The 55319-nt window shown below is 63.3% G+C and carries 57 protein-coding genes and 1 pseudogene (1 of these 58 running past the window's edge); 34 read left to right on the top strand and 24 right to left on the bottom strand.

Going from position 1 to position 55319, the window contains the following annotated elements; translation table 11 throughout:
- From kch to A7V84_RS21230, 3 genes and pseudogenes are all read left to right on the top strand, one after another.
- A protein-coding gene (gene kch, locus A7V84_RS17260) for a voltage-gated potassium channel protein (RefSeq protein WP_051348202.1) crosses the window boundary here: on the top strand, positions 1-234 show its 3' end. It extends 936 nt beyond the left edge of the window; 234 of the gene's 1170 nt are visible here — the last part of the coding sequence; its start codon lies beyond the left edge, outside the window; its stop codon occupies positions 232-234.
- Between the two features lie 131 nt (positions 235-365).
- A pseudogene (locus A7V84_RS21235) lies at positions 366-596 on the top strand (BrnT family toxin); the annotation flags it as partial.
- A gap of 48 nt (positions 597-644) precedes the next feature.
- Entirely contained in the window at positions 645-893 is a 249-nt protein-coding gene (locus tag A7V84_RS21230) for a BrnA antitoxin family protein (RefSeq protein ID WP_033535155.1), read from the top strand.
- 16 nt (positions 894-909) lie between these two features.
- On the opposite strand, the gene A7V84_RS17245 is transcribed toward A7V84_RS21230, so the two are convergent.
- Genes A7V84_RS17245 through A7V84_RS17215 form a run of 7 tightly spaced genes read right to left on the bottom strand, consistent with a single transcriptional unit; the run spans position 910 to position 7202 of the window.
- A complete protein-coding gene (locus A7V84_RS17245; RefSeq protein ID WP_063491753.1) occupies positions 910-1530 on the bottom strand; it encodes an HAD family hydrolase in 621 nt (206 codons plus the stop codon).
- Between the two features lie 48 nt (positions 1531-1578).
- A complete protein-coding gene (locus A7V84_RS17240) occupies positions 1579-2391 on the bottom strand; it encodes a phosphodiesterase (protein WP_025513757.1) in 813 nt (270 codons plus the stop codon).
- Between the two features lie 8 nt (positions 2392-2399).
- On the bottom strand, positions 2400-3659 hold the full coding sequence (locus A7V84_RS17235; RefSeq protein ID WP_025513755.1) for an ABC transporter substrate-binding protein: 1260 nt from the start codon (positions 3657-3659) through the stop codon (positions 2400-2402).
- An 11-nt stretch (positions 3660-3670) separates the two neighbouring features.
- Positions 3671-4501, bottom strand: a complete 831-nt coding sequence (locus tag A7V84_RS17230) for a carbohydrate ABC transporter permease (RefSeq protein WP_025513753.1) — start codon at positions 4499-4501, stop codon at positions 3671-3673.
- Positions 4498-5370, bottom strand: coding sequence for a carbohydrate ABC transporter permease (locus A7V84_RS17225; RefSeq protein ID WP_025513752.1), 873 nt, complete (start codon positions 5368-5370; stop codon positions 4498-4500). The genes A7V84_RS17230 and A7V84_RS17225 overlap by 4 nt, the downstream gene beginning before the upstream one ends.
- A gap of 22 nt (positions 5371-5392) precedes the next feature.
- Entirely contained in the window at positions 5393-6529 is a 1137-nt protein-coding gene (locus tag A7V84_RS17220) for an ABC transporter ATP-binding protein (protein ID WP_063491754.1), read from the bottom strand.
- Positions 6522-7202 carry an HAD family hydrolase gene (locus A7V84_RS17215; protein ID WP_025513750.1) on the bottom strand — a complete coding sequence of 227 codons (681 nt, stop codon included), beginning with the start codon at positions 7200-7202 and terminating at the stop codon, positions 6522-6524. Before A7V84_RS17215 ends, A7V84_RS17220 begins: the two co-directional genes overlap by 8 nt.
- A gap of 140 nt (positions 7203-7342) precedes the next feature.
- On the opposite strand from A7V84_RS17215, the gene A7V84_RS17210 reads away from it, so the two are divergent.
- Complete coding sequence (locus A7V84_RS17210; protein WP_025513748.1) at positions 7343-8122, top strand: DeoR/GlpR family DNA-binding transcription regulator; 780 nt, start codon at positions 7343-7345, stop codon at positions 8120-8122.
- Between the two features lie 55 nt (positions 8123-8177).
- Here A7V84_RS17210 and A7V84_RS17205 read toward each other — a convergent pair whose 3' ends face one another.
- Complete coding sequence (locus A7V84_RS17205; RefSeq protein WP_063492561.1) at positions 8178-8801, bottom strand: hypothetical protein; 624 nt, start codon at positions 8799-8801, stop codon at positions 8178-8180.
- A 193-nt stretch (positions 8802-8994) separates the two neighbouring features.
- On the opposite strand from A7V84_RS17205, the gene A7V84_RS17200 reads away from it, so the two are divergent.
- A complete protein-coding gene (locus tag A7V84_RS17200) occupies positions 8995-9339 on the top strand; it encodes a hypothetical protein (protein WP_025513744.1) in 345 nt (114 codons plus the stop codon).
- 209 nt (positions 9340-9548) lie between these two features.
- Here A7V84_RS17200 and A7V84_RS21225 read toward each other — a convergent pair whose 3' ends face one another.
- Positions 9549-9875 carry a hypothetical protein gene (locus A7V84_RS21225; RefSeq protein ID WP_127070745.1) on the bottom strand — a complete coding sequence of 109 codons (327 nt, stop codon included), beginning with the start codon at positions 9873-9875 and terminating at the stop codon, positions 9549-9551.
- A 120-nt stretch (positions 9876-9995) separates the two neighbouring features.
- On the opposite strand from A7V84_RS21225, the gene A7V84_RS17195 reads away from it, so the two are divergent.
- Together A7V84_RS17195 and A7V84_RS17190 are read left to right on the top strand one after the other, a co-directional pair.
- Positions 9996-11288 (top strand): MFS transporter, encoded by a 1293-nt coding sequence (locus A7V84_RS17195; protein ID WP_025513742.1) that lies wholly within the window; start codon positions 9996-9998, stop codon positions 11286-11288.
- 73 nt (positions 11289-11361) lie between these two features.
- The gene (locus A7V84_RS17190) at positions 11362-12429 is read left to right on the top strand and encodes an alcohol dehydrogenase (RefSeq protein ID WP_033535096.1); all 1068 of its coding nucleotides are present in this window, start codon (positions 11362-11364) and stop codon (positions 12427-12429) included.
- 49 nt (positions 12430-12478) lie between these two features.
- Here the strand turns inward: A7V84_RS17190 and A7V84_RS17185 are convergent, their stop codons facing one another.
- Both A7V84_RS17185 and A7V84_RS17180 read right to left on the bottom strand, forming a co-directional pair.
- The gene (locus A7V84_RS17185; RefSeq protein WP_025513739.1) at positions 12479-13924 is read right to left on the bottom strand and encodes a M81 family metallopeptidase; all 1446 of its coding nucleotides are present in this window, start codon (positions 13922-13924) and stop codon (positions 12479-12481) included.
- Between the two features lie 12 nt (positions 13925-13936).
- Positions 13937-14914 (bottom strand): Bug family tripartite tricarboxylate transporter substrate binding protein, encoded by a 978-nt coding sequence (locus tag A7V84_RS17180; protein ID WP_025513737.1) that lies wholly within the window; start codon positions 14912-14914, stop codon positions 13937-13939.
- Between the two features lie 195 nt (positions 14915-15109).
- Between A7V84_RS17180 and A7V84_RS17175 the strand changes: the two genes are divergently transcribed.
- The gene (locus A7V84_RS17175; RefSeq protein ID WP_033535095.1) at positions 15110-16021 is read left to right on the top strand and encodes a LysR family transcriptional regulator; all 912 of its coding nucleotides are present in this window, start codon (positions 15110-15112) and stop codon (positions 16019-16021) included.
- Between the two features lie 18 nt (positions 16022-16039).
- Here the strand turns inward: A7V84_RS17175 and A7V84_RS17170 are convergent, their stop codons facing one another.
- Positions 16040-16366, bottom strand: a complete 327-nt coding sequence (locus tag A7V84_RS17170; protein WP_033535094.1) for a hypothetical protein — start codon at positions 16364-16366, stop codon at positions 16040-16042.
- A 169-nt stretch (positions 16367-16535) separates the two neighbouring features.
- Here A7V84_RS17170 and A7V84_RS17165 point away from each other — a divergent pair, with 169 nt between their 5' ends.
- Entirely contained in the window at positions 16536-16841 is a 306-nt protein-coding gene (locus A7V84_RS17165; RefSeq protein ID WP_063491755.1) for a hypothetical protein, read from the top strand.
- 33 nt (positions 16842-16874) lie between these two features.
- Here the strand turns inward: A7V84_RS17165 and A7V84_RS17160 are convergent, their stop codons facing one another.
- The 3 genes from A7V84_RS17160 to A7V84_RS17150 form a co-directional block, all read right to left on the bottom strand.
- Positions 16875-17114, bottom strand: coding sequence for a hypothetical protein (locus A7V84_RS17160; RefSeq protein WP_025513726.1), 240 nt, complete (start codon positions 17112-17114; stop codon positions 16875-16877).
- A gap of 113 nt (positions 17115-17227) precedes the next feature.
- Positions 17228-17536: a single-stranded DNA-binding protein gene (locus A7V84_RS17155; protein WP_025513725.1), complete on the bottom strand. Its 309-nt coding sequence runs from the start codon at positions 17534-17536 to the stop codon at positions 17228-17230.
- Between the two features lie 63 nt (positions 17537-17599).
- Positions 17600-19333 carry an alpha/beta hydrolase-fold protein gene (locus tag A7V84_RS17150; protein WP_063940022.1) on the bottom strand — a complete coding sequence of 578 codons (1734 nt, stop codon included), beginning with the start codon at positions 19331-19333 and terminating at the stop codon, positions 17600-17602.
- A gap of 160 nt (positions 19334-19493) precedes the next feature.
- On the opposite strand from A7V84_RS17150, the gene A7V84_RS17145 reads away from it, so the two are divergent.
- The 4 genes from A7V84_RS17145 to A7V84_RS17130 all read left to right on the top strand — a co-directional run bounded on the left by A7V84_RS17145 (position 19494) and on the right by A7V84_RS17130 (position 23666).
- Complete coding sequence (locus tag A7V84_RS17145) at positions 19494-20393, top strand: LysR family transcriptional regulator (RefSeq protein WP_025513720.1); 900 nt, start codon at positions 19494-19496, stop codon at positions 20391-20393.
- Positions 20394-20503: 110 nt separating this feature from the next.
- Positions 20504-21697 (top strand): CaiB/BaiF CoA transferase family protein, encoded by a 1194-nt coding sequence (locus A7V84_RS17140; RefSeq protein ID WP_033535092.1) that lies wholly within the window; start codon positions 20504-20506, stop codon positions 21695-21697.
- On the top strand, positions 21694-22641 hold the full coding sequence (locus A7V84_RS17135) for a hydroxymethylglutaryl-CoA lyase (RefSeq protein WP_033535091.1): 948 nt from the start codon (positions 21694-21696) through the stop codon (positions 22639-22641). The genes A7V84_RS17140 and A7V84_RS17135 overlap by 4 nt, the downstream gene beginning before the upstream one ends.
- Before the next feature lie 44 nt (positions 22642-22685).
- On the top strand, positions 22686-23666 hold the full coding sequence (locus A7V84_RS17130) for a Bug family tripartite tricarboxylate transporter substrate binding protein (protein WP_025513714.1): 981 nt from the start codon (positions 22686-22688) through the stop codon (positions 23664-23666).
- On the opposite strand, the gene A7V84_RS17125 is transcribed toward A7V84_RS17130, so the two are convergent.
- Both A7V84_RS17125 and A7V84_RS17120 read right to left on the bottom strand, forming a co-directional pair.
- Positions 23653-24270 (bottom strand): hypothetical protein, encoded by a 618-nt coding sequence (locus A7V84_RS17125; protein ID WP_025513711.1) that lies wholly within the window; start codon positions 24268-24270, stop codon positions 23653-23655. The genes A7V84_RS17130 and A7V84_RS17125 overlap by 14 nt on opposite strands.
- Positions 24271-24509: 239 nt before the next feature.
- Positions 24510-25418, bottom strand: a complete 909-nt coding sequence (locus tag A7V84_RS17120; RefSeq protein WP_025513709.1) for a LysR family transcriptional regulator — start codon at positions 25416-25418, stop codon at positions 24510-24512.
- Positions 25419-25599: 181 nt separating this feature from the next.
- Here A7V84_RS17120 and A7V84_RS17115 point away from each other — a divergent pair, with 181 nt between their 5' ends.
- Both A7V84_RS17115 and A7V84_RS17110 read left to right on the top strand, forming a co-directional pair.
- Positions 25600-26553 (top strand): Bug family tripartite tricarboxylate transporter substrate binding protein, encoded by a 954-nt coding sequence (locus A7V84_RS17115; RefSeq protein ID WP_157988182.1) that lies wholly within the window; start codon positions 25600-25602, stop codon positions 26551-26553.
- 29 nt (positions 26554-26582) lie between these two features.
- The gene (locus A7V84_RS17110) at positions 26583-27368 is read left to right on the top strand and encodes an aldolase (protein ID WP_025513705.1); all 786 of its coding nucleotides are present in this window, start codon (positions 26583-26585) and stop codon (positions 27366-27368) included.
- 8 nt (positions 27369-27376) lie between these two features.
- Here A7V84_RS17110 and A7V84_RS17105 read toward each other — a convergent pair whose 3' ends face one another.
- Positions 27377-27964, bottom strand: coding sequence for a TetR/AcrR family transcriptional regulator (locus A7V84_RS17105; RefSeq protein ID WP_025513702.1), 588 nt, complete (start codon positions 27962-27964; stop codon positions 27377-27379).
- Between the two features lie 75 nt (positions 27965-28039).
- Between A7V84_RS17105 and A7V84_RS17100 the strand changes: the two genes are divergently transcribed.
- Positions 28040-29281 carry a glycosyltransferase gene (locus A7V84_RS17100; RefSeq protein WP_063491757.1) on the top strand — a complete coding sequence of 414 codons (1242 nt, stop codon included), beginning with the start codon at positions 28040-28042 and terminating at the stop codon, positions 29279-29281.
- Here A7V84_RS17100 and A7V84_RS17095 read toward each other — a convergent pair.
- Positions 29278-30027, bottom strand: coding sequence for a TetR/AcrR family transcriptional regulator (locus A7V84_RS17095; protein ID WP_063491758.1), 750 nt, complete (start codon positions 30025-30027; stop codon positions 29278-29280). The two genes, A7V84_RS17100 and A7V84_RS17095, sit on opposite strands and share 4 nt — an antisense overlap.
- 238 nt (positions 30028-30265) lie before the next feature.
- Between A7V84_RS17095 and A7V84_RS17090 the strand changes: the two genes are divergently transcribed.
- The 7 genes from A7V84_RS17090 to acuI all read left to right on the top strand — a co-directional run bounded on the left by A7V84_RS17090 (position 30266) and on the right by acuI (position 37619).
- Positions 30266-31327: an ABC transporter ATP-binding protein gene (locus A7V84_RS17090; RefSeq protein WP_063491759.1), complete on the top strand. Its 1062-nt coding sequence runs from the start codon at positions 30266-30268 to the stop codon at positions 31325-31327.
- Positions 31328-31379: 52 nt separating this feature from the next.
- Positions 31380-32444, top strand: a complete 1065-nt coding sequence (locus A7V84_RS17085) for an ABC transporter substrate-binding protein (RefSeq protein WP_081695007.1) — start codon at positions 31380-31382, stop codon at positions 32442-32444.
- Between the two features lie 83 nt (positions 32445-32527).
- Complete coding sequence (locus A7V84_RS17080) at positions 32528-33325, top strand: ABC transporter permease (RefSeq protein ID WP_063939807.1); 798 nt, start codon at positions 32528-32530, stop codon at positions 33323-33325.
- Positions 33322-34134 carry an ABC transporter permease gene (locus A7V84_RS17075; protein WP_063491760.1) on the top strand — a complete coding sequence of 271 codons (813 nt, stop codon included), beginning with the start codon at positions 33322-33324 and terminating at the stop codon, positions 34132-34134. Before A7V84_RS17080 ends, A7V84_RS17075 begins: the two co-directional genes overlap by 4 nt.
- Before the next feature lie 19 nt (positions 34135-34153).
- Positions 34154-35797, top strand: a complete 1644-nt coding sequence (locus tag A7V84_RS17070; protein WP_162269651.1) for a class I adenylate-forming enzyme family protein — start codon at positions 34154-34156, stop codon at positions 35795-35797.
- A gap of 40 nt (positions 35798-35837) precedes the next feature.
- Positions 35838-36599, top strand: a complete 762-nt coding sequence (locus A7V84_RS17065; protein WP_025513686.1) for an enoyl-CoA hydratase/isomerase family protein — start codon at positions 35838-35840, stop codon at positions 36597-36599.
- 30 nt (positions 36600-36629) lie between these two features.
- Positions 36630-37619, top strand: coding sequence for an acrylyl-CoA reductase (NADPH) (acuI, locus tag A7V84_RS17060; RefSeq protein WP_063491762.1), 990 nt, complete (start codon positions 36630-36632; stop codon positions 37617-37619).
- A 38-nt stretch (positions 37620-37657) separates the two neighbouring features.
- Here the strand turns inward: acuI and A7V84_RS17055 are convergent, their stop codons facing one another.
- Both A7V84_RS17055 and A7V84_RS17050 read right to left on the bottom strand, forming a co-directional pair.
- A complete protein-coding gene (locus tag A7V84_RS17055; protein WP_025513684.1) occupies positions 37658-38125 on the bottom strand; it encodes a MarR family winged helix-turn-helix transcriptional regulator in 468 nt (155 codons plus the stop codon).
- Entirely contained in the window at positions 38122-39105 is a 984-nt protein-coding gene (locus A7V84_RS17050) for an NADP-dependent oxidoreductase (RefSeq protein WP_231886830.1), read from the bottom strand. The genes A7V84_RS17055 and A7V84_RS17050 overlap by 4 nt, the downstream gene beginning before the upstream one ends.
- Before the next feature lie 271 nt (positions 39106-39376).
- On the opposite strand from A7V84_RS17050, the gene A7V84_RS17045 reads away from it, so the two are divergent.
- On the top strand, positions 39377-40543 hold the full coding sequence (locus A7V84_RS17045; RefSeq protein WP_025513682.1) for an acyl-CoA dehydrogenase family protein: 1167 nt from the start codon (positions 39377-39379) through the stop codon (positions 40541-40543).
- 212 nt (positions 40544-40755) lie between these two features.
- The gene (locus tag A7V84_RS17040; RefSeq protein ID WP_167350355.1) at positions 40756-41820 is read left to right on the top strand and encodes an FUSC family protein; all 1065 of its coding nucleotides are present in this window, start codon (positions 40756-40758) and stop codon (positions 41818-41820) included.
- Between the two features lie 263 nt (positions 41821-42083).
- On the opposite strand, the gene A7V84_RS17035 is transcribed toward A7V84_RS17040, so the two are convergent.
- Positions 42084-42998, bottom strand: coding sequence for a LysR family transcriptional regulator (locus A7V84_RS17035; RefSeq protein WP_033535082.1), 915 nt, complete (start codon positions 42996-42998; stop codon positions 42084-42086).
- A gap of 105 nt (positions 42999-43103) precedes the next feature.
- Between A7V84_RS17035 and gstA the strand changes: the two genes are divergently transcribed.
- From gstA to A7V84_RS20850, 8 genes are all read left to right on the top strand, one after another.
- On the top strand, positions 43104-43712 hold the full coding sequence (gstA, locus tag A7V84_RS17030; protein WP_063491764.1) for a glutathione transferase GstA: 609 nt from the start codon (positions 43104-43106) through the stop codon (positions 43710-43712).
- A 44-nt stretch (positions 43713-43756) separates the two neighbouring features.
- Positions 43757-43966, top strand: coding sequence for a tautomerase family protein (locus A7V84_RS17025; protein ID WP_063491765.1), 210 nt, complete (start codon positions 43757-43759; stop codon positions 43964-43966).
- A gap of 2 nt (positions 43967-43968) precedes the next feature.
- Complete coding sequence (locus A7V84_RS17020) at positions 43969-44364, top strand: nuclear transport factor 2 family protein (RefSeq protein ID WP_063491766.1); 396 nt, start codon at positions 43969-43971, stop codon at positions 44362-44364.
- A 402-nt stretch (positions 44365-44766) separates the two neighbouring features.
- Positions 44767-45162: an IS3 family transposase gene (locus A7V84_RS17015; protein ID WP_063491767.1), complete on the top strand. Its 396-nt coding sequence runs from the start codon at positions 44767-44769 to the stop codon at positions 45160-45162.
- A gap of 1375 nt (positions 45163-46537) precedes the next feature.
- Positions 46538-47644, top strand: coding sequence for a radical SAM protein (locus tag A7V84_RS20860; protein ID WP_082871953.1), 1107 nt, complete (start codon positions 46538-46540; stop codon positions 47642-47644).
- Between the two features lie 270 nt (positions 47645-47914).
- Positions 47915-48208 carry a hypothetical protein gene (locus tag A7V84_RS21220; RefSeq protein WP_127070751.1) on the top strand — a complete coding sequence of 98 codons (294 nt, stop codon included), beginning with the start codon at positions 47915-47917 and terminating at the stop codon, positions 48206-48208.
- A gap of 12 nt (positions 48209-48220) precedes the next feature.
- Positions 48221-49528 carry an MFS transporter gene (locus A7V84_RS20855; protein ID WP_082832954.1) on the top strand — a complete coding sequence of 436 codons (1308 nt, stop codon included), beginning with the start codon at positions 48221-48223 and terminating at the stop codon, positions 49526-49528.
- An 18-nt stretch (positions 49529-49546) separates the two neighbouring features.
- The gene (locus A7V84_RS20850) at positions 49547-50092 is read left to right on the top strand and encodes a methyltransferase domain-containing protein (RefSeq protein ID WP_082832955.1); all 546 of its coding nucleotides are present in this window, start codon (positions 49547-49549) and stop codon (positions 50090-50092) included.
- Between the two features lie 171 nt (positions 50093-50263).
- On the opposite strand, the gene A7V84_RS17005 is transcribed toward A7V84_RS20850, so the two are convergent.
- Both A7V84_RS17005 and A7V84_RS17000 read right to left on the bottom strand, forming a co-directional pair.
- Positions 50264-51416, bottom strand: a protein-coding gene (locus tag A7V84_RS17005) for an IS3 family transposase (protein WP_231940186.1) whose coding sequence is annotated in 2 segments (ribosomal slippage) — positions 50264-51149 and positions 51148-51416 — 1155 coding nt in all. Because the reading frame shifts where the segments join, the coding sequence is not laid out codon by codon here.
- Positions 51417-51692: 276 nt separating this feature from the next.
- Entirely contained in the window at positions 51693-52628 is a 936-nt protein-coding gene (locus A7V84_RS17000; RefSeq protein WP_063491769.1) for a hypothetical protein, read from the bottom strand.
- Between the two features lie 1111 nt (positions 52629-53739).
- Here A7V84_RS17000 and A7V84_RS21215 point away from each other — a divergent pair.
- On the top strand, positions 53740-55173 hold the full coding sequence (locus A7V84_RS21215) for a hypothetical protein (RefSeq protein WP_127070754.1): 1434 nt from the start codon (positions 53740-53742) through the stop codon (positions 55171-55173).
- The last annotated feature ends 146 nt before the right edge of the window (positions 55174-55319 follow it).

The raw sequence follows: 55319 nt of genomic DNA, 5'->3' as shown, positions 1-55319 counted from the left end.
GATGATGCCGACAACGCCTTCATCGTCCTGGCCGCCAAGGACGTGGGCGCACCCGACACCAAGACGGTGGCGGTAGCCAACTCGCCCGAGCATCTGGACAAGCTTCGCCGGGTCCAGCCGGACATCGTGTTTTCGCTCCAGCAACTGGTGGGCGAGCTGCTGGCGCGCACCCTCGCGGGCGAGAAAATCGACCAGGCTTTTGTTGACAATCTTTTTGCCGGCAAGCCCGATTGAGGCTTGACTTTCCGCGCAGGCGACGATTGCGACAGATTGCTACGCCCAAGCGTGGCTGGGGCGCCGCATAGGGCGCTGCAGCATGGTCATGTACGTTGCCTAGGGGGGCGGCTTATCGTTACGATAGGCCCATGGAAATTACATTTGACCCCGCCAAAGACAGTAGCAACCAGCGCAAGCACGGCGTGTCGCTGGCCGAGGCGCAGCGGTTTGAGTGGCAAGAGGCGCTGGTGCGCGAAGATACACGGCGCGGCTACGGCGAGCGCCGCATGATCGCGATCGGCTATATCGGCCAGCAGTTGCATGTGATTGTCTGCGTGGACCGCAAGCAGGAGCGTCACATCATCAGCCTGCGGCCGGCCACGTCGCGTGAAGTGCATCAGTACACCGACCTCAAGCCGGGCACCCAGGTGCCCACCGATGACGAAGACACGGCCATCGATCGCGGTATCGAGGCCGATCCCGATACCTATGAACTGAGCGCGGGCGATCTCAAGCAGATGCAGCGCGCCGTCGAGCCGGCCAGCGAGCGCGCCCAGGTGCAGGTGACGGTTCGTCTGGACGACGACATCGTCAATGCTTTCCAGGCGAGCGGGCCGGGCTGGCAGATGCGCATGAATGATGCGCTGCGGCACTGGCTGCAGGCGCGCCGCGCCTGACGCTGCGGCAAGCGGATCAGCCCACCCTATCCTCCACTTCCATCAATGACCTCAGGTGCGTTGCGCCTGCCGTGGCTCGCCCCTGCCTGTCCAGCAGGCAGGCCTGCATGCCGAAGGCGCGCGGGCCGTGGAGGTCGGCCTTGGGGGTGTCGCCGATCATCAGGACTTCGTCGGGCGCGCAGCCCAGCCCTTCGCACAGATAGGTGTAGATGGCGGCCTGCGGCTTGATCGCGCCGGCCGCATACGACCAGGCGCAGAAGTCCGGCCGCAGTGGCAGGCGGGCCAGCGCGGGCGGCCCGTAGGGCGCCGCAAGGTTGGAGCACAGAGCGATGCGCAGACCGCGCGCGCGCAAGGCAGGCAGCGCCAGCGCCGTATCCGGAAAGGCGGTGATGGAGGCGAGCTCGATGTCCAGTTCGGCCTGCAGCGCCGCGAGCGTGGCCGGCGGCAGCCGCGCGTCGAGGGCCTGGACGGCCTGTGCGAGCGTCAACGGCCGGGCCATCAGGCGGGCGGCGTCATCGGGTTGCGGGGGGCGGCCCTGCGCCTGGAGCAGGCGCAGCAGCCGCCGGTAGGGACGCCGGGGCCGCGCGATGCGGACCAGGGTGCCGAAAACATCGAAGGCGATTGCCCGGATGGCCATATGGGGCTTTCCTTGTGCAGGCAAAGCCCCACTGTAGCGCTCTGCGCCTCAGGCCGCCTGCTGCGGATGCATCTCGTGCAGCAGGTAGCGCCCGCCGGCGTCCAGATAGTCCTCGGCGTGGATCAGCACCTGGTCGGGGCTGAGCAGCACCACGCCGTATTGCGGCGGCTCGTGTGCGCCGACGATCACCTGCGCATCGCCGCCCAGATCCAGCGCCACCTGATGGTTGGTGCCGCGCAGGGTCGAGTACGGCATGCCGCGGAAGACGCCGCAGATCGGGCGGTGGATGTGCCCGAAAAACACTTGCCGGATACGGTGCTCGTGACCGTCGATGGCGGCCATGAAGGCAGCGGTGTCGCGCAGCGAGATGGCGTCCATGCTCGGGATGCCGATGGGAAAGAAGGGATGGTGCATGAAGAGCAGCACCGGTTGCGGCGAGCCTTGCAGCTGCTCGCGCAGCCAGGCCGCGCGTCGCGTGCAGAATACGCCCCAGGACACGCCGGGCTCGTTGGTGTCCAGGAACAGGGCGCGATAGGGGCCGAAGTCCCGGGCGTATTGCACGAAGCCCGCGTCGTCCTGCGGCGTGCCGGCGAAGGCCTGTTGAAACACCAGGCGGTTGTCGTGGTTGCCCAGGATGAGGTGCACGGGCATGGGCAGCGGCGCCAGGCACTCGCGCAGATGGGCATAGGCCGGCGCATGCCCGTAGTGGGTCAGGTCGCCGGTGATGACCACGGCCTGGGCATCGGCCTGGTGGGCCAGGATATGTTGCACGGCCTGACGCAGGCGCGTCTTGGGATTGGTGCCGTACAGTTCGCCGCCGTCGGCAATCAGGTGGGTGTCGGTCAGGTGGATGAATTTCATGGCGGGCATCACTTCAGCAGCTTCTGCACATCGCGGCTCATGTCTTGCAGCGCGGTCTGCGGCTGGGCCGAACGGTCGAAAACGGTTTGCAGGTGGTCGTGGATGACGTCGGTGATCTTCAGGCCGTTTTCTCCCGGAAAGGCGTACCAGCCGGTCAGCCACGGCTGCTGTCGCACGGCGGTGTACTGGTTGGGATTGGCGTCGTAATAGCCCTTGAGCATGGCCGGGTCATCGATCGGCAGGGTGTTGGCCGGGAAGTAGCCGGTGCCCTGGGTCATGATGGTGGCCCCCTCGGGGCCGGTGGCGAACTTGATATAGGCCCAGGCGGCTTTCTGGCGTTCGGGATCCTTGGCGAACATCATGGCCACGTTGCCGCCGGCCGGCACGCGGGCCTGCTCGCCGTAGGTCGGGAAAAAGCCCGTCACCATGGGGAATTTGCCGCCGATCTGCTTCTCGATGGAGGCCAGGCGCGAGGTCGAGGTCGACAGCACGGCCAGCTTGCCGGTCACGAACAGCTGCACCGCGTCCTTGAACTTCAGGTTCTGCATGGTGCCGTTCTCGACCATGCGGCCCATCTGGGCGATGGATTCGCGCCCCAGGTCGCCGTCGAAGGCAACCGTCTTCTCGTCGGCGCTGAGCAACTGGCCTCCCTTGGAAAACAGCATCGCCTGCCACAGCCAGTTGCCGGTGATTTCCCAGTCGTAGTGCAGGCCGTTGGTGCCGGGGTTGGCCTGGCGCGAACGGTCGGCCAGGGCGATGATCTCGTCCCAGGTCTTGGGCAGCGCCTTGGCATCGCCGCCGGCGCGCGAGATCAGGTCCATGTTGTAGTAGACGATCGGCGTGGACAGCGAGAAACCAATGCCGACCTGCTTGCCGTTGACCTGCCCCAGCGACAGCAGCGCCGGGCTGTAGCCGCTGGCGGCCCAGTCGGGTTCGGCCTGGATGAAGGGGGTCAGATCGACCGCAATGTCGCGGTCGACGAACACGCGCTGGCGGTTCAGGCCCTGGTAGGAGACGTCGGCCAGCTGGCCGGTGACGGCATGGCGCAGTGCCTGCTGGGCGGCGGTTTCATATTCCGTGGTGGGGGCGCGGAACTTGACGGTGTAGTCGGGATACTTTTCGTTGAAGCGGCGTGCGATCTCGGCGTGCACGGTGTTGAAGACGTCGGCGTAGGGGTAGTCGACCACCAGTTCGATCTTGGCGGCTTGTGCCGTGCCGCAAGCCAGGGTCAGGGCGGCGGCCAGGCCGAGCAGGGTATGGGATTGCATATCGGTTCCTTTCAACCTTTGACACCCGAGAGGGTGACTCCTTCGATAAAGCGCTTCTGCGCAGACAGAAAGAACAGCAGCAAGGGCAAGGTGATGATGACCGTGCCTGCCATGAGGGGGCCGAAGTCAGTGCCGGCTTCCTCGTTTTTGAAGAACATCGTGCCCAGCGGCGGGGTGGCCAGATCGGTGGTGTTGATCACCAGCAGCGGCCAGAAATAGTCGTTCCAGTGCCAGACCACCGAGAAGATCGCGAAGGCGATCAGCGCAGGCATGGCCGCCGGCATCATCACGCGCCAGACCAGCTCGAACTCGCCCATGCCATCCAGCCGTGCGGCGTGGATCAGGTCATCGGGCACGCCCATGAAGTACTGGCGCATGAGGAACACGCCGAATGCCGAGGCGATGAAGGGCACGATGAGTGCGGCGGTGGTGTCCAGCAGGCCCACGTGATAGAACAGGATGTAGAGCGGGATGGCCGTCGCCTGGAAGGGGATCATCAGCGACAGCAGCACCAGCCCCCAGGCCAGCCGCTTGCCGCGGAACTGCAGCTTGGCGAAGCAGTACGCGGCCGGCAGCGATACCACGATCTGCAGCAGCAGGATGCCGGCGCACACCACGACTCCATTCCACAGATAACGCAGCAGTGGCACATCGGTCAGCGCGCGGGTGTAGTTCTCGACGGCGGCCCAGTGGCGGGGCAGCAGGTGAAAGCCCTCGCGGAAGATTTCGTCGGCCGGCTTGAACGAGGTGGACAGCATCCAGATGAAGGGCAGCAGGTAGATCACGGCGCCGCTCATCAGCAGCAGGTGGCGCAGCAGGCGCCAGGGCAGGGCGGGAGTCATCGGTAATGGGTCCGTTTTTCCATGCCGATCTGCTGGACCAGCGTGAGGATGAAGATGCAGGCGATGAAGATCACCACCATCGCGGCGGCATAGCCCATGCGGAAAAAGCCGAAGCCCTCCGCATAGATGGTGTGCAGCAGCACTTCGGTGCTTTTGTTCGGCCCGCCCTGGGTGAGTGCGTGGACCGTGTCGAACACCTGCAGCGAGCGGATGCCGCAGACCGTCACCACAAAGAGCAGGGTCGGCCCCAGCAAGGGAAGAGTCACCCGCAGCAGGCGGTCGAACGGATGGCGCATGCCGTCGAGCAGGCTGGCGTGACGCAGGTCCGCCGGGATGTTCTTCAGGCCTGCCAGGAACATCACCATGGCCAGGCCCGACATCTGCCAGATGCCGATGGCTGCCAGCGACGGCAGCGCCAGGTCATAGTCCTTGAGCCAGTTGCGCGGCGCCGCGCCCAGCCAGGACAGCACGTGGTTGAAGAACCCCACGGTCGGATGCATCAGGAACTGCCAGACCACCGCCATGGCGATCAGGGTCGAGGCGACTGGCATGAAGTAGGCCGTGCGATAGAAGCTGCGCCAGCTGGGCTGCGCCTCGATCAGCAGCGCCACGCACAGGCCGATCACGATCGAGCCGATGGAGACCGCCGCGAGGTAATAGACAGTGTTGGCGAAACTCTTGCGGAACGTGGCGTCATTCCACAGGTCGGCATAGTTGCCCAGGCCGATCCAGTTCCAGCTGCTGGCGCCGAACTGCCAGTCGGTCAGCGACATCAGGGCCACCACCAGCAGGGGCAGCACCAGCAGCAGGGCCGTCAGCAGCAGGCAGGGCCCCAGCAAGAGCGCGAGCGAAGAGGATTTGATGCGCATCGGAAGCTCCGGTGAAGGCGGGCTAGGCCGCCAGAGACAGGCCCTGGGCCAGCGGCGCGAGGCGGCGGCCTTGCGCGTCAAAGGCATGCCAGTCGGCCAGCGGCACGTGGACCTGCAGCGTCTGGCCCTGGCGTACGGGCGCCTCGGGCGGCAGCGCCACCATCAGGGTTTCCTGCTCTGGCGTGAGCAGGCTGGCCAGGCATTGCGCGCCGGAAAACTCCAGTTGAGTGACGCGGGCGGTGATGGCCAGGGTGTCGCGGCCGGCGCTGAGCTGGGCGGCATGCGGCCGGAAAGCCAACGTGCTGGTTTCCAGGGGAAAGCGTCCGGCCAGCGGCTGGTCCTGCAGGCACAGGCGATGGGCGGCATCGCGCGAGGCCGTCAGGAAGTTGATGCGCGGCGCGCCCACCAGGGCCGCCACGTCGACGTGATTGGGCGCGTGGTAGATCTCTTGCGGCGTGCCCAGTTGCAGGATGCGCCCGCCGCGCATGACCGCCACGCGGTCGGACATCGACATGGCCTCGTGCTGGTCGTGGGTGACGTACACGAAGGTCACGCCCAGCTGGGCATGCAGCTGGCGGATCTCGCTGCGCAGCGACTGGCGCAGGCTTGCATCCAGATTGGAGAGCGGCTCATCGAACAGGAACAATGACGGGCGGCGCACCATGGCGCGCGCCAGCGCCACGCGCTGGCGCTGGCCGCCGGAGAGTTGGGCGGGCTTGCGGCTCCAGAGGTGGTCGATGCCCAGCGCGGCGGCGACCTGGCGACCCTGGGCCTGTGCCTGGCCGCGATTGCGGCGCGCCGTGGGGCTGAGCCAGCGCGCGCCGGGCAGGCGCTGGGCGAAGTTCAGGGCCCGCATGTACAGCGGCGTGCAGATGTTGTCGCCCACCGTCATGTGCGGATAGAGCGCATATGACTGGAATACCATGGCGCAGTCGCGTTCGGCGGGCGAGAGCGTGAGCAGGTCGGCGTCGCCGCGCTGCAGCGTGCCGCCGTCGGGCAGTTCCAGGCCGGCGAGCAACTTGAGCAGCGTGGACTTGCCGCAACCGGAGGCACCCAGCAAGGTGAGGAATTCGCCTTCCCGTATGGTCAGCGAGAGCGAGTCCAGCACCGTGGTCTCGCCATAGGTTTTTGAAATCCGGTCAAGGACGATGTCAGCCATGTTCGGTCTCCAGCATGCGCGGATGGGTCTGCGCCAGCCAGCGCAGCAGGTGGCGGGGATGGTCGTAGTGCAGGGCGGCCGGCGCCAGTTCGGCGAGGTCGCTGTGATAGCCGCCGAGGTGGGCGGCAAAGGTCAGGCCGCTGTTGGCGGCGCATTGGGCGTCGATGCGCGAGTCGCCCACGAACAGCGCCTGCGCAGGCGGGCAGTCCAGACGTGCCAGCGTGGCCAGCAGCGGGGCGGGATCGGGCTTGGCCGGCAGGCCGTCGCCCAGGCAATGAATATGGGAAAAATGCGCCAGCCAGCCGCGTGCCTGAAGCAGGGCCAGGGTGGAGGCGCGGTCGCGGTTGGTGCACAGGGCCAGGGTCAGGCCGGCGGCGCGCAGCGTGTTCAGCAGCGTCTCGCAACCCTCGTAGGCGGGCGCCTGCTGCGGCAGGTGCTGGGCGCAACCGGCCACGAAGGCGGCCGCAGCCGGCGCGCTCAGGGCCAGTTGCGCCGCAGCGCGCTCGAACATGGGGGCGATGCCCAGGCTGAGGGCGCGCCGCAGCGCCGCCGTGTCCAGGCGGGCCTGTCCGGGGGCGGCGTGGCGGACGATCTGCAGCAGGCCGGGCCAGGTGTCCAGCAGCGTGCCGTCGAGATCAAAAACGATCGTGGAATAGGCGGTGTGGTGCATCATGACCGCCACTCTAGTGATCGAATATGACGATACGGTGAACATATTCGACCTAAATCGATCAGTATCGTTCGGGCTCGATTGTCAAAATTCTGCGCTTTACCGATGGTAAGCTGCGCGTTTCCCGTTCATTCCGATCAGATATGCTCAAAGCCGAACGTCAGCACCGTATTCTCGCCCGCATGCAGGAAACCAACGCCGTCACGGTGCGCGAGCTGGCGCAGGCGTTCTCGACCTCGCCCATCACCATCCGCCGCGATTTGCTCGAATTGGGCGAGAAAGGCCTGCTGGCGCGCACCCATGGCGGGGCGGTGGCAGTGCACGAGGTGCTGGCCGAAGGCAATGCGCGCTATGAGATGTACAGCTACGCCGAGCGCGATCATCAGCAATCGGCCGAAAAGGCCGCCATCGCGGAATGCGCGGCTCAGTACATCAGCGATGGCGACAGCATCCTGATCAATGCCGGCACCACCGCGCACGCGCTGGCGCAGGCCCTGCGCGGCCACCAGGATCTGCATGTGATCACCAACGGGCTGACGGTGGCGGCGGCGGCCGGCCAGAGCCAGCTGGCCCATGTGTACGTGCTGGCGGGCAGGCTGGATACCCGCAAGCAGGCCACCATCGAGCGGGCTGACAATGACGTGCTGGCCGGCATCCAGATCCGCGAGGCGTTCCTGGGCGTGCACGCGGTGTCGGCCGCCGGCATCTTCATGCGTGACAGCGAAGATGCCGCCATGAACCGGGCTTTCATTGCGTCGGCCAGCCGTTGCACCATCCTGGCCGACCATACCAAGTTCAAGGCCTATGCGAGCTTTCGCGTCGCAGCCTGGCGGGCGGGCCAGCGGCTGGTGACTGACGCCGCGGCCGATCCTGCCATCGTGGCGGCGATCCGGGCCCAGGGGGTGGAGGTGGTCTGCGCCTGAAGGGCGCAGGCATGAAAAAGCCCTCCGGGGAGGGCTGTGCCGGGGCAGGCGGGGATCAGCGCTTGAAAAGGCGCTCGTGCACCCAGCCGTCGTTGGTCAGGATGAGGGCGGCCTTGCCTTTGATGTCGCCCTGGGTTTGCTTGGCAAATGCCGGATAGGCCTGCTGCAGGCTGGCCGATTTGGCCCAGCTGGCGGCGCCGTCCAGTTTGTAGAGGAAATTCACGCGCGAGACTTTCGCGCCCATCATGTCGCTGGGTTCGGTGAAGTTCTGCACTTCGGCCATGGCATATTTCCCGGTGCAGAATGCATCCTGGCGCATCATGGTGCTGGCGCCGCCGGCCACCAGGTATTTCTTGCCTTCATCGGTAATCGAATACTCGGCGCCCGGTAGCATACGGTTACCGAACATGGCCTTCACCTCCACGTCACGCTTGCTCAACAGGCCCGCGTCAACGAGCGCGTCGGCGCGCTGCTTGCCTTGCTGGCTGAGCATGTCCTGGTCTGCGAGGGTAAAAGGCAGGCTCTTGGCCGGCAGCGCGGCGCACAGGCCGTTCTGGGTGTCCAGGTAGGCCTGGATCGCCTTGCTGAAATTACCCTTGTTGGCGTCCTTGGCGCTGCCGCAGGCGGCCAGCGCGACGACCAGACCACCCAGAATCACGGCTTTGATGGGGCTGCGCAAAACAAAATCCTCCAAACTGATGCGAACGATGAAGCCGGCGCGTTCAGCGTTTTTGCCGCAGGCGCCTGGCTGAAAGCCGGGCTGATTATGCCGCGAGGGCAGGGGATGGCGGCATCGAAGGCGCGTCAATATGTAAACCGGCGAGGTCCTCGGCATAATGCGGTCAGTCGAGTCTGATCGTAGGGGCTTTCCAATGTATGAATCCAAGACGCAGCCGCTGCTTCCCAGGCGGCATTTTGTGTGGCGCATGGTGCTGCATTTGCTGTGGGCCGTGCTGTTGATCGCCGTGGTGGTGGGAATAGGCGTACTGGCCCATCTCTGGCTGGAGGACATCAGCTGGCACGATGCCGCATTGAATACCGCGCTCATCATCAGCGGCCTGGGGCCTTTCATGTTGCCGGCTTCGGTCGGAGGCAAGCTGTTCTTTGCCTTGTATGGCCTTCTGGTGAGCCTGCTTTTCGTCGCCACCCTGGGCCTGATACTGGCGCCGGTGGCGCATCGCGTCATGCACAAGTTTCATCTCGACGAGGAGGACTGAAACAGGCCACGCCCAAGCCGCGATATCGCGGCTTTTTTTCGGCTGTCTCCGGGAAATATCCAAGGATGCACGCACGCCGGACTCAGTATTTTCCCGCCTTGACCATTTTTGAAGTATGAAAGCCGAAGGATTCAGGTATCAATCCGGCGGCGAACAGGCGTTTTCTGAAACTTATTAATCGCATGGCGATGCGATTGTTGTTATTGCTTTCATGAAATCAGCCTGCCTGAAAGGACAAAAAAACCCGGGATTGCCATCGTCCTGATGTTATCTCGTTGTTTTGAATGGGTATTTCCTTTGTCCGCGCGCAGGAAAAAGATGCCATCATTAATGTAATTATTGCAAAGCGATTCCGCCCTGCCGGCTGGTTGACGCATCAAAATACCAAATACATAATAAATGTCGATTTTTGTGCGCAGCAACCGAGAGTGGGGGTGTGAAGAAAAAATAAAGCCCGGCCGTGCTGGGTTATTTTTATAAAAAACGAGATCGGGCCGGCCGCGATTTGCAGGCCGGCAGATTTTTTTGTGGCGCACGAATGTGTTTCCGTGAAGGGCCTCCTTTTGCCCGGGAAAATGCAGTACGGCGCCACGACACGTCAATTTCGATCAAACGAAAATCTGAAGTATTGGGGGAGTTGTATGTCGGAGACTGTCATGAGCAGTGCGCAGGAAAAAGATGTCGCAAGACGCAAGATGACAATCGTGGCCTCGGTGGTCGGTACCGTGATCGAGTGGTACGACTACATGGCCTATGCCTTCCTGGCGCTGACCATCGCAAAACTGTTTTTCGCCGCGGATCAGCAGGGGATCGCGCTGCTGTCGGCCCTGGCGGTGTTCGGGGTGTCATTCCTGTTCCGTCCCTTGGGTGGCGTGCTGTTCGGCCACGTGGCCGACCGCTATGGCCGTCGGCCGGCCCTGACGATCTCGGTGGTCGGCATGGCCGTCACCAGCTCGCTGATCGGCTTTCTGCCGGTCTATGCTTCGGTGGGCTTGCTGGCCCCCTTGCTGCTGGTTTTCCTGCGCGCGATGCAGGGCGTGGCGGCCGGCGGGGAAATGGCCAGCGCGGCCACCTACGCCTCGGAAGCCTCCGATGTGCATCGCCGCGGATTTGACGTGAGCTTCATCAACCTGGGCCTGGTCATCGGTACGGGCCTGGCGGCGTTGGTGGTGGGGTCGACCTACAGCCTGCTGGACGATAGCCAGATGCTGTCCTGGGGCTGGCGTGTGCCGTTCCTGCTGTCCATCCCGATGGGGATCGCTGCGCTCCTGCTGCGTCGTCAGCTGGAAGAATCGCCCGAGTTCGAGAAGGCCCAGTCGAGCCACACCGTCGAGCGCTCGCCGATCATGCAGGCCTTCCGCCAGCAACCGCGCGAAGTGTTCCTGGTGACCACGATGAACCTGGGTTCGTTTGCGGCCTATTACATTGTCTTCACCTATCTCAGCACGTATTTCCAGACACAGGGGATCATGACCGCCGCCCAGGCATCGTGGTCGACCGTCGTGGCGCTGGTCGTGACCGGCGTGACCATTCCGCTCTGGGGGAAGCTGTCTGACAAGGTGGGCCGCAAGCCGGTCTTCCTGGGTTCGACGGCCGCGCTGGTCATCCTTGCCTGGCCGCTGTTCCTGTTGATGAAGCATGGCTTTGCCTATGCCCTGTTCGGCCACATCGTCTTCGGCCTGATCGAGGCGGCCTACCTGGGCGTGCTGCTGGCCGCCTATACCGAGCTCTTCAACCCGGCGCTGCGCGTGAGCGGCGTGGCACTGGGCTACAACATCTCGTCCATCATCGCGGGCGGCCCGGCGCCGTATGCCTCGCAATGGCTGATCGGTGCGACCGGCATTGCCGAAGCGCCTGCCTTCTTCGTGATGCTGGCAGCGTTGCTGTCGTTCCTGGCCGCGGCGTTCGTCTACCGGGAGACCGGCGGCAAGCCCCTGCCGGGCCAGTGATCCGCCTGTCATCAAGCACGTGCCCTGCGCTCAGATGCGCGGGGCTTGTCTGGATCTTTCACTAAGGATTGTTATGAAAGCCTTTGCCCTTGAATCTCCTGAAAGCGCTGACATCACCACGATCGACCTGGCCGTGCAGGCGCCGCAAGGCGAGACGGTGATCGTCGACGTCAGCCACTGCGGCGTATGCCATACCGATACCCACCTGCGCGAAGGGGGCTATCACATGGGGTCGGCCGGCTTTATGCGCCTGGTCGATCGCGGCCTGAAGTACCCCATCGTCATGGGTCACGAGATCGCCGGGGTGGTGAGCGCCATCGGCCCGGACGTCACCGGCCTGGCCGTGGGCGACCGTGTGGTGGTGTTCCCGTGGCTGGGTTGCGGCAAGTGCCCGACCTGCCGCGCCGGCGATGAGAACAAATGCCCGGTAGGCGCGCAGGCGCTGGGCGTGGCCCGCCATGGCGGCTATGCCGAACAGGTCGTGGTGCCCAACGCACGTTATTGCGTGCCGCTGGGCGACCTGGATCCGGCCTGGGGCGCGACCCTCGCCTGCTCGGGCGTGACGGCCTACGCGGCCGTGCGCCAGGCCCAGCCGCTTGAGCCGGAGCAAAGCGTGGTGGTGATCGGCGCCGGCGGCGTGGGCCTGATGGCGGTGGCGTCGCTGGCCGCGCTGGGGCATCGCAACATCTGCGTCATCGACCGCAGCGACACCAACTTCAAGGCCGCCCGTGAAATGGGCGCCCGCCACACCGTCGTGACGGGCGACGACACGCGCGCCGAAGATGTCATCAAGGCCAGCGGCGAGCCGGCCGCTGCCGTGCTGGATTTCGTCAACGCCGGCTCGACCGCGCAACTGGCCTTCGGCCTGCTCGCCAAGGGCGGCGTGATGGTGCAGGTGGGCTTGTTCGGCGGCGAGTTCACCATCAGCACGGTCGGCCTGGCGTTGCAGCAAAAGCGCGTGATCGGCAGCTACGTGGGCCGGCTGGACGATCTGAAGGCGGTGATGGATCTGGCGCGCGAAGGCCGTCTGCCCAAGCCGCCGATCGATCAGCGCGAATTCACGCTGGAGCAGCTCATCGCCACGCTGGACGGCCTGGCCGCTGGCCAGTCGCGCGGGCGCACGGTGTTGCACCGCGCCTGAGGCGGCAGGCCCGCCCCGCAGGCGGGGCGGGCCTGTGCAGGGCCTGCGATCAGGCGTCGATCGGCCACTTGGGCCGTTGGATGCGACGGTAGGGCAGGCTTTGCAAGCCGAGCGCGGCCGAGCCCGGCGTATCGGCATAAATGACCTGCGAGGCCAGTGGCGCGAAGGCGGCATGGAAATGCTGCGCCGATTTCACGACGATCAATGCCTTGTCCTGCAGCCGGCAACCCAGCTGGGTGAAGACGTCGGTATGCATCGCCTGCGCGCGCAGGCTGATGAGCACGATCTCGATGCCATCGGCCTCGACCAGCGCCGCGTGGCCCACCGGCGCGGGCGAACCGGACAGCCCGGTCATCACCATGTCGGGCGCCAGGGCCTTGACGCAGCAGTCCAGATCCAGGGGCTGGCCCGACATCGGGCCCACCTTGCCGCCGATGCGCAGCGGCAGGCGGGCGCCCACGCCCGCGCTGAACGCGATGCGCACGGCCACCGGGTCCCACAACGGACCCAGCGCCACGTTGCGCACGCCTCGTTCGCGCAGACGCTGCAGGATGAAGGTGGCGTCGCCCGCGCCGCCGCCGCCGGGATTGTCGGCGGCATCGGCGATGAGGGCTGGCCCGCCCGTGGCGGCCAGGGCTTGATCGATGGCTGCGTCGATATCAGGGTAAGGCGGGGTCAGGGCCTCGCGCAGGGCGAGCAGCTCGGCGGCCAGTTGCTCGGCCAGCGCCTGGGCGCTGGCGGCGCATCCGTCGGCGTAGACGAGCAGCTTGGTCCCCATGTCCGGGACGTCGCCCCAGGGAAAGCCGTGGATGAGCGACACCGACAGGATGCCGTCGCGGCCTTCCAGCGCGCTCAGGCGGTCAATGTAGCGCCGTGCCACCGGGTCGTTGCTGCGCAGGGTGAGCACCATGCCGCAATCGGCCATGCCGGCCACCGGGGCGATGCGCTTTTGCGCCTGGGCGGCGCAGAAGTCCACCAGTTCGAGCGCGCGCTCGCGGATGTCGGTGTGGGGATACTCTTTGTAGGCCACCAGCATGTCGGCATGAGCCAGCATGGCATCCGACAGATGGCAGTGCAGGTCCAGCTCGGCGCCGACGACGACGTCCGGGCCGACCAGTTCGCGCACACGCGCCAGCAGATCGCCCTCGCAGTCCTCGTAGCCATCGGCGACCATGGCACCGTGCAGCCCCAGCACCACCATGTCCACGGGCAGGGCCTGGCGCAGGTCGCGCAGCAGCTCGTCGCGCAGGGTTTCATAGGCCTGGCGCGTGGTCGTTCCGCCGGGTTGCGCGCCGGCGGCCATGCCCTCGATCACGGTCCATCCGTGCTCGGCCGCGCGCAGGCGCGCCGCCCACAAGGGGCCGCTGAAGATCGTCATTTCGGGAGGATGGGTGCCGGCCGGGTAGTAACCCCGGTCGACAAACGCCTCCAGCGAGGTGGGCAGCGGCGCGAAGGTATTGGTCTCCGTAGCCAGCGAGCCGGTGAAAACACGCATCGCCGATGACCCTTAGTCCACCGTGGCGCCGGAGGCCTTGACCACCTCGGCCCACTTGCTCACTTCCGAGGCGACGTGCTGGCGGACCTCTTCGATGCTGCCGCCGCCCGGCGTGGCCACCATGCCGGCCAGCTTCTCCTTGGTGTCGGGTTCTTCCAGGATGGCGTTGACCTCCTGGTTGAGTTTTTCGACGATGCCGGCAGGGGTGCCGGTCGGGGCGAACAGGCCGTACCAGGAGGTCACCTCGTAACCCTTGACGCCGCCTTCTTCCACGGTGGGGATGGCCGGCGCATACGGTTGACGCTCGGCGCTGGTGACGCCCAGTGCGCGCAGCTTTCCGCCCTGGATCAGGGGCATGACCGACGGCGCGGTGTCGAACATCACCTGCACGCGGCCGGCCATCAGGTCGGTCAGGGCGGGGGCGCTGCCCTTGTATTGCACGTGCTCCATCGGCGCGCCGGTCATCATCTTGAACAGTTCGGCCGACAGGCGGGTGGAGGAGCCCGCGCCCGACGAGGCAAAGAAGATGCCCTGCGGATTGCCCTTGGCGTAGGCGACGAACTCGTCGATGGTCGTGGCGGGCACCGAGGGATTCACCACCATGATGTTGGGAAAGCGCGTCAGCAAGGCCACCGGTTCGAAGTCCTTCTGGAAGTCGAAGGGCAAGTCCTTGTAGAGCGACATGTTGATGGTGCTGGCGTTCGAGCCCAGCAACAGGGTGTAGCCATCGGCCGCCGAGCGGGCCACGCTGGTGGCGGCGATGTTGCTCGCCGCACCGGGGCGGTTTTCGACCACGAAGGTCTGGCCCAGCTTCTCCGACAGGCGTCCGGCGATCAGGCGCGCCACGGTATCGGAGGAGCCGCCCGGCGCATAGCCGACCACCACCTTGACCGGCTTGTCGGGATAGGTGTCCTGCGATGCGGCCAGGGCGGCCTGGTGACAGACGGCGCTCAGGGTTGCAGCGGCCAGGATCGAAGCGATAGGTTTCATGCAGTCAGGCTCGAAAAGAAATCGTGATCTCGCATTGCGGCGGGTGGCAGCCTGCCATGCCGGCGCAACCGAGCAGATTGAAGGCAGGCGCATTATTCGCAATCCTGCGGCCGGGAATCAATGTAAGCTGATAGTTATTTTGTTGCCTTTTTGGCAACGAATATCAAAATTCGTAGAAATAATCGGGGGACAGAGATGTTGGCCGGTTTGAATGCCAAGCGCCTGCAGTACTTCTTCGAGGCGGTGACGGCCGGCTCGGTGCGCGGGGCTGCCGAGCGGTTGGGCGTGGAACCCTCCATCGTCAGCCGCCAGATCCAGCTGCTGGAAAAAGAGCTGGGCGTGACCCTGCTGGAACGCAAGGGGCGCGGTATCGTGCCCACCGACATCGCCGCGATCGTCATGGAGCATTGCCGCGATCGCCAGGCGAGCGAACAGGCGCTGCGTGCCCGCCTGGACGAGGTCAACGGCCTGCAGCGCGGCGACATCCAGATCGTTACCAGCGAGGGCTTTGTCGATCTGCTGATGAGCGGGGTCGTCGATGCCTTCTGCCGGGAGCATCCCGGAGTGCGGGTCAGCCTGCGCACGGCCGGAGCCTCGGAAGCCGTGCGCGCCGTGGTGCACGACGATGCGCACATCGGCGTGGTGTTCGGCGCTGCCGCGGCGCCCGCCCTGCGGATCGTCGAGACACGCAACCATCCCTTGTGCGTGATCGCCTGGCCCGACCATCCGCTGGCGCGGCAACGCAAGCGCCCCTCGCTCAAGGAGGTGGCGCGCTACCCGCTGGCGCTGATGGAGCCGGGTTTCGGTCTGCGCCAGCTGATCGAGACGGCTGCGCTGTCGGAGAACCTGGTATTCGAGCCAGCCTTTGTGGCCAACTCGGTGCTGACCCTCAAACGCTATGTCGAGTCGCGGCTGGGCCTGACCTTCACGTCGGCCAACTCGGTGGTCAAGGAAGTGGCGCGCGGCGAACTGGTGGCGCTGCGCAGCACCAATCCCATCTTCGAGGCGGCCCAGACGCGCCTCATGGTCCGGGTCAACCGGCCTTTGACGGCTGCGGTGCGCAGCATGCTGGAGCGTATCCAGGCCTCGCCGCTGTTCGGCGTCTGAGGTCCGCGCGCCGTCGCTTCAGTGATATTCGGCGCTCAGCAGCAAGCCGACGACCTGTTCGCCCTGGCGGATCTCATGCACCGTCTGACGCGTATGGGGAGTCCAGGACTGCGCGCCCACATGAAGCGGAACCTGCCAGGCGGTACTGGTCGGGACGGCCACAGGCCGGGCGCTGCGTTCGCCATGGCGGGAGATGGCGCGCACCCGGGCATCGCAGCAGGCTTGTGCAAGGGCGCCGTCCCACCGGGCGTGGAATGACTGGGCCAGCGATGGAACGAAGAGGCTGAGGCTGAGCACCAGCAGGCCCGATTGGCAGGTGCGGGTCAGGATATGGATTCGCGACATATTCCGCTCCGTGATCTGGCTTTTACGGTATGCCCTCTTGCGTGAAACCTCACCTGGGATTCGCGCAAGGTTTGATCTGCGGCAAGACGTGCCCTCGTACTTTGAAGAAAACCCGCCGCGCGCGCCGACCTGCGGATAGCCGTGCCGCTTGCGCTACGAGAAGTCGTGCATGACCGGCCTGCGCACCCTGGTGCTGATCGTGTTGCCTGCGTGTTGGGTACCGCTGCGCTGCTGGCGAGTGAAGCGCCGGGTTGATCGGGCCGAAGTGCTGGGCGCCCACATCATGGATGCCTGCGGTGCAGGATTCCGGGCGCATGTGTTTGATCCGGCGCCCATGGATCTGGTGGCGCGGCTGCAGAACCCGGGCTGGTATGGCCGCATCGCGCAGCCTTTTCAGTTGCCGACGCCGAGCCCGCAGCCATGGGAAGCCATGAAGCGGGCCGGCGCCACGACGGAGTATCTGGAGCGTGGGTAGGGCGAAACCGCAGGCTGAGCCGCCGGCAGGGGTTCAGTCCAGCTCGGGGACGTCGCCGCATTTCCACAAGATGCAAGGCGCATCCATCTCGCCGGTTTCGGTGTCGATGATGACCTCGTAGGCCGCGATGCCGGCGGCCTTGTCGGCCATGGCCTGGGCCAGGTTGATGGCGCCGATATCGGTGGAGGCCTGCCGGACCTGCCCGGCGATCAGGCCACCGTTGGCCATGCGATAGGGGACGACGACATACTGGGTGGTGCGATTGGCATGCATGGGATTCTCCCGGGTCGGTAATGAGGCGAAATTTACCAAAACACTGTTTATATATCCAGTATTATTGACAGGCATTCCGGCTTGCCCCGACTCGAGAAGATGGCCGCGCGGCGTCAGCGTGCGCCGGGCGGCGCTGCCGTCAGGATGGCGTGGGCCTGCATGTCCAGGGCCGGGCGCGCGACTCCTTCGCGATCGGTCCAGATCTTGGCGGTCAGCGAGCCGGACAGGGCGACGCTTTCGCCGTCGGTCAGCGCCATCAGGGCCTGTCCTGCGCTTTCCGAGAAGGTGATCACGTTGACCAGCACGGGGTGGCCGTCGGCGCCGCTGGCTTTCACCTTGGCCGTGACGTAGGCGCTGCCGTTCTTGCCGACGCCGGTCTTGGGAGATCCGTAGATTCTTCCTGCTATCAGTCCATCTATCATGCTTGGTCTCGTCGAGTGCGGCGGGCGACCTGAGATCGCCCGCCTGAAAAAGATGCGCCGTGATCAGCGCGGGCCGGTTTCCAGCAGGGTCTGCAGGCCGAGCAGGATCTCATCGCCCCAGACATAGTAATCATGGCCGCCGCCATACTCGTGCGTGGTGACCGGATAGCCCTTGGCCTGCAGCACATTGCGCAGATGGCGGTTGTTGTCGACGATGCCGCCGGCGCCCTGCACGCCGCGCTCCAGCAAACCATAGCTCAGAAACCAGCGCACCGGCTTGAGCGGCCCCTGGGCGATCTGGCGGATCACCCAGTCGCGCTCGGCCCAGCGCGCAGTGGCGTCTGACGGTGCCCACCAGTACGACCCCGACAGCGACAACACTTTGCCGAACACCTCCGGATGCGACCATCCCAGCCAGCCGGCGGCCAGCCCGCCGTAGCTGGAGCCGGCCACGACGGTCTGCGCGGCCTGCTGCGTGAGTTGCGGATAGCGGTGGCGTATCGAGGGCAGCAGCTCGGCGGTCAGCATGCGGCCGAACGCAGGATGATCGGGAGGCAGTTCCTGCCCCCGGGCTGCGCGGCTGGGGTTGGACACCAGCAGCATCGCCATAGGCGGCACAAGCCGTTGCCGGATCCACTGATCGAGCTGGGCGTCGATGCGGGTACGCGCCAGATAAGGCTCGCGGTCAAACAGCACCAGCAGCGGCAGGCTGCCGGGCGCCTGATTCCCCTTGGGCAGGTAGAGACTGAGGCTGCGCGCGTCTTGCATCAGCGCGCTGTGAAAGCGCCAATGATGCAGCGTGCCTTCGGTGAGTGCCTGCGAGGGCAGATCCCTGGCCACGTTGCGCAGTTCGCCATCCTGCGGGATCTCCAGCACGGAGCGCTGGGCATGCAGCGCGGCCGGGCCGGCAGCGTCGAGCCCGGCCGCGCCGGCGTGCCAGCGCTGTGGGTTGAGCGTATCGCGTTGGGTGGCCACGGCCCGGCCCTGCATGCGTTGTTCGCGGCTGCCGACGGCATGGGGAGCCGCGGCCGGCAGTTGCGGGTCCACCACCAGTTGATAGCTCAGCTTTGCGCCGCGCGGCAGCATGACGCTGGCGTGCCAGAGGTCGGAGCCGGGCAGGGGCTGCAGATCGACGCTGCTTTCCGAGCGCATGGCCCAGTCCAGGGTGACGCAATGCGGCTGGCCTTCGGTGCCGGACGGCGCGCGCCACAGAAAGGTGACCAGGACTTCGTCGGGATGGGCGGTGGCTTCCAGCAGGGGCGCGCCCCGGGTCTGGATGCCCTGCCAGAATGCGCTCATCAACGCGGTGGCCTGGGCCGCATCGGCCTGCGCCAGCTGTTTGTGCAGTTGTTGCAGGGCCGGGCTCTGCAGGCGTGTGTGGGCCGCGTCGCCGGCGCAGCCGGCGGCTGGCGCCGCGGGCGTCTGTTGTCGCAATGTCCAGCGGGGCGCGGGGGCGGTCTCGAAATCCAGCAATTGCGCCTGCAGGCGATAGACGCCGGCAGCCGGCGTCACCCACGCGAGGTCCTGCGTGCCGTTGTGAGCACCGGGCCAGTAGCGCAGCAGCGTGCCATCCGGGCCGAAAAGCGAGATCGCGTAGGCGTGGCTGCCGCCATCCATTTCCCAGCGCTGCCATTGGCCGGCTGGCGCGTCCACGGCCACTTCGGGGCCGGTCTGCGGGCTCGTGCAAGACGGGGGCGTTGCATGGGTGCTGCACAGCAGGGCCGGGGCGGCGTCGGCCTGCCATACGGCGGCCAGCAGGGCCAGTCCGGACAGGCGGCCAAGAACAGAGAGGATCATGACGAAGGTGCCCCTGGCGGGGCGGCAACGAGCGGAAAACAGGCGCGAGTGTTCCACAAAACCGGGCGCGGCTGCGGGATGGCCCTGCTGCTGCCAGGGAGGTGGCCGCAAGGGCTGCGGGTATAGTTCATCACTGCGTCTTCGTCAGTCTTTCCATGCCATGAATCCCGCCCGTTTCGATCTGGTCACCCTGGCGCTGTTCGTTGCCGTGGCGCGCCAGGGCAGCATCTCCGCCGGCGCGCGCCAATCGCATCTGGCCGTCGGCGCGGCCAGCAAGCGCATTTCCGACCTGGAGAATGCGCTGGGCACGCCGCTTCTGTACCGCAATGCCGCCGGGGTCGAGCTGACCGATGCCGGCCAGGCCTGCCTGGCCCATGCGCTACGTGTGCTGCAGGAGGTCGAGCAAATGGCCGGCGTGCTCTCCGACTTCGCCCAGGGTGTGCGCGGGCAGGTCCGCATCGCGGCCAATACGTCGTCCATCACGCAGTTCCTGCCCGAAGACCTGGCGGCCTTCATGCAGCAGCATCCTGCGGTGCGCATCAACCTTGAGGAACAGAATAGCGGCGACATCGTCACCGCCGTGGCCGAGAATCGGGCCGATGTCGGCATCTTCGCCGATCGTACGCCGGCGCCGGGCCTGACCACCGTGCCCTACCGGCTGGACGAGCTGGTGCTGATCACGCCCCGGCGTCATCCGCTGGCCGCCCAGACGCAACTGGCTTTTGCCGACACGCTGGACTACGACTACGTGGGCCTGCCGCCGGCCACGTCGCTGGCCAATCGGCTGGCGGTCGAAAGCGCCCGCCTGGACAAGGACATCCGGCTGCGTATCCAGGTGCGCAGTTTCGATGCCATCTGCCGCATGGTGGTGGCCACCGGAGGCGTGGGCATTCTGCCGCGCATCGCCGCCGAACCGCATGCGCGTTCGATGCAGCTGCGGCTGATCCCCCTGAGCGACGACTGGGCCCAGCGTTGGCTGTTGCTGGGCGTGCGCGACGTGGAAAGCCTGCCGCTGGCCGCCCGCCTGCTTCTCAGAAGCCTGGCCGGCGAGGCGGCCTGAGGCGGGCCTTCTCCGATCGCGAAAGCCCCTTTGCCCATTCGTCCATACCTGCTGCGCGCCGATCGGCCGCACACTGCCGCTCCAGAGCAAGTCATCGATACGGAGAGGATATGGTGGGGCAGATACTGGACGGCATACGGGTGCTGGAACTGGGGCAGTTGATCGCAGGGCCCTTTGCCGCCAAGACGCTGGCCGACTTCGGCGCCCAGGTCATCAAGATCGAGCCGCCGGGACAGGGCGATCCCTTGCGCAAATGGCGTCTGCTGCATGAAGGCACGTCGGTCTGGTGGGAGGCGCAGTCGCGCAACAAAGAGTCGGTCTGTGTCGATCTGCGCCAGCCGGACGGCCAGGCGCTGGTGCGGCAGCTGGCCGGGCAGGCCGATGTGCTGATCGAGAACTTCCGTCCGGGCACCATGGAGAAGTGGGGGCTTTCGTGGGAGACGCTGCATGCGCTCAACCCGCGCCTGATCATGTTGCGCATCTCCGGTTATGGCCAGAGCGGCCCGAAATCCCAGGAGCCGGGCTTTGCCGCCATCGGCGAGGCCATGGCGGGGCTGCGCTATCTGAACGGCGAACCGGGGCGCGCCCCGGTGCGCGCCGGTCTGTCGCTGGGCGACACCATTGCCGGCCTGCATGGCGCCATGGGCGTGTTGCTGGCGCTGTATCAGCGCGATGCGCGTGGCGGCCAGGGGCAGGTGATCGATGCGGCTCTTTACGAAAGCATCTTCAACCTGAGCGAAAGTCTGCTGCCGGAGTACTCGGTCTTCGGTGCCGTGCGCGAGCCGGCCGGCGCGGCGCTGCCTGGCATCGCACCCTCCAATGCCTATCCCTGCCGCGATGGCTATGTGCTGATCGCCGGCAATGGCGACGCCATCTTCCAGCGCCTGATGCAGGCCATCGGCCGCAGTGATCTGGGCGCCGATCCCGAGCTGGCCCACAACGATGGGCGCGCGCGCCGCGTGCATGAACTCGATGCCGCCATCGGCGCCTGGAGCGCGCAACGCGATATCGACGGCGTGTTGCAGGCCATGCGCGAGGCCGGTGTGCCGGCCGGGCGCATCTACAGCGTGGCCGATATCGCCCGGGATCCGCATTACCGGGCGCGTGGCGCCATCACGTCCCTGCGTGCGGCCAGCGGCGTGGAGGTCGAGATGCCCGCCGTGTTTCCCGTGCTCTCGGACAACCCGGGGGCGGTGCGTCAGCGCGCGCCGAGGCTGGGCGAACATACCGACGCCGTCTTGCAGGCTGCCGGGCTGGACGACGTGCAGCGCGCCCGGCTGCGCGCCGCGGGAGTGATCGCATGAGCGGCCCGCAACGCATCGAGATCAACGAAGTCGGCCCGCGCGACGGCCTGCAGATCGAGCAGGCCATGGTCGCGACCGACGACAAGGTGGCCTTCGTGGACGCGCTGTCGGCCTGCGGCTTTGCGCGTATCGAGGTCACCAGCTTTACCTCGCCCAAGGCGATTCCGGCCCTGGCCGATGCCCAGGAGGTGATGCGCCGCATCGCCCGCCGTCCGGGCGTGATCTATACCGCGCTGATCCCCAACATCCGGGGGCTGGAGCGTGCGCTGGAGGTGGGCGTCGACGAGATGAACCTGGTCATGTCGTGCAGCGAAACCCACAACCGCGCCAACCTGCGCATGACGCGCGAGCAATCCTTCGCCGAGCTCGCGGGCATCCTGCGCCTGGCGGTCGAGGCCGGCAAACCGTGCAATGTGTCGCTGTCCACGGCCTTTGGCTGCCCCTTCGACGGCGAGGTGGCTGCCAGCGACGTCATGGCCCTGGCGCAGCGACTGGCGCAGGCCGGCGCGCAAGGCATCACGCTGTGCGACACCACCGGGATGGCTTATCCGACTCAGGTGGCCCAGCTGTGCGAACGCTTCCAGCGCGAGCTGCCCGCCACGGCGCTGACCGTGCACCTGCACAATACGCGCGGCATGGCCCTGGCCAATGCCATGGCGGCCTGGCAGACCGGCGTGTGGCGCTTCGACGCGGCCGCCGGAGGCCTGGGCGGCTGTCCCTATGCGCCGGGCGCCAGCGGCAACGTCAATACCGAAGAGCTGGTGCATATGTTCGAGTGCATGGGCGTGCAGACCGGCGTCACGCTGACCCGCCTGCTGGACATCGTGCGCGCTTTGCCGCAGCTGGTGCAGCGCGGCTTGAGCAATGCCCTGGTCACGGCGGGCCCGCGCCTGACCACGCATCAACCGCCGGCCTGGCTGGCCGAGCGTTTCCCGGCAGCCTGACGGCCAGGCCGGATTCCGCATCCATAACAAACAGGAGACTCAACATGTTCATCGCCCGATCGCCGTTGTTGCGCAGCGTCCTTGCCGCCAGCCTCTTGGTGGCGGCAGGCGCCGTCCAGGCCACTGACTATCCCCAACGCCCCATTTCGCTCATTGTGTCGGCCGCGCCGGGCGGTACCACCGACATCGCGGCCCGCCTGATCGCCCAGCCCCTGGGCCAGGCCCTGGGCCAGACCGTGGTGGTGGACAACAAACCGGGCGCCTCCGGCGGCATCGCCGGCCAGGCGGTGGCGCGCGCCCAGCCCGATGGCTATACCCTGCTGTTGCAGTACTCCGGCTTCCAGGCCATTACGCCGCATGTCTTCCCCAGCCAGGGCTGGGATCCGATCAAGGACTTCGCACCGGTGGCCAACGTCCTGTCGGCGCCCCAGGTGGTGGTCGTACGTCCGGACCTGCCCATCCACACCCTGCAGGAACTGGTGGATTACGCCAAGGCCAATCCGGGCAAGCTCAACTACGCGTCCTCGGGCAACGGATCGCTGCAGCAGGTGGCCACCGAACTGCTCAACCAGATGGCCGGCATCGATCTCACGCACATTCCTTACAAGGGTACCGGTCCGGCCATGAACGACTTGCTGGGCGGGGCGGTCGATCTCACCATCACCACGCCGCCGCCCCTGCTGGGCCATATCGCCGGCGGCAAGCTGCGCGCCTTGGCCGTGACCGGCGACAAGCGTCTGCCCAGCCTGCCGGATGTGCCCACGGTGGCCGAGGCTGGCTATCCCGATCTGATCGTGTCTTCGTGGTTCGCCATGTATGCGCCGGCCGGCACGCCGCCGGCCGTGGTGGAAAAACTCTCGGGCGAGATCAAGACCATCATGGCTTCGGAAGCCTTCCAGAAGAAGGCCGCCGAGCAGGGCGCCGAAGCCCGCTACATGGATCCGCAGCAACTGGGCGCCTACACCCAGGAGGAACTGGACCGCTGGGGCAAGGTGGTCAAGGCTGCCAACATCAGCGCCAACTGAGGCGACGGCCCGGGTCTGGCGGGCCGGGCCGCTTGCGTTCGCCCAGGCCCTCCAGCTCGGCCAGCCGCAGCGAAAGCTGTTTGCGCAGTGCGTCGCCCTGCGCCGGCGGTTTGAGCCGGGCATGCGCATGCAGGCTCTCGGCCAGCCGCAAGGCCGTGAGCCCGAGCCGGGCGTAGGTGGATTGGCGCAGCAGCAGGAAGGCCGAGACATCGCGCGTGTCCGGCGGGGCTTCCAGCCCTTCGGTCTGCCGCTGCGCCAGCCCCTCGAAAGTGAGCACATCCACCATCAATGGGCAGGGCAGCGATTTCCACGTCACCGCAAACTGCGCGGCCAGGAACACCGGCCCTGGCGCCGTGAAGTCGGCGGCATCCGGGCCGTCGGCCGCCAGGCCCCCGCTGCCGCCGGTATCGTAGGCCACGGCAAGACAGGCCGATGCATAGTTGCGCAACGCCGGCGCGACCTGACAGGCCAGGCTGGCGGCTTCGATCAGCGCGGCGCGCCGCCGTTGCTGCCGGCGCGCCTGCGCGCGGATCGCCATCGTCAGCAGCGCGCAAGCGGTACCGGAGAATGCGCCAGCCAGGGCCGGCAGAACATCCAGATTCATGATGCGTCTTCCACGGGCGACAGGCGTGGACGCCGCCCCAGGGCGGTGTCGCACCCGGCAGCCGGCGTTATTGCCTGCACAGGATCATTGTTTCCGATGGTGTTCAGGGCATCATGCCCGGTCGATCGGTGTCGGGCATCCTCCAATCTGGGTAATTCCAGAGGGGTTGCCGCAGCAAGGTGGCGGGTTCCCCGGCCGGTGCAGGGATGTGCCCGGCTTGGCTGACCGAGTCAGCGCGGTCAGGCGCTGGCGTTCTGGCCGGCCGCCTCCAGCAGGCAGGCTAAAAGGCGGTCGGCCGGCGCGTCCAGGGGGTTGTCGCGGCTCCAGAACACGCCGATGCGGCGTTCGCTCCAGGCTTCCTGCAGCGCAATGCTGCGGATCGCCATCATGTCTTCGAAGCGGGCCACGCAGCTGGCCGGTGCGATGCCCACGCCGATACCGGCCTCCGCCATGCGGCACAGGGTCGAGAAATCATCGACGCTGATGCGACAGCTGATGCGCCCGCCCAGCTCGGCCACCTGCTGACGCAGGTAGGTGTGCAGCGCCGAGCGTGAGCCCAGCATCAGCAGGTCGTAGTTGAGCAGCTCGGCCAGGCGCAGGCGCGCCCGCATGGACAGCGGGTGCGAACGCGACATGATGGCCACCAGCCTGTCGACGAACAACGGCCGGGTTTCCATGTCGGCCTGCGCCTGATCCAGCGCGGCCACGGCAAGGTCTACCTTGCCCTGCAGGATCATCTGACGCGCATCGCTGCTGGCGGCTTCTTCGAGGGCCACATTGATGCCGGGGTTGGCGCGCAGAAAGGTGATCAGGGGCTCGCGCAGAAAACGCGTCATGGCCACCGAGTTGGTGGCCACGCGGACCTCGCCCTGCAGACCGCGCGTCAGTTTGGCGATCTCTTGCTCCATGCCCTGGGAGAGATCCAGCACGGCCTGGGCATGACGCAGCATGACGTCGCCGGCGGGAGTGAGGGTCACGCCGCGTGCCACCCGCTTGAACAGCGGCGCGCCGACAGAAGCCTCCAGCACCTTGAGCCGTTCGCTGGCCGAGGCCACTGCCAGATGCACGGCCGCGGCGCCGGCCGTGATGCTGCCCGATCTGGCAATCGCCACGACCAGGCGCAGGTCCTGCGAGTCGAAACGGACCATCTTGCACCGCCCTCCGTGAGCTTTCGGCGGACCCGAAAGCCGCGCTCGATATTTCCAGATTGTGACCGCCCCATGCGCTGGCCATTATATCGGCCAGGCCTGCCCCGAACGTCATTGCGGCAGCGGAGGCAGGGATCCATAACGCTGGAACGAGGAGACAACGATGGTGCGCTTGCGCGAGATGACAACCCTTCCCGTGGCGCTGGCCGTGCTGGCCTGCGCCATGACGGCGCAGGCGCAGGCCTACCCCGACAAGCCGGTGCACCTGGTGGTGGCGTTTCCGCCGGGCGGCGGCGCCGATACCGTCTCCCGGCTCATCGGTCAGAAACTCGCTGTCGAACTGGGCCAGCCCGTCATCATCGAGAACCGTCCCGGCGCGGGCGGGGCCATCGGCTCCGACTTTGTCGGCAAGGCCGCCGCCGATGGCTATACCCTGCTGGTGGGTCCGGCCAGCCATGTCATCGCCCCGAATTTCTTCAAGGTCAACGTCGATCCGGTCAGGGGCTTCACGCCCATCACCCAGATGATCAGCGCCTCGATCGTGCTGGCCGCCTCGGGCAAGCGTCCCGAGACCTCGCTGGAAGCGTTCGTGGCCAACGTCAGGGAGACGCCGGCGCTGGGCACCATTGCGAGCGCCGGGGTGGGCACGGTGTTTCACCTGTCGGGCGCCCGTCTGGCCGGTGAGCTGGGTGTCGGCCTGCAGCATGTCGCGTACCGGGGCGGCGGCCCGGCCGTCATCGATCTGGTGGCCGGGCAGGTGCCCATCATGATCGATACCTACTTCACGTTCCGGCCTTTCATTGAAAGCGGCAAGGTCAAGCCCTGGGCCACGCTGGGCCAGCGCCGCTCGCCCCTGCTGCCCGATGTGCCCACGATGGTGGAGCTGGGTTATCCCGAGGTGGTGGCCGACAACTGGTACGGCCTGTTTGCGCCGGCCGGCACACCCGAGCCCATCGTGCGCCTGCTGGCCGACAAGACGCGCACGGTGCTGCAGCAGCCCGACACCATTGCCAAGCTGGCCGAGCAGGGCGCGGTGCCGGTGGCCAGTTCGCCGCAAGACTTCGCCGACTTCGTGCAGAACGAATCGCGCCGCTGGGCCGAGCTGGTGCGCACCCACCAGATCAAGGCCGAGTAAGCCATTCCCTTTCGACAGGAAACCTCAAGATGAAAGACACGCATCAACTCTCCAAGGACGCCCTGATCCAGAACGCCATCGCCGCCATGGAGAAGAACTTCGCCGACAGCCCCGAGTGGACGGTGCGGCAGAAGCTGGCGCTGCTGTGCCGCATGATCTGCGCCTGTGGCCATGATTCCGGCATGTCCGGGCAGATCTCGGTGCGCGGCGAGCAGCCGGGCACTTATTACACCCAGCAGTTCGGCATCGGTATGGACGAGGCCACCGCCAGCAACCTGCTGCTGGTCGACGAAGACCTCAACGTGCTGGAAGGCGAGGGCATGGCCAATGCCGCCAACCGCTTTCACATCTGGATCTACCGCGAGAAGCCCCGGGTCAACTGCATCATCCACACCCATCCGTTTCACGTGGTGGCCCTGTCGCACCTGGAGGTGCCGCTCGAAGTCTCCTGCATGGACTCTGCCGTGCTGTACGACAACTGTGCGTTCCTGCCGCACTGGCCTGGCGTGCCGGTCGGCAACGAAGAAGGGGAGTTGATCGCCGAGGCGTTGGGCGACAAGAAGGCCATCCTGCTGGCCCACCACGGCCAGTTGGTGGCCACCGACACGATCGAAGAGGCCTATGTGCTGGCTCATCAGATCGAGCGCGCCGCCCATCTGCAACTGGTGGCCATGGCGGCGGGCACGCTCAAGCCCATCGACCCCGATCTGGGGCGCGAGGCGCGCGACTGGATCCTGACGCCCAAGCGTTCCAAGCGCACCTTCGAGTACTACGCGCGCAAGGTACTGGCCGGCGGCGATGCCTGCCTGAAATAACCCCGGCGTCAGGCCGCGCCCTCCACGAAAAGCGCCAGCACGGCCTCGAACTCCTGGCGCAGATCGAGGGCGTCGGTGGTCAGCCATCGCATCAGGGCGCCGAGATAAAGGTAGTGGAAGTAGATGGCCAGTTGCCCGGGCGGGCAGTGGGCGCGCAGCTCGCCGCGCGCCTGGGCGGCGGCGATCAGCGCGGCCCAGACGCTCACCAGGCCGTTCTCGTCGTCCGTGGCGCCCGGGTCGAAGCTCGCGAACTTGTGCCGGATATACGGCAGCAGCACCTCGCGATGCGATTCGCACCAGTCGGCCGAGGCTTGCAGCAGGCCGGCCACGCCGCGGCGGAAACCGGCCTGGGCATCGATGCGCAGATCGCGCTGCGCCAGGTCTTGCGCCAGCTCGGCCTCCAGCAGTTGCGCCAGCAGCGCCTCTTTGACCGGGAAATGCTTGTAAAGCGTGCGCTTTGACACCCCGGCCCGGGCCGCGATCTGCTCCATGGTGACGGCGGCATAGCCTTGCGTGGCGAACAATTGCCGGGCGATGTGCTGGAGGTGGGCCGGGATTTCGGCGCGGCGTTGCGGGCGGACAGCGGAAGCAGGCATGGTCGCAAGAAAGGGGAGAAAATCGAAAGGGCGCGTGATAAAGTATACGGCGTTTACTTTTAAGTGAGCCAGCCCATGCGCATTCTCGTCCTGACCTATGGCACCGAGGGCGATACGCGCCCGCTACTGGCACTGAGCCAGGCCCTGATCCGGGCGGGCCATGACGTCACCCTGCTGGGCGAGGCCCGTTCGCTGGGGCTGGCCAGCACGCTGGGGGTGTCTGCCGTGCCCCTGGCCGGGGACATCCGCCTGCTGTTTGCCGACTGGAGCCGCAGCGGTCCGCGCGGCGTGGCCAAGGCGCTGGTCGCGCTGACCAATACGCACACCGCAGCCTGGATGGCACAGACCCTGCAAGCCGCCCGGGGTTGCGACGCCATCGTGGTTTCCGGGCTGGCCGGCTTTGCCGGCCTGAGCGTGGCGCAAAGCCTGGGCATCCCGGCCATTGGCGCGGGCATGATTCCCCTCACGCCTTCCCGGACTTTCCCCTCGCCCTTTCTGCCGCCTGCATGGGTGCCGGCGCTGCTGAACCGGGCCAGCCTCGCGTTGACCAACCAGATGCTGTGGCGAGCCCTGCGTCAGGCGCTCAATCGTGCCCGGGCCGATGTGCTGGGCCTGCCGGCGCAAGCCGCGCTCTGGACGCAGCACCCGATGCTTTATGGCATCTCGCCCACGCTGTTGCCGCCGCCGCCCGACTGGCCCGCCAACGCCGCGCTGTGCGGCCAGTGGGTGGCGCCCCTGGGCGAGGCCTTCGTGCCCGGCGCTGCCCTGCGGCAGTTTCTGGACGCAGGCCCTGCGCCGCTTTATCTGGGCTTTGGCAGCATGACCGGCATCGATCTGCCGCGCATGCTCGATCAGGTGATTCCTGCCCTGGAGGGCCGTCGCGCCGTCATCTGGCCCGGCTGGAGCGACCTGGGCGGCATGGCGCTGCCCGACAATCTGCTGCGCATCGAGGCCACGCCGCATGACTGGCTCTTTCCGCGGATGAGCGCGGTCATTCATCACGGCGGCTCCGGCACTACGCACTCGGCGGCCCGCGCCGGCAAACCGTCGATCGTCATGCCCTTTGCCGGCGACCAGTTCTTCTGGGCCGAGCGGCTGCGTCGCCTGGGCATCGCGCCGCGCAGGCTGTCTTTCGAGCGGCCCGATCCGACCGCGTTTGCCCGCGCGCTGGCCTATGTCGAGGCGCGCGAAACGAGGGCCCGTGCCGAGGTCATCGGCCAGGCCATGGCGCGTGAGAACGGCCTGGCCGATGGCGTGGCCAGGATCGAGGCCCTGCTTGGTCTCGCGGCGCCGGCGGCGCGGCCCCGCAGCGCCTAGTGCCTGGCGTCGTAATGCCCCATTTCCGTGGCGGCGTAGCGCGGGTTGGCCATCACCGGGTGCCACTGACGCGACAGCGCGAACGACAGCGCGTTCACATCCGGGAAAGCCTCCCGCAGCAGGGGATTGCGGTGGACGAAATACTCCTCCAGCGTGCCCGTGCTCATCGCGATCAGCATGCACAGCGTGCCCTGCAGATAGGTGTTTTCCTGCGCATTGAAGGTGATCTTGAAGCGGCTTTGAATGGCCTTGGCAATGCGCACGGCCCACGCCGTATTGATCCGGTTCCGCAGCACCAGCAACTCGCTCATGCTTGACGCATAGTAGGAAAACGCCGCGAAGAATGCGGCGTTTTCTTCATAGCGCCGGCAATAACGCAGGTTGGTGTCGCAGATCGCCTGGAACAGATCCTTGTTGCCGCCCTCCCGTGGGCGATTGACGTTCCAGGTTTCCAGGAACAGGGCCAACAGCACGTACACACCTTCGTTGGTATCGCGAAAGTAGTTGTAGAACGTACCGCGCGACAGGCCGGTGTCGTTGAGCAGCATCTCGACGGTGATGCGCCCGGTGGGCGACTGCTCGATCCGCTCTGCGATCTTGCTCAGGATCAGATAGCGCGTGCGCTCGGCCTTGCGCACGCGCCGGTTGAGCGACTGCGCCTGAAGCATGCCCACGAAGGTGGCCGCTTCAGGTTGAACATCCACAGGGGCGTCGCGTGGCGTATCCGTCGTCGGGGCGTCTTTCATGCATACGTCCAAAGGAAGGGTTCAGGGAAAAATATAGTGAACTATATATCCAAAATTAGACGCAATGGATTGAATACTCCGAAATATCAACGGCGCGTACTAGCGATAACCCCGACATTCGATTTCTTGACCCTCCCTGAAACTATACATACTATCCATATCTGACTGTATGTCCAAATTTGGCGCATGGGTGTTCGGGGCGCCGACGAGCAGAACACGGCTATTCAGGTAGACCATCATGATGAGCAAAGGCGCGAGCGTCAGGTTCCAATCCGTCAGCAAGCACTATGGAGACGTTCAGGCATTGCAGGAGTTCTCGCTGGATGTGGCGGCAGGCGAGTTCATCACCATTCTCGGCGCCAGCGGCTCCGGCAAGAGCACCGTGCTCAACGCCCTGGCGGGGTTTTCGCCAGCCAGTGCGGGAGAGATCTTCGTCAACGACAAGCCGATCACGTATGCGCCGCCGGAAAAGCGCAACATCGGCATGGTGTTCCAGAATTACTCGCTGTTTCCGCACATGAACGTGCTGGAGAACGTGTGCTTCCCCTTGCTGATGCGCAAGATGGACAAGGCGCAACGGGAAACACTGGGCCGCAAGGCACTGGATATCGTGCGCCTGGCCGACTTTGCCGCGCGCAAACCCAAGGAGCTGTCCGGCGGGCAGCAGCAGCGCGTGGCGATTGCCCGGGCCATTGTCTTCTCGCCCTCCCTGCTGTTGATGGACGAGCCCCTGGGAGCGCTGGATCTCAAGCTGCGCGAAGCTCTGCAGTTCGAGATCAAGGAAATCCAGCACCAGTTGAACTGCACCGTCATCTATGTCACGCATGACCAGCGCGAGGCGCTGGCCATGTCCAACCGGATCGCCGTGCTCCGGGCCGGCCGGATCGAGCAGGTGGGCACGCCAGCCGATATCTACGACAAGCCGAACAACCGATTCGTGGCGGACTTCATCGGCAATACCAATCTGCTGCCAGTGGAGGCGGGCGCCAGCGGGGGGATCCGCATCCCGGATATCGGCATCGAGCTGGGCGACCTGCGGCTCACGCCCACGCCGGCCTTCGTCAGCATCCGCCCCGAGCGCTTGCGCCGCATTGTCGATCCCGTGGGAGTGTGCGTGCGCGCCGTGCTGCAGGAAGAGATCTTTCTGGGCGACGTGGTCGAGTGTTCGGCCGTGACGGCCAGCGGCCGCGTCATCCATTTCAAGGAATCCCGTCTGCAGGGCGCCGCCCGGCTCGAACGCGGGCAAAGCCTTCATCTATCCATCAATCCGGAAGACCTGGTGTTTGTACAGGATGCGTAGTGTCCGTCAATTGATGCCGTCGTTTCACTTGTCCTAGTCCCGAGGTCGATTCATGAACATCACTCTTTCCTGCCGGCAGTTGTCTTGCGGTCTCGCTGTCGCCCTGGCCCTGGCGCCAGGGCTTTCCCAAGCCAAGGATCCCGTGGTCTTCGCCAGCTATGGCGGCGTCTGGGCCGACACCATCAAGGAAGTCTGCGGCGTGCCCTTCGAGAAAGAAACCGGCATCCCCGTGCACATGGTGGCCACCGACAACTCGATTGCCCAGATCCGCATCCAGCAGATGACCAAGAACGTGCAATGGGACATTGCACCGACGGAGGGCGACGCCGTCATCATCGCCACGGAAAACAACTGGCTTGAGCCCCTGGATTGGAGCTACATCGATCCCGAGGGCAAGATCTCCGAGGCGGGCCGCATGCCGACCGCGATCGGGGCGGTCGCTTACTCCGTGGCGATTGCCTATCGCACCGACAAGGTGCCCGAAGGCAAGACCTTCAGCGGCTGGAAGGATTTCTGGGATGTGAAGGGCTTCCCTGGCCCGCGCTCGCTGCGCAACACGCCGGTCGAGAACCTGGAGTTCGCCCTGATTGCCGATGGCGTCGCACCGGCCGAAGTCTATGACGTGCTGGCCACCAAAGAAGGCATGGACCGCGCCTTCAAGAAGATGGACGAAATCAAAGAGCACATCACCGTATGGTGGTCCAGCGGTCAGCAGCCGCCGCAGATGCTGGCCACCGGCAATGTGTATTACGCCACCACCTTCAACGGCCGGGTCGCGCCGTTGCAGGCCCAGGGCGTGCCCGTGGACATCAGCTGGAATGGCGCGGCGATCGAGCTGAGCAACTACTCCATCCCCAAGCACGCCAAGAACAAAGAGGGCGCGCTGCAGTTCATCAAGTACTGCTGGAACGACCCGCAGCGCCTGGCGCAGATCGCGCGCAAGCTGCCTTATTCCAGCTTCAACGACGAGATGTACCAGTACCTGGATGACGAGTACGCCAAGAAGCTGCCCACGCATCCGCAGAACGTCGACAAGCAGTTCAACTACAACGCCGAGTTCTGGGCCAAGCATCGCAAGCAGATCCAGGCACGCTGGGACCGCTGGCGCCTGCAGTAATCGTCCCCAACTCTGGAACCGGATGGATCACGATGGGAATCCTGTCTTCCTCAGTGCTACGGCGCGGCCCGGCGTGGCTGCTCGTGCCTGCCCTGCTAGTCATGGCGGTCGGCTTTGTCATTCCGCTCGGCGAAGTCGCGCAATGGGCCTCCTCGCCGGAGCTCTATATCGAGTTTTTCGAGCCTGGCAATCCGTATCGCCTGATCATGATCGACACCTTCATGCTGTCGATCGGCGTGGCGTTATTGACCGTGGCGCTGGCCTATCCGGTTGCCTACTATCTGACCCGCACGCAAGGGCTGGCGCAGAAGCTGCTGCTGATCGGCATCCTCACCCCGTTGTGGGTGAGCGTGCTGATCCGCACCTATGGCTGGATCGTCGTGCTGGGCCGCGGCGGCCTGGTCAACAGCCTGCTGATGGCGCTCAATGTCACCGACCAGCCGGTGCAGCTGCTGTACACGCGCTTTGCGGTGTACGTCGCGATGATCCAGGTGCTGCTGCCCATTGCCGTGCTCATGCTCTACGGCGCCATGGCTTCCATCAACGATACCTTTGTCAAGGCGGCCCGCAGCCTGGGGGCCAGCGCCTTCAACGCCTTTCGCTATGTGTTCTTCCCGATGACGGCCAACGCCGTGATCGCCAGCGGGATCCTGATCTTCGTGCTGTCGCTGGGGTTCTTCATCACGCCGGCCCTAGTGGGCGGCCCCAGCGATGTGCTGATTTCCAATGTCATCCAGACCCAGGTCAATGAAACCATGGACTGGGAGCTGGCCGCCACGCTGGGCGTGATCCTGCTGGCCGGCGGCGCCATCCTGGTGGCCGCGCTGGTCGTGCTGGTGCGCAAGGCCTTGCAGAGCGACCTCAACGGAGGGGTGAAATGAGCCGGGCCCGACCCAAACGGCAATGGGCATTGCCGCTTTATGTGGCAGCGATCCTGTTGTACCTGCTGCTGCCGCTGGTGATCGTCATTCCCATGTCGTTCAGCAATACCTCCTATCTCGCCTTTCCGCCTCAGGGGCTGACCTGGCGCTGGTACGGCGAATTGTTGCGCTCCGACGGCTGGATAAACGCCATCTATCGCAGCCTGTTCGTGGCGGCGATGTCGGCGGTGGTGGCCACCATTCTGGGCACGCTCGCCTCGCTGGCGCTGGCGCGCAGCAAGAGAGGCTGGACGGTCTTCATGCGCTGGCTGTTCCTCGGGCCGCAGGTCGTGCCGGTGATCATCCTGGCGCTGGGCGTGCTGCTGCTCTTCACGCGGCTGGGCCTGTACGGCTCGTATACCGGCATCATCATCGCCCACAGCACGCTCGCGCTGCCCTTTGTGATCATGGCCACGCTGGGCGTGCTGCAACAGACCGGCGAGTCGCTGGAGAAGACGGCGCGCGTGCTGGGCGCGAGCCCTGTGCAGGCTTTCTGGCATGTCACCTTGCCGTGCATCGCGCCATCGGTCTTTGCCGGCTTCGTGTTCGCCTTCTTCGTGTCCTTCGACGAACTGGTGATCTCCCTGTTCGTCATGGCGCAGAACGAAACCCTGCCCATGCGGATCTGGGCCGACGTGCGGCAGGACCTGTCTCCGGTCGTCGCGGTGGTGGCGACCCTGCTGATCATCGTCACCGCCATGGTGCTGGTGCCGATCGAACTCCTGCGCCGCAGGCGGGCCCAGGAAACGGATTTGAGCAAAGCGCATTGATATGGATTCTGGAAACATCATGACGGCAAGCTACGAGCACCTGATCCGCGAGGCCGGGCGCGCATCCCGGTTCGACGACCTTTATCGGCAAGGCCTGCCGTCCACTGTCTATGGCGTACTGCGCCGGGCGGCCGAGCGCTATGGCGATCGCCCCGCCTGGTCTTTCATCGACGAGGGAAGCGGCAAAACCTGGCGCGAGGTGCTTGAGGCCGTCGATTGCGCAGCCCGGGCCCTGCATCGCGCCGGCGTCAGGGCGCGGTCGCACGTGGCGATCATGGTCAACAACATCGAGGCCTTTCCCCTGTGCTGGCTGGCGCTTGCCAGGCTGGGCGCCACCATCGTGCCCATCAACACGGCCTATACCGAGCGGGAAGTGGAGCACGCCCTGACGCTGTCGGAAAGCCAGTTTCTCGTCATCGAGAGCGAGTTCCTGCCTGTGCTCGAACAGGTGGCGGATGCGCCGGTCACCGCCGGCAACACGCTCGTGGTGGGCCAGACGGCGCCGCGCGCGCCCTATCAATCCTGGGAAAGCCTGCTGGCGCAGGCCCAGGCCGACCCGGATCCCGTGCCCGACGCGGTGGGCCCGTCCTCCCTGTTGAACATCCAGTTCACCTCCGGCACCACGGGCTTCGCCAAGGGTTGCATGCTGACGCACGAGTATTGGCTGGTGCTCGGTTTGGGGGCCTGCATGCTCTTTGGCGAGCGCATGCGCCGCATCTACATGGGCCAGAGCTTCTATTACATGGTGTCGCAGCGCCTGCTGATGAACGCCATGCTGATGGGGGCGGAGCTGGTCATCCCGCGCCGACCCGGCTCCAAGCGCTTCATGCCGGATGTCATCGCCCACGATTGCGACTACTGCTCGATGTTCGAGATGGCCTACAAGCAGGGCCTGCGCGTGCAGGACAAGACCAACCGGCTCAAGCTGGCAACCATCTTCGGCTTCAACCAGGCGGCGGCGCAGAACTTCGAGCAGGTGTTCGACACCCAGGTGCAGGAGTTCTACGGCATGACGGAAATCGGCGGCGCCCTGTACCTGCCGCGCGAGGTGCGCCCCAGCGCCTATGTCTCGGGCACTTGCGGCGTGGTGGCGCCCTTTCGGGAGGTGCGCGTGTGCGATCCCGAGGGCAACACGCTGGCCGATGGCCAGATCGGGGAGTTGTGCGTGCGCGGCCCCGGCATCATGCTGGCCTATTACCGCAACGACAGCGCGACGGCCGAGGTGTTCCACGGCGACTGGTTCCGCACTGGCGACCTGTTTGTTAAAGACCCCGGCGGCCACTATCGCATCGTGGGGCGCAGCAAGGACATGGTGCGGCGCAGTGGCGAGAACATCCCCGCCCAGGAAGTGGAGGCCGTCATCCGCGCCCTGCCGGAAGTCAGCCAGGCGGCCGTGGTGGCGGTGCCGGACGACTACTGCGGAGAAGAGGTCAAGCTCTATGTGCAGCTCAATGATGGCATCACGCCCGAGCAACTGCCGGTGACGCGCCTGCTCGAACACGCGCGCGCCAACATGGCGGCATTCAAGGTCCCCCGTTACTACGCTTATGTCGAGCGTTTTGAACTGACGGACTCGTTGCGTGTGCGCAAGAAGTCGCTCACGGAAGGCGTCAAGGATCTCACCCTGGATGCCTATGACGCGAAAGATCAATGCTGGCGCTAATGTAGGCGCGCCGCTGTCTCAAACCCTATCGAGTGGATATATGGAAATTCTACGAGACACCCAGGATGCCGTGCGCATTCTCACGATCGCGAATGAGCGTATTCACAATGCTTTCGGCGCAGGCATGGCGCAGACCCTGCTGGATGAACTGGACGAGGCGGATCGCGATCCGGCGATCCGGGTCGTGGTCGTGACCGGCGCCGGGTCGGCAGCCTTTTCTACGGGCCATGACCTGCGCGAGATCGAAAGCGGCGCCTATCTGGAAACGGATCTGGGCGAAGCCCCTTTCCTGCGTCCGCTGAGCATGGACAAGCCGGTCATCGCCGCCGTCAATGGTCACTGCTACGCCGCCGCCTTCATCCTGGCGCTGTCCTGCGATATCCGCGTGGCCAGCGAGAATGCCCAATTCGGTTCGCCCGGAGCGCGGCTGGGCATGCTGCCCGAAGGCGGACAGCTGTCGCGGCTGCCCACGCTGCTGCCGCGCGCGGCCGCCCTCGAAATGATGATCACGGCCGCGCCGCTGACGGCGCAGGATGCCTGCCGCCTGGGCTTCGTGTCGCAGGTGGTGCCCAGGGGCCAGGCCCTGGCCGCAGGGCTGGCCCTGGCGCACAAGATCGCCGCCAACGCGCCGGCCGTCATCACGGCCATCAAGAAAGGCGTGCAGGCCTCCGACCCGACGGACTACGATGCCGCGCTGGAGTACGAGTTCCGCGAGGCGCGCCGCCTGGAGCAGCGGGCCGACGCCAAAGAGGGCGTGCGCGCCTTCTTTGAAAAGCGCGCGCCGCTTTTCACCGGCCAGTAAGGTCTGCCACTCATTTCAGGAGCACACATCATGTTCAAGGCGATTCAGATACAGAAAGATGAACAGGGCTATCGCGCCAGCCTGGCATCGATCGCGCCCGCCCAGCTGCCCGAGGGCGACGTGCACGTGCGCGTGTCGCACTCGACGGTCAACTACAAGGATGCGCTGGCCATCACCGGCCGCGCGCCGGTCGTGCGCAGCTTCCCCATGGTGCCCGGCATCGATTTCGTGGGCACCGTGCAAGAAAGCGCCAGCCCGGACTTCAAGCCGGGCGACCCGGTGCTGCTCAATGGCTGGGGCGTGGGAGAAACCCACTGGGGCGGCCTGGCGCAGCAGGCGCGGGTCAAGAGCGATTGGCTGATCCGTCTGCCCGAGGGCCTGAGCCCGCAGCAGGCCATGGCCATCGGCACCGCCGGCTACACCGCCATGCTGTGCGTCATGGCCCTGCAACGCCACGGCCTGACGCCGCAGGACGGCGACATCCTCGTGACGGGCGCGGCAGGCGGCGTGGGTTCCACGGCGGTCGCCTTGCTGTCGTCGCTGGGCTATCGCGTGCTGGCCTCCACCGGGCGGCCCGAAGAGGCCGACTATCTGCGCGCCCTCGGCGCCAGCGAGATCATCGATCGCGCCACGCTGAGCGAGCCGGGCAAACCGCTGGCCAAGGAGCGTTGGGCCGGCGCCGTGGACAGCGTGGGCAGCCATACCCTGGCCAATGTCTGCGCCGGGACCCGCTATCGCGGCGTGGTCACGGCCTGCGGCCTGGCCCAGGGCCTGGATTTCCCCGGAACCGTGGCGCCGTTCATCCTGCGCAATGTGACGCTGGCCGGCATCGACAGCGTCATGTGCCCGCTTGCCGACCGCCAGCAGGCCTGGGACCGCCTCGCGCGCGAGCTGGACATGCAGAAGCTGGCCCTCATCGGCGCGCGCACGATCGGCCTGGGCGAGGTCATCGACGTGGCCGGGTCCCTGCTGGCCGGCCAAGTGCGCGGGCGCATCGTGGTGGACGTCAACCGCGACTAAACCGATCGGTTTCTGCCGGCCCGGCGGGCCGGCAGAGGTCAGCGCAGGCGGGAGTAGTCCAGCAGATTGGTTTTGATCAGCGTCAGCATCTCGGCCAGTTCGTGGCGCTGCCGCGGGCTCAGGCCCTGCAGGATACGTTCGCTCATTGCGTCGCTTTTGGCGCGCATCTGCGCGACCATCGCGCTGCCCTCTGGCGTCAGGAAAACCAGCTTGGCGCGTCGGTCCTGCGCATCGGCTGCGCGCCGCAGCAGCGCCATGTTCTCCAGGCGCTCGATCAGGTCGCCCAGCGCCGCGCGGCCCAGGTCCAGGCGTTCGGCCAATTCGCTTTGCGACATGCCGTCGCGACGCGACAGGTGGGCGAGGACCCACCATTGCGAGCGCGTGACGCCCTGCGGCTTCATGACCTCGTCAAAGACCTTGCGGCGCAGCCGCGAGACGTCATGCATCAGAAAACCTAGCCGCTGATCCCAGTTTTCTTGTTTCTTGGGGGGCTTGGTCGCCGTCATTCGTCATCCAGGCGGATCAGCCGCTTGCCGAGGTTGCGGCCCTGGTACAGATCGGCAATCGAGCCCGGCGCCTGCTCGATACCCTGCAGAATCTCCTCGCGATAGCGCAAGGCGCCGCTGCGGATCAGCGGGGCCAGATGGTCGATGGCTTCTTCATAGCGGTCTTCATAGTCCCACACCAGAAAGCCCGTCATGCTCGCCGCCTTGTTCAGCAGGTGGCGCTCGACGCGGGGGCCTTGCGGCCAGGGATCCCAGCTCGCGATCGAGGCCGTGCCGCAGACGATGACGCGGGCGTGGCGGTTGATCTGCGGTAGCACGATGTCGCTGATGCGCCCGGCGGTGTTGTCGTAGTAGATATCGATGCCTTGCGGGCAGGCGGCCTGCAACTGCTGCGCCAGATCGTCCTGGCGGTAGTCCAGGGCCGCGTCGAACCCGAAATCGTCGACGCAGATGCGGCACTTATCGGCGCCACCGGCAATCCCCACCACCCGGCAGCCGGCCATGCGCGCAAGCTGGCCCGCGATCGAGCCGACCGCCCCGGCGGCGGTGGAAATCACCACGGTTTCGCCGGCCTGCGGGCGGCCCAGCATGCGCAGCGCGAAGTAGGCGGTCACGCCATTGAGGCCCAGCACGCCCAGCGACAACGACAGCGGCAGATCCGTTTCACGCACGATGCGGCGGATGTCGCTGCCGTCGCTCACGGCATATCGCTGCCAGCCCAGCAGCCCCATCACCTGGCTGCCTTGCGGGTAATCGGGGTGGCGCGAGGCAATCACGCGGCCGGCGGAAAATGCCCGCATCACTGTGCCCAGCGGCACCGGATCCGAATAGTTGGCCACCGCATTGGTCCAGCCGCGCATGGCCGGGTCGACCGACAGAAAGGCGTTCTCCACCAGGAACTGCCCGGGCGACAGCGCCGGCACGGGCTGGGTGCGGATCTCGAAATCGCTGGCCTGCGGGATCCCGTGAGGACGGGACACGAGAACGACCTGCTGGTTCTGCATCGGCATGATAGATAACCCTTGGTTGAAGAGTGATGAGACCATAATGTATGGTAGCGTACAGTAATCCTTCAGGCGCGGCGCTTCCGCGCAGGAGACACCATGGCAGGGCGGGATTTCGAGCCATTCCACGTTGGCCGGCGTTGCACGCGCGACATCCGTCGCACGGCCAGCGGAACCCAAGGCGTGTGCTTCACCAGCATGACGCAAAACCCGGCGGCGCAGCCGGTTTGAGGCCCAGGCCGCACACATGGACTTCTCCCTGAGCGACGAACAGCTTGCCATCCAGCGCGCCGTGCAGGACACCGTGGCCCGCTACAACGACGACTACTGGCTGCAACGCGACCGGGAGGGCGGTTTCCCGGAAGACTTCTACCGCAGTATGGCCGAGGCCGGCTGGCTGGGCATCGCCATGCCCACCGAACACGGCGGCGCCGGGCTCGGCATCCTCGAGGCCGCGCTGATGATGGAGGCCGTCTCGGGCAGCGGGGCAGGGCTGAGCGGCGCCTCCGCCATCCACATGAATGTCTTCGGCCTGCATCCGGTGGTGGTGCATGGCAGCCCGGCCCAGAAAGCACGCTGGCTGCCGCCGATCATCCAGGGCGAACAGAAAGCCTGCTTCGGCGTGACCGAACCGGACGCCGGGCTTAACACGCTGAAGCTGCGCACCCAGGCGGTGCGCCAGGGGGACCGCTATGTGGTCCATGGCCAGAAAATCTGGATCTCGACGGCCCAGGTGGCCAACAAGATCCTGCTGCTCGCCCGCACCACGCCCCGGGAGCAGGTGACGGAACCCACGCGCGGCTTGAGCCTCTTCTACACCGACCTGGACCGCCAGCGCATCAGCGTGCGCGAGATCGAGAAGATGGGGCGCAAGGCGGTCGACTCGAACGAGCTCTTCATCGATGGCCTGGAGATCCCGGTCGCGGACCGCATCGGCGAAGAAGGCATGGGCTTTTCGTACATCCTGCATGGCCTGAACCCGGAGCGCATCCTGCTGGCCGCCGAGGCCACCGGCCTGGGCCGCGCCGCCCTGCGCCGCGCGGCCGGCTACGCCGCCGAACGAATCGTGTTCGACCGGCCGATCGGCCAGAACCAGGGCATTCAGCATCCCCTGGCCGAGCGCTGGGTTGACCTGGAGGCCGCCGAGCTGCTGTACCGGCGCGCCGCCTGGCTCTATGACCAGGGCCGGCCCTGCGGCCCCGAAGCCAACGCGGCCAAGTTCTTCTGTGCCGAAGCCGGCTTTCGCGCCTGCGAGACGGCGGTGCTCACCCATGGCGGCATGGGCTACGCCAAGGAGTTCCATGTCGAACGCTATCTGCGCGAAGCCATGCTGCCGCGCATCGCGCCCGTTTCGCCCCAGTTGATTCTCTGCCACATTGCCGAGAAGGTGCTGGGTCTGCCGAAATCTTATTGAGGCGGCCCGCCCGGCGCTTGCCGGGGCCGCCCGCGCCCAGGTCCCCGGGGCCCGCGCACACCACCGGCTTGCCTGCCTCGCCCCGATCGCCCATACTCAAGCGGCCTGCCCGGGCCGGTGCAGGCTGCTATTTCCTCACCCGATCGACCCCCATGAATCACAAGCCCAAACCCGATCACCGCCAGACGGCGGCATGGCGCGCCTATGCCTGGATGCGCGCACGGCTGCTCGACATCTGGCGCGACCTCATCCGGGTCAACGCCAGCGACCGCCCCTGGGAAATGCCGCTGGCCGCCGCACTGTCCTCCGGGCTGCCCCTGATGGTGGGCGCCTACTTCGGGCGCATGGACTACGGCCTCATGTCCAGCCTGGGCGGCATGGTGTTCCTGAGCCTGCCCAACTCCTCCCTGCAGCACCGCATGATGATGCTGCTGGCGGCCTCCTTCGGCATGGTGGCCTGCTACGCCGTCGGCGCGTTGACCCAGTTCTGGCCTACCGTGATGATCGCCTCGCTGACCTTCATCGCCATCGTGGTCAACATGGTCTGCCGCTGCTACCGCCTGGGCCCGCCGGGCAGCCTCTTCTACATCATGGCGACCGCCATCGCCGCCTACACTCCCGGGCGCGTCGAAGACATCCCCACCCGCGTCGGCATGGTCGCGCTGGGCTGCCTGGTGGCCTGCCTGGTCGCCTTCGTCTACTCGCTGCACATGACGCGCGTCGCGCCGCCGCCGCCGGAAACCCCGCTTCCCAAACCCACCTTCGACTTCGTCGTCTACGACTCCGTCATCATCGGCCTGTTTGTCGGCATCTCGCTGCTGGTGGCCGAACTGCTGCAACTGCCGCGCCCCTACTGGGTGCCCGTCAGCTGCCTGGCCATCATCCAGGGCGCCAGCCTCGTGGCCGCCTGGCACCGCCAGCTCCACCGCATCCTCGGCACGGCCGTCGGCCTGTGCATCGCCTGGCTGCTGCTCAGCCTGCCGCTGAACCCCTGGACCCTCAGCCTGGTCATGATGCTCCTGTCCTTCGGCATCGAAACCCTCGTCGTACGCCACTACGCCAGCGCCGTCGTCCTCATCACTCCGCTCACCATCTTCCTGGCCGAAGCCTCCCACCTCGGCCAGGGCCACCCCGCCGCCGTCATAGAAGCGCGCTTTCTCGACACCGCCATCGGCGCCTTCATCGGCGCGCTGGGCGCCGTTCTGCTGCACAGCCAACGCCTGCGCCCCATCCTCTCACGCGCCATGCGCACCGTCCTGCCGCGGCGGGTGAACTGACACCACTACCCGATCAAGGGCTCCAGCTCCGCAGCGCGCCCACGCATCGGGCGAACGGTCCAAACCTGCACACCATGCGGCACAGCCTGGCGGCCCAGTATCGGAGGGCAACCCACACCCTGATCGCGGATGATTCGGATCCCGGCTGGCAACGGTGAAGAGATACCGGGGAAGAAGGGTCAGCAACGAATGGCAGGGCTGGATGATCTGCAGCCCTGATCCGCTCTCGCACCTATGAACTCAAACGGTCGATGCAAGCGTACTTATGCGGCACCCAACTTCTCCAGCAGAAAGTCAATCACCACGCGCATGCGCAGGGGCATGTGGCGGTTAGCGGAGTAGATCAGCGAGAAGGGGCGAGATGCACCGGCATAGTCGGGCAACAGCTCCACCAAACGGCCTGCCCGCAGATCGTCATCCACCAGGAACCGGTATGTTTGCGTGATGCCTGCAGCATTGCGCGCCAAGGTTACGGGGCCAAGGATGTCTTCATGGCACTGCAACCCAGTGGGGACGATATGCTCGAATGTTTGTTTGCCGTGTTTCAACAGCCAGGGCACGGGCAGGCCGCTGCTGGGCAGGACGAACTGTATGCATTCGTGCTGATGCAGATCTGCTGGGGTAGTGGGGGCGTCGCGCCCCTGCAGGTATTGTGGCGCAGCAACGATCACCAGCGGCGTATCTTCCAGCTTGCGGGCGATGAGGCCAGAGTCTGGTGGAATCCGGGCACGAACGGCTAAATCGAAGTTGTCCGCCACAAAGTCGATATTCTGGTTGGACAGGTGCAGATCAAGCGAGATCTGCGGGTAGCGGCTGCGCAGCTGCCCGATTAGCGGAAGGATGCGGTAGTGGCCATACGAGGTGGGCAGGCTTATCCGTAGCTTGCCCGAAGGCTGGGTTTGCCCGCCAGTCACTTCTCGCTCGGCCTCTGCCAGCACATCCAATGCGCGTTGGCATTCTGCCCGATAGCGCTCCCCGGCACTGGTCAAGCGTACTTGGCGCGTTGTGCGATGAAATAGCCTTACCCCCAGTCTCGCCTCCAGTCTGGCGATCGAGCGACTGACGGCGGCGGCGGTCAACCCGGCATGATTGGCGGCCGGAGAAAAGCCGCTGTGATCGGCAACCAGACAAAACAGCTCAATGCTGCTGAGATGCAGGCCTTCGAACTTTCTGTTCATTAGTGCCTTCTATGTAATGAATAAAGTGATTTTTCCTCAGTTTATTGATCGAAGTGTGCTTAGTACAGTCCATTCCAGGCCAACTTTCTGACTGGAGTGCAAACCATGAAGCTGTATTACTCACCCGCCGCCTGTTCTTTGGCGCCCCATATCGTGCTGCGCGAAGCGGGCCTGGATTTTCATTTGGAGCGGGTGGATACCGGCCTGCACCAAACGGCAGGGGGAGCCGACTACTACGCCATCAACCCCCTGGGCATGGTGCCGGTGTTGGAGCTTGCAGACGGTACACGGCTGACGGAGGGCCCGGTTATTGCCCAGTACATCGCCGACCAAGCCGGCGCCACCACCCTCATGCCCGAAGCGGGCAGCATGCAGCGCTATCGGGTGATGGAATGGCAAAACTACATTACCAGTGAGCTGCACAAGTCGTTTACGCCGCTGTTCCACAACGATGTGGATAGCGCAGCCAAATCGTCGTTAGCCGGGGTGTTGCGCAAAAAGCTGGAACGGTTGAACGATCAGCTGGCGCATGGACACTATCTGACAGGCGAGGCTTTTACCGCCGCTGACGCCTATCTGTTTGTGGTGCTGGGCTGGGCCAAGTTTGTGAGCCTGGATACAAGCGATCTGATTCATTTGCAGCAGTTCATGCAGCGGGTGCAGGCCCGACCATCGGTTCGTGAAGCCATGCAGGCCGAAGGGCTGCGGGCTTGACGCCTGTTGTTTCGTTCTCAGACATACTTGTGATTGGAGCCCCTATGCCCTATGTCAACATACAGATCACTCGCGAAGGCGCCACGACGGCCCAGAAGGCAGAGCTGATCCGCCGCACGACCACCATGCTGGAGGAGGTGCTGAACAAGAACCCTGCCACGACCTTCGTGGTGATCCAGGAGATCGATACCGACGACTGGGGCGTCGGTGGCGAAACGGTAACAGTGCGGCGCGCACGTGACGCACAGGCCTAGCCATGAACGCCCATACCCAAGATTTCTCGGACATCTGCGATGTGCTGCAGCACTACTTTGATGGGCTCTATCACGGCGATCTGACACGTTTGGCGCAGGTCTTTCATCCGCAGGCCGTCTACGCCACAGCTGTGCCGCACGAGCCCCTGATCCTGCACATGGAGGCCTACTTTGAAATTGTCAAAAACCGGTGTTCACCGGCGTTCAAGAATGAGGCCCGAATCGACGAGGTGCTGAGTATTGAGCGTGTAGGCCCGGTCACAGCCCTGGCCAAGGTGCGCTGTGCCATTGCAGACAAGCGTTTCGTGGACTTGCTAAGCCTGATACGGGCAGGTGGCCGCTGGCAAATCATGGCCAAAGTCTTCCACTACGAGCTAGAGGGCGGGACAGTGGCGTAATAATGGTGGGCGCGGTGCAGCCAAGTGCACCGCGCCACTGATTAAAGCCGGCCACCGCTAGCGATGGGCATGATTAAGCCGCGCAAATACACCGGAGCGGTCAACACCACGGGGCCACGAGGCGTGCACAGATGATCGCCGCCGCCTACCGGCAAGGCCCCCGAGAAAACCAGGGGTATGAGAGGTAGAGTTCTCTCGATAAAGGGCTTCTACAAATGAAGCGATCGACGTGCACGGGCGCAGATCATTGATGCCATCAAGCGGGCCTGCATCCGTGGGGCCAGCTCAATATTCGGCATCAGCGAGTCGTGCTATCGATACGAGCCCAAGCACAAGACAGAGAATGAAAAGACGGCGAACTGGCTGCTGGGCCTGAGGGACAATCGGCGGGCATGGGCTTTCATGCTGTGCTTTCTGTACTTGCGTAAGGAGCAAGGCTGCGGCGGGGTGCACATGCGTGTGTACCGGATCTATCGCGAACTCGAGCCGAACCTGCGGATCAAGTCACGCGAACGGCTGGTTCGGCCGCCGCCTGAGCTGTTGTCCGCATCGGCCCGCATCAACGCGGTCTGGTCGATGGATTTCATGCACGATCAGCCGGCCGATGGCCGTAGCACTCGCAAGTTGAGCGCGATTGACCACTTCAACCGTCAGGCGCTGGGCATCGAGGTGGACTTCTCGCTACCCGTCGAGCGGGTGGCCAGGGGCTTGTCCCAGATCACCGAGCAGCGGGATCGGCCTGTGGCGATCCGTTGCCACAATGGGCCGGAGTATGCCGTCATAATGCTGACCGCCTAGGCCGCCAAGCGCGGTATCTGCCCGGAACACATCCAGTCGGGAAACCACAGCAGAACGCCCATATCGAGCGATTTAACCGGACTGCACGCTGCGAACGGCTGTCGCAATACGGACATCTCCAAGCACTGCCCCTGCCATTAGTCCATCGAAGATCCAGGGAAAGCCCGATACGGCGCTCTCTTCTCATACGGAATTGAAGTACTTTTTGGTTGCCATGCGTTGTTTCTGGAAGAAAACAGCGGTACGGGGCAATAGAATCCCAGTCTCGACTGAATGCTCGGCATTCCTGGCCGAAGCCTCCCACCTCAGCCAGGGCCACCCCGCTGCGGTCCTGCTGCACGGCCAACGCCTGCGCCCCATCCTCTCACGCGCCATGCACACCGTCCTGCCGCGGCGGGTGAACTGACACCGCTACCCGCCCAAGGTCGATCCGAAGTACGTCAAGCCGATTAAGGCGATGATCGAAGAGTCGCCCTCGTTTGGTTACCGAACGGTGGCCTGGCTGTTGGGGTTCAACAAAAAATACGGTCCAACGTATCTTCCAGATCAAGGGATGGCAGGTGCGCAAGCGCCCGATTGGCTTCAGGCCTCGCATCCTGACGCTGCCATCAGTAGCCGCCATGCCTAACTAACGTTGGTCCACCGACCTATGCCGTATCTGGGCAGGCCGGGACGGCTGGGTCACGCGGGAGTAGGTGATCGACTGCCATACCCGCAAGCTGCTGGGTTGGCATCTGTTGCGCAGCGGCAAGGCCTGCACGGCGGGCTGTGCGCTGGCGCTCGCCTTGAACGCTCGGTTCGGCACCCTGGGGCGAGTCCTGGCGCCGTTCGGTAACCCCCCCGAAACGCTGCTTTCGGACTGCGCACTCAAGCGCACTGCCTCACAATTAAATTTGTCGCTAGGGCTACGTCTGATTCGTGACGTTTTCTGCTCTACAGGCTAGATCATGTCATTTGATATGTCAGGGGTTCCTAGGGCAAGCCCACGCGAAGCGGAGTTCTTTCTGCGTAAGCAGCAGCTAATTAGTCAACATCCGCGCCGTAAGCTTCCCTGCGGTTCCTCCACTAGCTAGTCTCGTCCCCTCTTCTCGGGTTCGTGCATCATCGGACACCGCGTGGACGGTGCTGTTTCTATGCGCCGTGGCGCCAACGTCTGTTGGCAACTATCAACTCCCACTAGGAGCTTGAAATGACAAAGCTGCTGATCTTGCTCTCGAAAGCACTAAAGCGGTACTCAGGGCACCGAAAACACTTCGGCTACCACGTGACTTACGCGGGGCATCTAGTTGATTCGTGCAATTCCATCTCCGGGCCCATTGGCTAAAAAGAGATAAGACTGGCGTGCTTCAGCGTTGTTATTCGCAAGGAGACTCCTGTGACTCTCAACCAGCACCTCACGTCGTCAACGATTTGGCGCGACTATGACCTTTCAGAGATTACGGAGAGATTCCGAGTTAAAAGCCCATTTGGATCAAAGGCCGGAGAGTTGGAACTTGAGGCACGTCGCTTCTTGTGGCTGAGTGCTAAGACCAAGAAGGAACTCGTTCCATCCGAATTGGTTGATGAGTACTGGCATGCAATGATTCTGAATACTGCTACGTATCGTCGATATTGTGAGCAGTCGTTCGGTTTCTTTATTGAGCATTCGAGTGGAATACCCAGATCAACTGATGAGGCCTTTGCTGCCTATAGAGAAGCTTATCGCGAAACACTCGAATTCTACGAGCTTGAGTTTCATAATTTACCCCCAGCAGAAATTTGGCCTCATCCAGACCGCCGTCTGGAAGAGCGCCTGGCGCGCTACAAGAAACCGTATAGGCTTCACCTTGAGACTACGAACCACTGCAATCTGAGGTGTGAGCACTGTTATTCCGAATCATCCAATACGGAAGCCCATCATGATCTGCATTTGATTGCTGCGGTTCTAGATGAAGCAAAACGGCTGGGTGTTAGCAAGGTAACTCTAACTGGTGGAGAAGTGCTGAGTCGCCCGGATTGGAAGGAAGTCTTCACGAAAGCACTTGATACCTGCGATAACGTTTACTTCATCACTAATGGTTTGCTCCTCACTCGTAAAAAACTGGAGTGGCTAACTCGTCAGCGTGCGGTGCGCTCCCTAAAAAAATGGAGACAAACATTTTTCAAGCGTACCCCTATAGATATTGGAGTTGCTATTAGTTTGGACGGACTTGTTGGGAATGAGCTGGTTCGTAAGAATAATGTTGGCACCGGTATTGCGGCCAAGAAAGTCATCGAACGAATAGCTCTCGCCGTCCAATATGGACTTCACGTTACGGTGAATACAACTATAACAAATCCCACTTCCGCCAAGGAGCTGCCAGAGATGTACGATCTATTAAGCCGGATGGGAATCGATCGTTGGCAGGTGGATCAAGCGTACTTGGCCGGTCGCCTTACCCAGAGTGACCTGAAGGGCGGCGGCCTGGCCTGGCTGGAAGAGGCTAAAGCCGGCTATAAGTAGATCATCAAAGACTACTTAAAAAACTATCCAGACATTCCGGATTGGCGTCTCGAAATCGTCCAAGTATTCAGGTATGACAATCTTATATATGGCTTTTCGCCTGCTGCAAGTTTGGACGATCATCCATGTTCCTATCACTTTGGGTCCCTGATAGTTGAGCAAGGGGATCGCATACGATTTTGTCCTTCTCTGCGAGACGCGGGGATTAACTCCGTTTCCGGTTTCCACTCTGTTGAAGCAGCATGCCAGAGCGATAGCTTTAGAGAATTCATGTCCAAATCGATTGCTGATCTTCCTTGCAAGGAATGTCGGTACGGAAAGCTATTCCACGGCGGTTGCCGGGCCAATAGCCTGTCCTACCTCGGACGGATGTGGGACGCTGATCCAATATGCTGCAGCCTTTCGCCATTTGTGGAAGATGAAATTGTTCCACTTCTTCCTGCAAAGCTACGGGAGAGTTTTTTTGCCTCTCTGCAGGGCGGGCCACGGCCGGGGGATATCGATCATCAGCCCTCACAGCGCCAGCTGCCTTCAGTAATCTCCATTCAGCAGATCAACGACTAACGGGGGGGCTGCATGCCTGATCCGAGCACAGTTTCAGCTAGCCCCTCTGGCTCGCCCCTTTCGCATTCTAATTTTCGCGATGTGTGGACAGGACAATTTATCAGTCAGATCGGGAGTTCTGCCCACGCAGTCGGGGTGGCGTTCTTTCTCAAAGAGGCAACAGAATCAGCCACATTTGTGGGTGGTGCATTGTTTGTGACCGGCTTCGCCGCATTGCTATGTCTTCCAATAGCTGGCATTACTGCGGACCGCCGTAATCGTAAGCATATAGTTCTCATTTGCGACGCTATGGGCGCCGTAGCTACTTTTATACTTGCTTGTGCCCTTTTGCTCGCTCCGGCGCCCATGCCTGAATGGCTTCCATATTTAGTTGTCTTGGGTAGTTTGACGGTTGCGGTGTCCTCGGCGTTTTTTCGTCCGGCATTTGGTGCGCTACTACCTGATCTGGTTCCACGGAATGCCCTTGCTTCTGCCAATTCACTGTATAAAACCGGGGCTCGTCTTGGCGATCTAGTCGGAACTACATGTGGCGGAATTATTTACCGGTTTGTCGGTCCGGGGAATATATTTATTGGGAATGCTGTTTCATATTTAATCTCCGTGATTTTTGTTTCACGCGCGAAGCCAGATATTATTTTTGCTCCATCCCCTGCTACCGATAACCTCGGTAAACAAACCGAAGGGTTATATGATAATTTCATCAAGGGTGTGAGTACATTAACAAAGATTCCTGGCGGTAGGCTTTTTTTGAGTATGGCGTTGGTGATTAATTTTTTTGCAACCCCCATATTTGTCCTAATGCCTTTTCATGTCTCGAATGTGCTTCACGGGCAAGCGTCGCTCTATGGCGCATTGATGGCTTCTCTCTCATTAGGCATACTAACTGGCTATTTTTTTGCGGCTAAAGTCTCCTTAGCGCGCACGAGCAACTCCACAACGATTGTGGCGATCATCGTTCTCATGTGCGCTGCCTTCGTTATATTTGCTCAGGCAACCTCACCAACTCTAGCATTGATAGCCCTATTTATTGCTGGCATTGCAAATGGCTATTGGAGCATCTTCTTCGAGACCTCGCTACAGAGCACGATACCACGCGACGCTTTGGGCCGAGTCTATGCTTGTTACGGGATGCTGTCCGGCGGCTTAGTACCCCTAAGCTCGTTGCTAGGTGGAATAATTCAGGATTTTATTGGGCAGGATACTGTTTTGCTCTTCTCGATTTGCGCTGCCTTCATGACAGCATATCCACTTCTACTGCTAAGTCGCAAGAATTTCACGTCTTTCTTCGACCATCTACGGCGTGCTAATAAAACTGTATGAAATGCCTGGGAGCTCGGCATGGATATCAGACCCTATGTGATCATTGCCGAGCGGCGGGCTCGATCTGACGGCCGCACTGGTATTGCAGTTGATCTCGGATTTGGGAGCGGAGCCGTGCCCATGTTTTTACTGCAAAGAGGATGGCACGTAACGGCAGTTGATGTAGACGCCGTTGCTGTTGATGATTTGCACGCTCGTGTTCCCAAAGACCTTCGCCCCTTGTTAACAGTGCTGTGTGCTGATTTTCGTGCGCTGCAACTACCAGTTTGTAAGTTTATCAACGCTGGCTACGTTTTGCAGTATGTGTCACCACGGGAGTTTCGAAAATTCTGGAAAAATATGACTCATTTGCTAGAAAAAAACGGCGTCTTTGCTGGGAATTTTTTTGGTAAGGATGATCTATTTGCTAACTATCATCAATATAGTACTTTCTTTTCACAAGAGATCGAAGAACTCTTCCGTCGCTGGGATGTTTTTTTCTGGGAAGAATACAGTGGTATGGGTCAACGGAACCCTGACCGGAAATGGCATTTTTTCACGATCTGTGCGCAAAAACTTTGTTAGCATGAAAACATATAAAAATACTATGACCCGCGTCGAGATTTTGTAGCCAGTTAAGCAGGGAGTCGCATGTCGATATTATCGAATGCTAGTCAGGCTCGACGGGCCGTGGCGGGCGGTTGGTAACGATGGGCACTATGGGCTTGCCCCGTATTTCCGGACAAGTTGGTTAACCTAACAAGTCGCCGCCTCGAACTGCATGGGGCTGACGTATCCCAGCGTTGAGTGCTGGCGCCGTGCGTTGTAGAACCGCTCGATGTAGTCGAATACGTCGGCGCGACATTCATCTCGGGATCGGTGAATGCGTCGGCTCAGCCGTTCGGTTTTCAGCGTGGAGAAGATGCTCTCCATGGCGGCATTATCCCAACAGCCCCCGCGCTTGCTCATGCTGCACACGATCCCGGCGTCGGCCAGCAGCATCTGGAACTGCTGGCTGGTGTACTGGCTGCCCTGGTCGGAGTGATGCAGGACTTCGCGTGGCCGGCCTCGCCGATTCAACGCCATCATCAGGGCGTCGGTCACTAACTTCGACGTCATGCTGGTCTGCATGGACCAACCGACGATACGCCGTGAATACAAGTCCGTGACGGCCTCCATGTAAAGCCAGCCCTGCGCAGTCCAAACGTAGGTAAAGTCGGCCACCCATTTCTGGTTGGGCGCGCAGGCCGTAAAGTCTCGATCCAGCAGATGGGTGGCGATCGTATGAGTCGATCTTGCTCCCTTATCGGACGGATGGCGACGGCGCCTGGCTCGTGCTACGAGGTTTGCGCGACGCATCAGACGTGCCACCCGATGCCTGCCGCAAGGCTCGCCCCAGGCGCGCAGATCCCGCCATATCCGAGGGCTGCCGTATGTGTGATCGCTGGCCTGGCAGTTCTTTCGGATACGGCCAGTCAATCGCTCGTTGGCCTGTTCCCGAGCGCTCGGCGAGCGGCTATGCCATTCGTAAAAGCCGCTGCGCGATACGCCGAGGGCTCGACACAACTCACTGACCGACCAGACGGCCCGATGTCGGGCGATGAACGGATACTTCACGTCTGGTCCTTGGCAAAGTATCCGACCGTTTTTTTAATATGTCTCGTTCGGTCTTGACCTTGGCCAGCTCCCGGCGCAATTGTTCAATCTCCTGCTGCTGGGCGTTCTTGAGCGGCTTGCCTGCCGCGGGCTCCCAGGTGCCCCCGCGCATCTGCCCCACCCAACGCCGCAGAACACTGGGATCCAAACCCAGGTCCTGCGCCACGCGCGATATGTTGCTGTCAGGCTGCTCGGCCAGCCGCACCGCTTCGCGCTTGAACTCGTCTGTGAAATGCCTTCTGGTTCGTGCTATCGATTCGCTCTCCAGGCACGGTCATGCCGTCTGATCTGTCCGGAGAGGTGGGGCAAGCCCAATGCGTTGTTTTTGGAAGAAAACAGCGGTACGGGGCAACAGAATCCTAGTCTCGACTGAATGCTCGGCATTCCTGGTCGAAGCCTCCCACCTCAGCCAGGGCCATCCCGCCGCCGTCATCGGCGCCCTGGGCGTCGTCCTGCTGCGGCGGGTGAACTGACACCGCGGGCCTAAAAAAAGCCGTTTCCATAGCGCGGGAACGGCTTGCTCAACGCTTCAATCGGCCTTGTCGGGGCCTCTGGTTGCCGGCTGCCAGAGCTGGCGCCACCGGCCCCACGGCCATCCTGCCGGCCGTGCCTGCGACCCTCCTTGCAAGCGCAACTGCACCGGCACGAACCCCGCACGCCGCTTCCAGATCAGCAAACCCTCGCCGCCGTGCTCCAGTGCCCCGTACCAGATGGCGCGCGCACCACGGGTCGCCGGCGTGTCCGCCTCCAGCAGCCAGCGCGCAATTTGCGCGTGCATCAACAGCATCACGCCATCGGCCAGATGATCGCGATGCCCCATCAGATCCAGGTAATGCACCAGTTCGCCGCTGCGCGCGAGCTTGGTATAGGCCACCAGGCGCTCATCCGTCTGCAACGGGCCATTGCGATGCCCGGGCGCATCGATGAACACCCCCCACCAGAGCGTCCAGTGCGTATCGCAAGCTGGTGCCTTCCAGTCCTGCGCCTGCCTTGCCTGACGGCCCACCTGCTGCGGGCGCAGCAACCAGCGCGCCAACACCGGCCCGCCACTGCGCACCGGCATCGACGTCTTCACCGCGTGAACATCATGCACATGATTGCCCAGCACAAACGGCCGCACCCGATAGCCCAGACGCTGCGCCCGGCGGACCTTCGACATATTGCGCGAAGACAAGCCATGCAACAGCCGCTCGAACCCCTGGACTCCCTCACAGCCGGCCAGGTCCAGCATCATGGGGGTCGCCCCGCGACCCCGTCCCTGCATGTCGTAACGCGCAGCCACCCGCTGCATCCGCCCCAAAGCCTGAGCCCCGGCTCCGCCCCGTGCCTGCGAGGCCTGCAGATCCAGCGCCAGCGCAGCCGGCGCCTCCCCCCACCGCGCCAATCGCCCCGCCTTGCGGCGCCACACGATCAAGGGATCGAACACCGCATAGTAAACACGCATCAACGATGCGAGCATCTTCATAAAGCTCCGCCTGCTAATCAGAAGAATCAAAAGAAACTGCCAAAAAGCGAACGGGCCTAAGCTACGTACCGTGCTGTGTGGTCTAGCTACGCAGTGTAGGCGGGCAAGCTCACACCTTAATCATCGATTATGGGGATTTTTCCCAGCCTCAGAACGGAATTGAAAAACGACAATCCGCCGCGCCCGGCCCGCCAGGCAAAGCAGCGAAATATTGAGGAAATATCAGCAATGAAAGAAAGGAGTGACCGGCCTTGAACCACCGCCTTCATCCCGCAAGATCGTAGACCGGATGCGCAGCACGCGGCTGGCGGCAGTAAAAGCCGTGGGAAATCGAACGGGCTACGCCCCAACCCGGTGCCGCGCGACCCTCGTCGTCTATGGTCGTGATGGTCAATCCGCAGAAGACCAAAGGCTTTTGATCTTCCATCCCCCTGTCGACGCACCGACAGGCCTGTCCGAGTCAGGGTGTGGTTATTCACCTCTGGGCTGATTTGGCGGCGGGGGATTTTGAGTCGGTGATTTACAGTGTTGCTACAGGGAAATCGGGCGAATTCTAGCGTAGGTTGAAATAGGTAAAACCAGTTTCAAATCAGTAGGTTAGCGTATTTTAACTGAATTGGTGAAAACTGGACGCTGTACCTGTACTGTACCGACCAAAAGTGGCCGCGAATGTGGAGAGCATTAAGAGGAGTATGCCTCTTTTTAGGTAGGTGCTAATAGCAGCAGACGCAAGAGGGCCAAGTTTGGGGGCGTATTACCTCAAAGCTCTCCCGTAGTAGGGGCAACTCCAAGATGGACCGGGGGGGGAAACCCTTATTGCTCGATTGCCTGGGCCGCAATAGATTACAAAATAATTATATTATTAAATTAATGTTAGGAGGAATGCAATCATGGCAAAAAATCCCCCTATAGGCGACGGTCACAGAAAGGGTCAAGTCCGCGAGCGAAGCCAAACTCAGACCCCCGCTGGAAATTACGTAAAGCGAGACACAAATACAGGACGATTTATGGATGTCAAATCTGACAAACAGCCATTTAAAGGGGTGCGCAAAGAGAAATAGATTTCCCTTAGGGCACGGTAGGGTTTTTGGCGTCTAATGGCAAAAAGAACATGGCAAGAATATCTGAGTATTTCAATCTTGGTAAAACTCAAAGTGAGCTGGATTTCGTTGATGTTTTCACAGATCGAGATATCAGGTTATTTATAGATCCCTATGCCGTATCTTTGCTGCCCGGGAAGTGGAGCCAAGATGCACATGGGCTATTAATGACGTTTTTCCAGAAAGTCATCGATAGCATCCGATCGAATAGGGCGCCTGACGCGCGAGAACTCCTATCTCATTTAAGTGAGCCAGAAGAAACACGATTAGGTATGACGAGAGAGGGTAGCGACGGGGCAGGCGTTGGTCCGGCGCAAGCGGCGGCAATATATCAGGCGCTCGCGAAATCATCCGCGGTAAAGCATGGGTTCTTAAATGCGCTGGAAGAATGTGAACTCATGATCCCTGGAGTAGGTCAAGATAAAATATCTGATCTGTCTACTAATATCATTCGCTCAAAATTGATTGAATATACCAATGAGCAATGTCTGCTTCATGATATTCCAACCCAAAATGTAGCAGCGGGAGCGGTGTTCTCTCAGGATTCTCATACATGGGAAGGGGTGTATGCTGATTTGCCGATTGTGAATGGCGCCTCCCTGTTGATGGTGCCTAAGGCAATAGTGAGATTCCGCTCCCTTTATGACCATCAGCAATATTATCGGCAATTTGTCTTGAACTATCTTCGAGCTGAAGCGCTGTCAGCTGGTTCAAGCCTAGTTCGAGCCCTAAAGAATGGTAAGAGGGTCGTATACAAAAAGGATCTCCAAGCAGAGTTTCCTTGCTCAAAAGAGTTTCTGTTTGAATTTTCTCAGAAACGCCCTGAGGTTCTGGAAGACTATCGTGAATCTTTGAAGCGGCTTCACGCCAAGGGGCAGAAGAGCCTATTGTCTACTGAGGATCAGGCGGAAGTTGCGGCTGCGCTTCGACAATCGTTGAGAAACATACCCGTTGGCACAGATGCTGCTACTCAATATCATCGTTTGATGATAGGAGTAGTAGAGATGGTTTTTTACCCTCAACTTATTCGTCCCGTCAAAGAACGAGAAATCCATCAGGGTAGAAAGCGTATTGACATAGTTATGGAAAACGCGGCGTCAGAGGGTATCTTTCTTCGACTGCCAAATGTTAGGCGTGTTCCGTGTGCCTATGTGGCAATTGAATGCAAAAATTACTCTTCGGATGTGGCAAATCCCGAGCTGGATCAATTGGCAGGAAGGTTCAGCTTTCAAAAGGGGAAGGTCGGATTTTTATGCTGTCGAAATATTAACAATAGAGAGCTGTTTCTAGAGCGCTGCCGAGACACCTTTCGCGATGATCGAGGGCTAATAGTGTTGCTCGACGACCAGGTTGTCGATGAGTTGCTATCACTTATCGAGCGACACCGGCGTGACGACCTCGACGCTAGGATATCGGAGCTGGTTAATCAAGTATGTTTAGCCTGAAAGGCTGCGATTCCCCATAATACATCGGGCTGCACTTTCGCCATTCCAGTCAATTAACATCAAGGCTCTTCTGAAGGTGTCCAAAGTGGTAATGCCCCCTAAAAAACGGGGGAATCAGAAGTAGAATTTTCTCATTAAGGAGTTCT

The organism is Bordetella trematum, from assembly GCF_900078335.1.
GTDB classification, from domain to species: domain Bacteria; phylum Pseudomonadota; class Gammaproteobacteria; order Burkholderiales; family Burkholderiaceae_B; genus Bordetella; species Bordetella trematum.
Note: the sequence above shows the minus strand (reverse complement) of the source record. Positions and strands in the feature narration are given on the sequence as shown.

Excerpts from the sequence above, each read along its gene's own strand:
- A7V84_RS17245 (WP_063491753.1), bottom strand. The coding sequence starts at position 1,530 with ATGGCCATCCGGGCAATCGCCTTCGATGTTTTCGGCACCCTGGTCCGC.
- A7V84_RS17240 (WP_025513757.1), bottom strand. The coding sequence starts at position 2,391 with ATGAAATTCATCCACCTGACCGACACCCACCTGATTGCCGACGGCGGC.
- A7V84_RS17235 (WP_025513755.1), bottom strand. The coding sequence starts at position 3,659 with ATGCAATCCCATACCCTGCTCGGCCTGGCCGCCGCCCTGACCCTGGCT.
- A7V84_RS17230 (WP_025513753.1), bottom strand. The coding sequence starts at position 4,501 with ATGACTCCCGCCCTGCCCTGGCGCCTGCTGCGCCACCTGCTGCTGATG.
- A7V84_RS17225 (WP_025513752.1), bottom strand. The coding sequence starts at position 5,370 with ATGCGCATCAAATCCTCTTCGCTCGCGCTCTTGCTGGGGCCCTGCCTG.
- A7V84_RS17220 (WP_063491754.1), bottom strand. The coding sequence starts at position 6,529 with ATGGCTGACATCGTCCTTGACCGGATTTCAAAAACCTATGGCGAGACC.
- A7V84_RS17215 (WP_025513750.1), bottom strand. The coding sequence starts at position 7,202 with ATGATGCACCACACCGCCTATTCCACGATCGTTTTTGATCTCGACGGC.
- A7V84_RS17210 (WP_025513748.1), top strand. The coding sequence starts at position 7,343 with ATGCTCAAAGCCGAACGTCAGCACCGTATTCTCGCCCGCATGCAGGAA.
- A7V84_RS17200 (WP_025513744.1), top strand. The coding sequence starts at position 8,995 with ATGTATGAATCCAAGACGCAGCCGCTGCTTCCCAGGCGGCATTTTGTG.
- A7V84_RS17195 (WP_025513742.1), top strand. The coding sequence starts at position 9,996 with ATGAGCAGTGCGCAGGAAAAAGATGTCGCAAGACGCAAGATGACAATC.
- A7V84_RS17190 (WP_033535096.1), top strand. The coding sequence starts at position 11,362 with ATGAAAGCCTTTGCCCTTGAATCTCCTGAAAGCGCTGACATCACCACG.
- A7V84_RS17185 (WP_025513739.1), bottom strand. The coding sequence starts at position 13,924 with ATGCGTGTTTTCACCGGCTCGCTGGCTACGGAGACCAATACCTTCGCG.
- A7V84_RS17180 (WP_025513737.1), bottom strand. The coding sequence starts at position 14,914 with ATGAAACCTATCGCTTCGATCCTGGCCGCTGCAACCCTGAGCGCCGTC.
- A7V84_RS17175 (WP_033535095.1), top strand. The coding sequence starts at position 15,110 with ATGTTGGCCGGTTTGAATGCCAAGCGCCTGCAGTACTTCTTCGAGGCG.
- A7V84_RS17170 (WP_033535094.1), bottom strand. The coding sequence starts at position 16,366 with ATGTCGCGAATCCATATCCTGACCCGCACCTGCCAATCGGGCCTGCTG.
- A7V84_RS17165 (WP_063491755.1), top strand. The coding sequence starts at position 16,536 with ATGACCGGCCTGCGCACCCTGGTGCTGATCGTGTTGCCTGCGTGTTGG.
- A7V84_RS17160 (WP_025513726.1), bottom strand. The coding sequence starts at position 17,114 with ATGCATGCCAATCGCACCACCCAGTATGTCGTCGTCCCCTATCGCATG.
- A7V84_RS17155 (WP_025513725.1), bottom strand. The coding sequence starts at position 17,536 with ATGATAGATGGACTGATAGCAGGAAGAATCTACGGATCTCCCAAGACC.
- A7V84_RS17150 (WP_063940022.1), bottom strand. The coding sequence starts at position 19,333 with ATGATCCTCTCTGTTCTTGGCCGCCTGTCCGGACTGGCCCTGCTGGCC.
- A7V84_RS17145 (WP_025513720.1), top strand. The coding sequence starts at position 19,494 with ATGAATCCCGCCCGTTTCGATCTGGTCACCCTGGCGCTGTTCGTTGCC.
- A7V84_RS17140 (WP_033535092.1), top strand. The coding sequence starts at position 20,504 with ATGGTGGGGCAGATACTGGACGGCATACGGGTGCTGGAACTGGGGCAG.
- A7V84_RS17135 (WP_033535091.1), top strand. The coding sequence starts at position 21,694 with ATGAGCGGCCCGCAACGCATCGAGATCAACGAAGTCGGCCCGCGCGAC.
- A7V84_RS17130 (WP_025513714.1), top strand. The coding sequence starts at position 22,686 with ATGTTCATCGCCCGATCGCCGTTGTTGCGCAGCGTCCTTGCCGCCAGC.
- A7V84_RS17125 (WP_025513711.1), bottom strand. The coding sequence starts at position 24,270 with ATGAATCTGGATGTTCTGCCGGCCCTGGCTGGCGCATTCTCCGGTACC.
- A7V84_RS17120 (WP_025513709.1), bottom strand. The coding sequence starts at position 25,418 with ATGGTCCGTTTCGACTCGCAGGACCTGCGCCTGGTCGTGGCGATTGCC.
- A7V84_RS17115 (WP_157988182.1), top strand. The coding sequence starts at position 25,600 with ATGACAACCCTTCCCGTGGCGCTGGCCGTGCTGGCCTGCGCCATGACG.
- A7V84_RS17110 (WP_025513705.1), top strand. The coding sequence starts at position 26,583 with ATGAAAGACACGCATCAACTCTCCAAGGACGCCCTGATCCAGAACGCC.
- A7V84_RS17105 (WP_025513702.1), bottom strand. The coding sequence starts at position 27,964 with ATGCCTGCTTCCGCTGTCCGCCCGCAACGCCGCGCCGAAATCCCGGCC.
- A7V84_RS17100 (WP_063491757.1), top strand. The coding sequence starts at position 28,040 with ATGCGCATTCTCGTCCTGACCTATGGCACCGAGGGCGATACGCGCCCG.
- A7V84_RS17095 (WP_063491758.1), bottom strand. The coding sequence starts at position 30,027 with ATGAAAGACGCCCCGACGACGGATACGCCACGCGACGCCCCTGTGGAT.
- A7V84_RS17090 (WP_063491759.1), top strand. The coding sequence starts at position 30,266 with ATGATGAGCAAAGGCGCGAGCGTCAGGTTCCAATCCGTCAGCAAGCAC.
- A7V84_RS17085 (WP_081695007.1), top strand. The coding sequence starts at position 31,380 with ATGAACATCACTCTTTCCTGCCGGCAGTTGTCTTGCGGTCTCGCTGTC.
- A7V84_RS17075 (WP_063491760.1), top strand. The coding sequence starts at position 33,322 with ATGAGCCGGGCCCGACCCAAACGGCAATGGGCATTGCCGCTTTATGTG.
- A7V84_RS17070 (WP_162269651.1), top strand. The coding sequence starts at position 34,154 with ATGACGGCAAGCTACGAGCACCTGATCCGCGAGGCCGGGCGCGCATCC.
- A7V84_RS17065 (WP_025513686.1), top strand. The coding sequence starts at position 35,838 with ATGGAAATTCTACGAGACACCCAGGATGCCGTGCGCATTCTCACGATC.
- acuI (WP_063491762.1), top strand. The coding sequence starts at position 36,630 with ATGTTCAAGGCGATTCAGATACAGAAAGATGAACAGGGCTATCGCGCC.
- A7V84_RS17055 (WP_025513684.1), bottom strand. The coding sequence starts at position 38,125 with ATGACGGCGACCAAGCCCCCCAAGAAACAAGAAAACTGGGATCAGCGG.
- A7V84_RS17045 (WP_025513682.1), top strand. The coding sequence starts at position 39,377 with ATGGACTTCTCCCTGAGCGACGAACAGCTTGCCATCCAGCGCGCCGTG.
- A7V84_RS17040 (WP_167350355.1), top strand. The coding sequence starts at position 40,756 with ATGCGCGCACGGCTGCTCGACATCTGGCGCGACCTCATCCGGGTCAAC.
- A7V84_RS17035 (WP_033535082.1), bottom strand. The coding sequence starts at position 42,998 with ATGAACAGAAAGTTCGAAGGCCTGCATCTCAGCAGCATTGAGCTGTTT.
- gstA (WP_063491764.1), top strand. The coding sequence starts at position 43,104 with ATGAAGCTGTATTACTCACCCGCCGCCTGTTCTTTGGCGCCCCATATC.
- A7V84_RS17025 (WP_063491765.1), top strand. The coding sequence starts at position 43,757 with ATGCCCTATGTCAACATACAGATCACTCGCGAAGGCGCCACGACGGCC.
- A7V84_RS17020 (WP_063491766.1), top strand. The coding sequence starts at position 43,969 with ATGAACGCCCATACCCAAGATTTCTCGGACATCTGCGATGTGCTGCAG.
- A7V84_RS17015 (WP_063491767.1), top strand. The coding sequence starts at position 44,767 with ATGCTGTGCTTTCTGTACTTGCGTAAGGAGCAAGGCTGCGGCGGGGTG.
- A7V84_RS21220 (WP_127070751.1), top strand. The coding sequence starts at position 47,915 with ATGTCCAAATCGATTGCTGATCTTCCTTGCAAGGAATGTCGGTACGGA.
- A7V84_RS20855 (WP_082832954.1), top strand. The coding sequence starts at position 48,221 with ATGCCTGATCCGAGCACAGTTTCAGCTAGCCCCTCTGGCTCGCCCCTT.
- A7V84_RS20850 (WP_082832955.1), top strand. The coding sequence starts at position 49,547 with ATGGATATCAGACCCTATGTGATCATTGCCGAGCGGCGGGCTCGATCT.
- A7V84_RS17000 (WP_063491769.1), bottom strand. The coding sequence starts at position 52,628 with ATGAAGATGCTCGCATCGTTGATGCGTGTTTACTATGCGGTGTTCGAT.
- A7V84_RS21215 (WP_127070754.1), top strand. The coding sequence starts at position 53,740 with ATGGCAAGAATATCTGAGTATTTCAATCTTGGTAAAACTCAAAGTGAG.